Raw genomic sequence first — 55,634 nt, forward strand, 5'->3', positions numbered from 1 at the left:
ACGGAAACCTGCCTCCGCGTCGGCGGCCGCGTCCGCGCCGAGATGCTGTATCTCGAGCCGCAGTCGCGTCTCGACGACTCGATTGGCTTCCGCGCTCGTGGCCGCATCCAGCTCGACGCTCGTACCGCCACGGCTTACGGCCTGCTGCGCACGTTCGTCCGCTTTGAGATGACCCGCGACACCGGTTCGTACGGCTTCTCGTCGACCTCGGCCAACGTCGATCAGGCCTTCGTGCAGTTCGGTGGTCTGACCGCCGGTCGCTCGATCTCGTTCTTCGATAACGGCGACCTCCCCACCGAGCACTTCGGCACGCTCCGCTTCTCGGACGCCCCGAACGTGAACCTGTTCGGCTACACCTTCTCGTTCGGCAACGGCTTCACGGCCTCGATCGCCGCCGAAGAAGGCCGCTATGCTGGTAATGAGTTCGGCGACTTCGTTGCCTTCACGGAAGCCGGTCAGCGCATGCCCGACGTGGTTGCCAACGTGCAATACACCGGTACTTGGGGCTCCGCCCTTCTTGCTGGCGCCGTGCACCAGCTGCGTAGCGCCGCTCTCGTCGGCGTCACCCCCGGCATCGACGCCATCCCGGACACCGATTACGGCTTCGCTCTGACTGGCCAGGTTGGCGTCAACCTGCCGATGCTCGCCCCCGGCGATGCTCTCTGGATCGCCGCGACCTACGCTGACGGTGCCATGGGCTACCTCGGCTTCGACGCCACCAATACGGTTGGCCGCACAACGACCGACATCGTCGATGCCTTTATTGGCGCTGACGGGGACATCAAGACCGGCCGCGGCTGGTCGGTGGCCGGTGGTCTGCGTCACTACTGGACCCCTGAAGTTCGTCAGAGCGTCTTCGGTTCGTATGCTCGCGTCGATTACGGTGCAGACGTTCCGGTCGACTTCGACTTCAACGAGTGGCGCGTCGGCACGAACGTGATCTGGCAGCCGGTGTCCGGCCTCGACCTCGGCGTCGAAGTCCTGTATGCCAACCAGGATCCGCGCGGTGCTCTGACCCGTGGCGACGACTCCTGGGAAGGCCGCATCCGCGTTCAGCGCGACTTCTAATCGGCTCTCACCGATCTGAAAGGGAAACCCCGGTGGCAACACCGGGGTTTTCTTTTTGCGCGATGGCGCCGTGTTTCCGGAAAATCGGCTGAGCAAAGCTTCATCTTTTCGCTTCGCCCGCAATCGGCCCTAAATCCTGCGCTTAGGTTGAGGCAATTCTTGCACGCGCATATCTGGAGAAGCGAATGCATAGCCGCAATGGAATGATCACCGGAGGAATCTTGGCGATCCTGGCTGCAGGGTTGGGCGCCTGCTCGGCATCCGCCAACTTGTCCTATAGCGAATACCGTACAGGCCCCGGTTATCAGAGCGAGCGCACCTATGGCAGCCGCGTCTATAGCGATACAAGGCAGGGAATCGGGGCTGAGAATTGTAAGGCGGTCCGGCGAACGCAGCTCGACGCTTTCGGTCAGCCCACATCTTGGGAAGAAACCGTTTGCGGGCAGCCCTGAGATATCAGGGACGGTGAGGGGGCGTTGAGACGAAGGACATCGTTAGACCAGGGAACGAACGCCGACCTTGGCGGTTTCCATAGCGTCAATTCTTTCGTCAGGAGAACACCCTCATGAACAACATCATTTGGCTTATTGGAGCAATCGTGGTCGTGCTCGCAATCCTGTCCTTCCTGGGACTGCGCTAAGAACTTCCATGTGCGTGCAGGGCAGTGCTCGTAGAGCCCAACTGCCCTGCAGCATTTTCTCTCGAATGCCGAAGCCCATCGGACGTCTTTCAGTCCATAAGGGCAAATACGACCGAGGTAACGTTCAGCAGCGCTACGGCGCAGAGCAGTGCCGGAATGAAGGGTATGCGAGAGCGCTGTGCTCTCTTCCGGTCACTGGTTTCATCCTGTCGCATGTAATGTGAGAGACGGATTGCCATTGCTCCACTCCACAGCGAATTCTGCATTCCCCTACCATGGCTCAAATACGTTCTTTCGGAGGTGTGCGGGCGCACATGGAGTAATCCCGGGAATTCACCGCGTCGCGAGAGGCCCGCTGCTTCAGTGACGGGTCGCCGCTTTCTGGAACTGGAGAAGTTGCCCCTCGATGGCTCGCATGCGGGTCATCAGGCGATCGAGTTCGTTCAGTAGGAGCTTTTCATCCTCGCGGGCCTGCTCGATCAATTCGGTGGAGGAGCTGTGGCGGATCCTATGGAGCGCATCTGCAAGCCGCGTATCCAGAAGCCGCATATGCTGCTCCAGATCGATGAATTCCTGATGCAGCTGACTCTCCTTGAGCACAATCCGATCTCATCTGGTGCGGCTGTATAGCTTAAAGCTACAGCTTGCGGGCCGGTTCCTCCAGACAAGAAAAATCGACCCGCGCCGTAAAAACTCAATGCTCAAGCTGAAACAGACCCGTCTGCTCACCGTTCTTTGATGAGTTGACTTCGGAACGGATGCTCGACGAGCATTTGTGCCCGAGGCCTTTTTTGCATGATTGCTCGCGGCGGGGATACGTATGCCGGCAGCAGTCGACAAGCCGCAGCAAAGGTCTGAGTTCACGGATCGTCGCCTGCCATGTTGCATGCGAGGTTCCATGATCTCGGCTTATGCGGCGCACTCGATCGGCAGAGCCTGCAAGTGTGGGGTATCGAGCCGGAACATGTCAGGCGGCAAGAGGAGATACCGCATGGGCCAGAAGATCGAACCCAGTCGCATTGCACTGATCGTCGAGGATGATTTCGAGATCAGGGGGCTCGCCGCAGCTTTGCTCGAGGAGACGGGTCTCAAGGTGGTCGAGGCCGCCAGCGCGGAAGAGGCTCTGAATTATATGCGCGATCATGCGGATGACGTTGCTTTTCTCTTCGCGGATGTTCGCCTGCCATGCCTCATGAATGGCGTCGATCTTGCGCGAACCGTGTGCATTAAGTGGCCGTGGGTCCGCACCGTCTTGACCTCGGGTCTCTCGTTGGAAGAGGGGTTCGCCGACGTGCCCCGGGATGTGCGCTTCATGCCGAAACCTTGGCGCGCGCTGGAAGTTCTGATGGAAGCGGAGAGGGCATCGCAATCCGCCAGAAGCCATTGAGAGGCTAGTCTCGCTCAACATCTGTCCGCCCATTGAGATGTGCTTGGGAACCTTGGTGCTCATCAGGAATTGGCCTTAGCAATTCAGGAGGAGCTGTACTGATGCCAAGCACGACTGTCGCCACAGGTACGTTCACATCTCGCAAAGCGGCGGATCAGGCCATTCGACGCCTCGTTTCCAGCGGCTTCGCTCGCAACAGCATCGAGCTGCATCATCATGATGACGATGAAGGTTTCGATGTCGAGATTCATACCCGTCGAGAGAACGTGCGGCGAGCGGAAAAGGTGATGCATGACGCATCGCTCTACAGCGTTGACATGAACGACGCACGCCGTATCGTGTCGGGAGCAGCCCACACCGTCCGGTCTCATCCGGCTTTGCTGCTCGGCGCTGGCATGCTCGCAGGATTCATTCTGTACAATCTGATCCCACGCTCACAGGAGCAACCGTCCCATCAGTCTCGGACTGCCCATAAGGGCGAGGGGCATCGCCGCCGTCGCGCATGACTATGCCTGGGAAGCACGGAAGAGGACGTTTCGGCGCCCTTTCGTGCTTCCCTAAATATCTTCCTCATCAGGATAATCACCACGTTCCTCAAGGCGTTTGAGGAGGTTCTTGATCCGGTCAGGCGCGGGCTCTTTCAGAAGGCCTTGATAGTCTGATTGCAGTTGTCTCCCAAGCTGTCTGAGGATCTCGGTTTGACCGTTTGCAGTCAGGCCATTGGAGCCGATGCTCCAGCCCAGATGCCTATTCATAGGAAAAGGCGGTCCATCTGGATCTTGGAACCGCTTTGGCATGCTTAATCTCCTCGCAGTGCTCTGCTTGAGCCTGTGAACGGAACAAAATGCATTCGGTTGCGGCTAAGTTTCTGGAAAAGATGCGTTTTTTTGCCTCTTAGGGATAGTCTGCAAGACTTTTGGACGGGGCAGGCGCTTGAATAGGCATATCCTCCCCGAAAGATGAGGCGACCGCCGGTCGCATTGGTTTCCCGCGCGCTCTAGTCCAAAGCTCGACATTAATACAATGGCGGGGGCCGGTAATGCGTGAACTGTTGATGCTTTATGTCTGCGGAGTGATCCTGCTCCTGGCAATATCCACAACCATCGGCAGTGAGGAGGATGTCGGCCTGGATCACATCGTCATCGCCGCATTCGGATGGCCGATCTTCACATCGATCCTGGCCGTGAAGGCCCTGAAGAGTCGCTGAAGGTTTGGTGCGGACGGCGGGGGTCGAACCCGCACGGGCATAGCCCGAGGGATTTTAAGTCCCTTGCGTCTACCAGTTTCGCCACGTCCGCGTCAGGCATGAGCGTTATCGGGCTCGCGCCGGAAGCGCAAGTGCGGGCGTGCCCGCGCCTGTTGGGAATCCGTCACTCCGGCAAACGGAAGCCGTAGATCCAGTCGTAGCGCTTGGCCATGTCCTGGGGGCCGAGATGCCGCATGATCCGGTCCCGGCCGAACGAGATCAGGCTGCCTGCATGATAGATGCGCCCATTGCGCCGGGCCTCGGCCTGGATGCGGCGGGCGCGGTCGAGGCGGGCGCTTTCATAAGCGGTGAGGGCGGAAGTCACGTCCGTGACGTCTCTGTCCAAAAGCGTTCCGAGGGTCGCCGCATCCTCGATGGCGAGCGCCGCTCCCTGGGCGAGAAAAGGCAGGACCGGATGGGCGGCGTCGCCCATCAGTGCCACGCGTCCCTGTGCCATCTTTCGGATCGGATGATAGAACAGGGACCATTGCAGCCATCCTTCAGGCTTGCTCAGGAGATCGCGTAAGGTTGGGGCTGCGGAACGGTAATGGGCCAGCAGGTCCTCGGAGCGTCCGGGAGCGGCCCATCCCTCGACCGGCTGCCTGGCGCGCTGGATGGCGACCACATTGACGAGCTGACCGCTGAAGATCGGATAATGCACCACGTGGCCCTGCGGCCCGAGCCAGAGGCCGGTCTCGTTCCCGGCCGACTCCTTGGGTGCGTCGCGGCGGTCGAAGGTGGCCCGCCATGCGATATAGCCGTGGAATTCCGGGAGGTGCATATCGCCTGCGGCTTTGCGCACCCGGGACCAGATGCCGTCCGCGCCGATAACCAGATCCGCATGAAGCGTCTCGGTCGCCCCACCGGAAGAATACGAGATCAGCTCGACGTGATCCGATTTCGGAACGATGTTCTCGACCTTGCGGCCCATGACGAGGCGGATCGCGGGGTCCGAGCGCACGGCATCCAGCAGAGCCGTCTGGAGATCGGCGCGATGGACCACCCAGTAGGGGGCCTCGTAATGCTGCTGCATATAGGGGCCGAGCGCGATCTGGCCGATCTCCCGGCCCGTGCTGATCTTGCGCACGACCACCCGGTCGGGCGTCGTCGCTACGCGTCTCAGGGCGGGGCCGAGACCGAGCTTGATCAGGAAGCGGCTGGCATTGGGGGAGAGCTGAAGCCCGGCGCCGACTTCGCTGAAGCCGGTGCGCCGTTCCACGAGGGCGATCGTGTGACCCTTGCGGGCCAAGGCCAGGGCAGCCGTCAAGCCGCCGATCCCGGCGCCGACGATGGCGATCGAGAGGCCCGACACCTTACCGTGAAGAAGCGGAGGTCGCGAAGTCCGGCTCCCAGACGCATTCCGCCGGGCGGGCCTCGTCGGCCTTCAGGGAGGGGTCATACTTGAACAGGGTCGAGCAATACGAGCAGACCGTCTCGCTGTCGTAACCCATGTCGATGAAGATGTGCGGGTGGTCGAACGGCGGCGTTGCCCCGATGCACATGAACTCCTTCGAGCCCACATGAATGACGGGAACGCCCGGGTCGTTATGAAAATGGGGTGTGCCTTTGTCAGCCATGGTCGTTGCTCAAAAACCGATGAAATTTGCGCGCACCATAATGACTGAGGCGCCATGCGCCTAGAGCAAAAATTCGGTTGCAGGGCAGGGGGCTTCACCGAGGAGACCGCACCCGTCATGCGCGGACGCGTTCCAGGTATACAGGCCTTCAAGCCGCCCAAAGCGGGGATGATCGGATCAAGTCCGGCCATGCCAGCAAGAGTTCGTGATTATCAAAGAACATGGGGAACGGCCTCGCGGCGTGGTTCGCCCGAGGTTTTCTCAGTCGAGGGAGGGCGCGAGGAGGCGTCCGGCTCGTGTGTGTGTTTGTGTTGAGAACCTGACGGCTCCCCGCGCACGGCTTTTTTAGGCGTACACCGCGTCTTGCAGCGGAGGGCCTCCTGTCAGCGGGCTTGCGACACCCACAGCAGGACCGTGCCCGATCCCACAATCACGACGCCTCGCGAGCGCGCCCCTCGGTGGATCAGGCTGGGGAAGGGTGTAACCAAGGTTAGGAGGATTGTCAAGAACAAAGAGTGAACATAACGGTGCGCGTGTGTTCCCTCCCCTTGCGGGGAGGGCCAGGGTGGGGGTGGTCTGGCTGGGCGAGAGATCGAACCAGATTACCCTCACGTCATCACCGGCCTTGTGCCGTTGATCCCGATCATGGTGAGCGCTGCGCTCGTCGCATCGGGATGGCCGGCACAAGGCCGGCCATGACATCGTCGGGCTGTTGTGGTGTCTGGAGGGCACGAAGTGCTCTGACTTTGCGACCCCCACCCTGGCCCTCCTCGCAAGGGGGAGGGGAATATGCGCCCGCCTCCGGGTCCGAAACTGAGATGATTGCATAAGGGAGAGCAGACCCTTAGGTTGCGGCGCATCCCGCAACCTCCCTTTGGTCCCATGCGCTATTTCAATTCCAGCGGCGTCAGCATCGCCTATATCGACGTTCCGGCCCATGAGGGCGAGGGCGAGCCGATCCTGCTCATTCATGGCTTCGCATCGAGCCATGCGGTGAACTGGGTGAACACGCTGTGGGTGAAGACGCTGACGCGCGAAGGATATCGCGTGATCGCGTTCGACAATCGCGGGCACGGGCAGAGCGAGAAGCTTTATGATCCGGAGGCCTATCATTCCTACCGCATGGCGGAGGATGGCACGCGGCTGCTTGACCATCTCGGGATCGAGCGCGCGGATATCATGGGTTACTCCATGGGTGCGCGTATCACGGCGCATATGGCGCTCGCCGCGCCTGAACGCATGCGCTCGGTGATCTTGGGCGGCCTCGGCATCCATCTCATCAATGGCGTCGGCCTGCCGCTCGGCATCGCGGACGCCATGGAGGTGCCCTCGCTTTCCGATCTCACCGATCCGATGCAGCGCATGTTCCGCGCCTTCGCAGATCAGAACGCCAGCGACCTGAAGGCGCTCGCCGCCTGCATTCGCGGTTCGCGCCAGGCGCTGACGCGGGAGGAGGTGGCCTCGATCACGCTGCCGACCCTGGTGGCTGTCGGCACCAAGGACGATGTTTCCGGCTCGGGTCCCGAACTCGTGAAACTGTTCCCGAATGCCACCGGCCTCGACATCCCCGGCCGCGATCACAACCTCGCCGTGGGGGACAAGGTCCACAAGCAGGGTGTGCTGGAGTTCCTAAAGAGCCGACCGTGAGCCGTTGAATTGATGCGCCAGCCTCCCAAGGTCTAAATGGGACAGGAGCGGCGCATGACACGCCTCGACAGTGCGATCCGGCGTTTGACGGCTCAGCGCGACGTGCTGGATTGGGCCGCGCGGGTCATCGCGCCGAGTGGCCTTGTGCTCGAAATCGGGCTCGGTAACGGGCGCACCTACGATCATATGCGCGCACGTTTGCCGGGTCGCGAGATCTATGTGTTCGAGCGAAAAGTCGCGGCGCATCCCGCTTGCATCCCACCTGAAAAATATCTCTTCATCGGCGATGTCTTCGAAACCCTGCCGGCTTTCCTCGAGCGGTTCGGGGAAGGCTCCGCGGCACTGGTGCATATCGATATCGGCACCGGCAATGAGGATGCCAACCGGGAGCTCGCCCTGCATCTCTCGCCATTGCTGGCAAAGCTTCTGATGCCGGGCGGGTTCACGCTGGGCGACAGGGCTTTCGCGTTGCCCGACTGCACGGATATCTCGTCCACGACCGGCGTACGGAAGGGGCGCTACTTCGTCTACAAGCGCTGATCCTACCGCCCGGCAAAGACCGGCCTGCGCTTTTCCAGAAATGCCTTTCGCCCCTCGACTGCATCCGCGCTGTCGAAGCACAGATCCGCGAGCGCAGCCGGGTCGACATCGGGATGAGCGATGCCCATCGATGCGTCGATGGCGGCTTTGGCGGCACGGATCGTCAGCGGCGCGTTCGCCGCGATATCCTGGGCGAGTGCAAAAGCGATGTCTTCCAGCTGACTGTCCGGCACGACGCGCTGCAGGACGCCGAGGCGCAGCGCTTCGTCCGCTCCGATGCGGCGGGCGGTATAGAACAGGTCCTTGGCCGCGGGCGCACCCACCGCCGCTGTCACCAGTTTCATGGCTCCCGCCGGATAGCCGACGCCGAGGCGCGCGGCCGGAATGCCGAAGATGGCGTTGTCTGATGCGATGCGCAGGTCGCAGGAGAGGGCGAGCCCGAACCCGCCGCCGAGGCAGAAGCCCCGGATCATGGCGATGACCGGTTTCGAGCAATGGGCCAGCGCCCAGAAGGCGGCCTCGTTGATCGCCTCGTAGCGCCGCCCGCCCTCGGCATCGGCGCGAACGGTCGCGAACTCGCTGATATCGGCCCCCGACGCAAAGGAATCGGCGCCCGCTCCCCGCAGGACGATGACATGGATGGCGGGGTCGCGATCAAGCTCCGCGACGATGTCCGGCAGGGCCTGCCACATGCTCAAATCGAGGGCGTTGTGCTTGGCCGGATTATCGATGGCAAGCGTCGCGACTGCGCCGTCAATCGAGACGGAAAGCTTGGAATGTCGAGCTGAAAAAGATGCGGGCATGGGGTTGATTGGATCTGTGGGAAGGAGCAAGGGCTTATTATGTATGGGTAAACTAAAGCTGTGCCGGCAGGGAGATTATCATGACACAAAGCCGTTTGAAGTCCGGATCGCCGGATTTCCTGGCCGGTAAGGTCGATCCCATCTGGGATCGCCTGCGGAGCGAGGCCGAGGCCATCGTCAAGAGCGAGCCCGCGCTCGGCGGCTTCGTGCTGACCGCCATCCTGAACCAGCCGAGCCTGGAGGCTGCGGTCATTCACCGGGTGACGTCCCGCCTCAACCACAGGGCCATGCCCGCCGACATCATCGAGCAGGCCTTTCACGAAGCTGTCCGGCAGGACAGGACCATCGGCGAGGCGTTCCGGGCGGATATCAACGCGGTGCTCGACCGTGACCCCGCCGTATCGCGCGCCGTCGAACCGCTTTTGTATTTCAAGGGCTTCCACGCCATCCAGACCCACCGTCTGGCCCATTGGCTATGGAACCAGGGGCGGCAGGATTTCGCCCTCTACCTTCAGAGCCGCTCCTCCGACACGTTCCAGACCGACATTCATCCGGCGGCCCAGATCGGGCGCGGCATCTTCCTCGATCACGCAACGGGCCTCGTGGTGGGCGCGACCGCGGTCGTCGAGGACGACGTTTCCATTCTTCAGGGCGTCACCCTGGGCGGCACCGGCAAGGAGCGCGGCGACCGGCATCCCAAGATCCGGCACGGCGTGCTGATCGGGGCAGGGGCCAAGATCCTCGGCAATATCGAGATCGGCCATTGCGCGAGAATCGCGGCAGGGTCGGTCGTGCTCAAGCCCGTTCCCCACAATGCCACGGTGGCCGGCGTTCCGGCCAAGGTCATCGGCACGGCAGGCTGCGCGGAGCCCGCCCGTTCCATGGACCACCGTCTCTCCGAGATGGAAGGGATCTGACGGGGAGAACGGCCGAGCTTTGGACCTAACCCCGCTTGCCCGCGTTTGCCGGGCGTGGCAAGTGCTGCATCCGTGTACTCAAGAAAGGACCTGTAGTGGAAAAATCGGAGATGGCGAAAGTCGAGCGTTACCTGCGCCAGACCTTTGCGAACCACTCGATCCGCGTGGTCGGTCGTCCCAAGAAGACCGACTCGGCGGAAGTGTATGTTGGTGAGGAATTCCTGGGCGTGCTCTTCGTTGACGACGAGGACGGCGACCGTTCCTTCAACTTCACCATGGCTATCCTCGACACCGATCTCGAAGATTAAGCGGCACTTTGAGCGGCGGGGCCCGACGAGGGCTCTGCTGCCTCCTGACTGGGAAAGCCGATGCCGATCTACAGCCTCGACGATGTCTCGCCGATCCTTCCCGAGGAGGGGCGGTACTGGATCGCTCCCGACGCCCACGTAATCGGGAAGGTGCGCCTTGGAGCCGATGTGGGTATCTGGTTCGGGGCGGTGCTGCGCGGCGACAACGAGCTGATCGATATCGGCGCTTCCAGCAATATTCAGGAAGCCTCCGTGCTCCATACGGATATGGGGGCGCCGCTGACCATCGGCGAGGGCTGCACCATCGGCCACAAGGCGATCCTGCATGGCTGTACCATCGGCGACAACTCGCTGATCGGCATGGGCGCCACCGTGCTCAACCATGTGCGGATCGGCAGGAACTGCCTCGTCGGGGCCAATGCCCTCGTCACGGAAGGCAAGGAATTCCCGGACAATTCCCTGATCGTCGGCGCACCGGCCAGGGCGATCCGGGTGCTCGACGAGGCCGCCATCGAGCGGCTTCGGCTGTCGGCTCAAGGGTATGTAGCGAACTGGAAGCGGTTCGCAAAAGGAATGAAGCGGATCGACTGACCCGCCTCATGATCTGGAATTCCGAAGATTTAAACCGGTGCTAGACGCCGGTTTTGTTTTTAGCGGTTAGCGGTCGTGGTCGGCGAGGTGGTGATGCCGCCCAGCGATACCCAGCCCACCACATCCTGGCTCTCGCGCTTGATGTAGACGTAGCCGGTGCGGCTCCAGGGCAGGACCGACGAGGTCTTGTTGTCCAGGATGTAATCGCCACGATTCGTGCGGACCACGAGAACCGCATGGCCTTCGCCGAGCTCGTCGATCACGACGGTCATGCGCATGGCGCGGCGGGGAAGGCCTTTCTCGGCGAGGATGCGGCGCTTGAGAAGCTGGAAGTCCTCGCAATCGCCACGACCGTCATCCGGGAAACCCCACACATCGACGACGCCGAAATGATCCTGGTCCGTCACAGCCTGGATCGTGGTATTCACATTCTGGTTCACGGAGACGATGGTCTTCCAGATCTGGGGCGTCAGCTCGATGACTTCAGCTTCGGACACATCGACGGCGCATTCGGCAGGGTGAGTTTCACAGAACTTCGTCCAGCCCTGGAGCGGCTTGGCGGTGCCCATGCTTGCGATCGGGTTGCTGGAAGACGGGAGCGAAGCCAGGGTCTGCGCCTGAACGGCGGAGGCTGTGAAGACCATCAGAAGGGTCGCAAAAGCTGCCGTAATGAAATTGCGCGAACTTGAAAACTTCTCATTCTTTCCGAAAGAAGCGCCGCTCTTGAAATAAATGTGCCGCATGCCCCACCAGCCGGTTTAACGTTCTTTTAACCAAACTGACATGGTTACATTTACGGCTCAAGCGGAAAGTAAAAGGTGAGTTAACGCGTCGCGCCCACCATCGGTTCCTTCATGGTTAACAAAAATTTTATAAAGCTAAGCTTAGGAAGGAATGCCTTCCTCTAGGGGAGGCTTTCGTGGCGCTAACCATCTGGTTTTGCTTGAAATGCGGGCCACATCATGAGCTAGGCTTTGATTTGTTTTGCACGCTGCCAGCCCACTCGTCCCTATGCTGACAGCCAAAGAAAAAGTTGTCCATGCCATCTTCGCAACCCCGCCTGCGCGAGCCGGTCTTCAACCTGCCGCCCGTCGTCACCCTCAGCATCCTCGTCCTCGTGGCAATTCACCTGCTTCGCATGCTGCTCTCCCAGGAGACGGATCTCGAGACGGTCTTCGAGTGGGCGGTGATTCCGGCCCGCTGGGCGGTCGCTTACGGAGGGGTCGAGATCCAGGAGGTGGTGCGTCACCTGCAGGAGAGCGCGCCGGGGGAATCAAGCGAATCATTGGAGGCTCTGGCCCAGTTCGTTCTAGCGGATGGGGCGGGGCACCCCCTGACGGTCATCACCTATGCCTTTCTCCACGGCTCCTGGCTCCACCTGTTCCTGAATAGCATCTGGCTCGCGGCCTTCGGCACCCCCATCGCTCGGCGGGTCGGGGTGGCGCGGTTCCTGATCTTGGCCACCGTGGCGGCGGTGGCGGGCGCCCTGTTCTATGCCTTCGTGAACCCTGTGCAGATCTTTCCGATGATCGGTGCCTCGGGCGCCGTCTCCGGCCTCATGGGGGCGGCTTCCTGGTTCGTCTTCGCCCCGGCGGCATGGCATTGGGAGGGGCGGCTCGCCCAACCCCATGAGCGGCCACGCCAGCCGCTGGCCGAGATTCTCACCAACAAATCCTTCCTGGTCTTCGTCGCGGTATGGTTCGCAACGAATTACCTGTTCGCCGTTGCCGGGCCGGTGGGGCCCACCGAGGGCAACATCGCCTGGGAGGCGCATGTGGGCGGCTTTCTTGCCGGGCTCATCCTTTTTCCGTGGCTCGATCCGATCCCTGCGCGTTCTCGCCGCATCTCGGCTTGAAAGCGCCATGGTTTGCCGGGATCATTGTCCCAACTGACGAGAAAGCGCACTGCCACGCGGCGGAGCCTTGACGTCACTTGCGGGTGCGGAGGCTGACGGTTCTTCGCCTCCACGCCATTGGAGGGACAGTATGATCGTCAATCGAATCCTTTCTCTGAAAGGACGCAACATCGTCTCGATTGAACCGAGCCGTACCTTGGGCGAAGCGGCAAAGCTTCTGTCGGAGCGCAGGATCGGCGCATTGCTGGTCGTTGATGGAAGCAAACCCGTTTCCGGCATCGTGTCCGAGCGCGACATCGTGCGGGCCATCGCGTCTCAAGGCGCGGGCGCACTGGAGCAGCCGATCTCCGGGTTCATGACGCAGCAGGTCTTCACCTGCACGGGCGAAACCGCCATCAACCAGGTGATGGAGCTGATGACGCAGCATAAATTCCGGCACATCCCTGTGGTGGAGGGCGGAAGCCTCGTGGGCATCATCTCCATCGGCGACGTGGTGAAACTGCGCCTCGAAGAGATCGAGGCGGAAACGCAGGCCATCAAGGAATATATCGCGACGGCTTGATGGGCTAACCCTCAAGTCGCCTGAGCTTCCTGCAACAACTCCCGAATATCCGGCAGGGCGCGTTCCGTGGCCTGCCGTCCGAGCGCGATGCATTCCTGCGCGCGGTGGAATTCGAACAGGCCCATCTTCGCGAGCTTCGGCGCGACCATGATGTCGGGCGGATCGCCCGCGAGGCGCGAGCGCGCGATGCGGTCCTGCGTGATGTTGAAGGCATCCACCATCACGGTCGCCAGGCCGGGCGCGTTGGGACGGCGCGGCTTGTCGGCGCGGGCGGCGGGGAAGATGCCCCACCGGCGCGGCGAACCTTCCATCGCTTCCTCGATCTCCTGCTCGTCGCTCGTCTCGGTATCATAGGATTGGATCACCGTGCCGCGCACGCGCACCTCGCCGTTGAGGTTGACGCAGATGACGAGATCCGCGCCGAGCGCGCGGGCGGCGGTGATCGGGATCGGGTTCACGAGAGCGCCGTCCATGAGCCAGCGCCCACCGATCATGACCGGATCGAACACGCCGGGCAGCGCATAGGACGCGCGCATGGCTTGCACGAGCGGGCCGCGCGTCAGCCAGATTTCGTGGCCGCTCATGAGCTCGGTGGCGATGGTGCAGAACTTGACGGGCAGCGTTTCCACGCGCCGGTCCGTGAGATCCTGGTCGAGAAGACGTTGCAGCCGTCCGCCCGCGATCAGGCCCGCGCCGCTGAAATGGAAATCGAGAAAGCCCATCACACGGCGCTTGGTGAGCGAGAGGGCGAAGGCTTCAAGTTCGTCGAGCTTGCCGGCGGCGTAGCATCCACCCACAACGGCGCCGATGGAACAGCCGGCGATCACATCGGGCGCGATGCCCGCCTCCGCCAGAACACGCAGCACACCGATATGGGACCAGCCTCTTGCGGCGCCTCCGCCGAGGGCCAGGCCGATCTTGATCTTGGCGCGGGGATCACGCTCCTGCGGCTGCTTGATCTCCACCACGCCTCCGCCGCCGCCCCCAGCCCCGGCGCTTCGCCGGGCAATGCCATCCCACAACATCGCGTCACTCCAAGCCGTTCACCTCGATCCTGGACACACGACATGAAGATCGGATGAAACGTGTCTTACAGTTTCATTTAGGTCACGTTGACGAAAACTGAACAGTAGGTGCGCGCAGGGCCCGCTGCGACAAAATGATGATGACGAAGGAAAGCCCGATCAGCACGGCGAACATGGCGCGAAGCCCGAAGAGATCACCGCCGAAGCCGATGAGCGGCGGGCCGCCGAGATAGCCGCCGTAACCGAGTGTCGCCACCATTGCGACGCCGACGCTCGGCGCTATGCCCTTCATCTGCGCCGCCGCGCTGAAGAGGACCGGCACGACATTGGCGAGGCCGAGGCCGACCAGGAAGAAGCCGACGGTCGCTGGAAGAGGATTCGGTAGGACGATGACCAGAAGGAGGCCGAGGGCGGCCAGCGCGCCGCCCAGCTGCACGATGCGGCCGCGTCCGATCCGGTTCACGATGGCATCGCCCAGGAAGCGGCAGATGGTCATGGCGACGGAGAAGGCGGCAAAACCCAGGACGGCCCGCTCCTCGGTCGCGCCGCCGACCGTCTGGAGGTAGATCGCCGTCCAATCCACCATGGCGCCTTCCACGATGAAGCAGAACATGGCGAGCACGGCGACGATGACCACGGGGCCGCGCGGAAGAGCGAAGCCGTGGCTCTCGGAGGCGCGTACCTTCTCCCCGATCATGCCGAAGGCGGCCGCCAGGGTGACCAACGCCATGCCGAGGCAGGAGACGGAGAGGGTCGCTGCGATCCCGAAATCGAGCCAGATCAGCAGCCCCGACATGGCTGCGCCCGCGAAGCCGCCGAGGCTGAAGAAGGCATGGAACGACGACATGATCGCCGAATCCCAGGTTTTCTCGACCACGGTGGCGTTGGTGTTCATGGCGATGTCCATGGTGCCGTTGCACGCGCCCGCCAGAAGCGCTGCCGCGACGAAGAAGCTGAGCGTGGGTGAGAGGCCGATCAGGAACAGCGAGGCGGTGAAGGCGAAGGCTGCGGCAAGCGTCGTCGCCTTGCTGCCGATATGGGTGATGGCCCAGCCCATCACCGGCATCAGCGCCACTGCGCCCAGCGCGAAAGCAAGCAGGCCGAGGCTGAGTTGCCCGTCACTGAGGCCCAACTCGGCCTTGAAGCGAGGAAGCTGCGCCGCCCAGGTGCCGATGCCAAAGCCATTGACGAAGAAGAGGGCGCTGGTGGCGGCCCGTGCCGGGAAAAGATCGCGTCGTGTCATTGGAGGGCTTTATAGGGCCTTCCGATGAATTTCACCTATTCGTCGATGGATGAGAGCCATTCAGCCCTGAACGAGTGTGGCTTTTCCGTCCGCCGTTTCGACCTTGCGGTAGAAGCAGGAGCGGCGGCCGGTGTGGCAGCAGCCGCCATCGCCGGCGACCTTCACCTTGAGCCACAAGGCATCCTGGTCGCAATCCACCCGCATCTCCAGCACCGTCTGGATCTGGCCGCTCGTGGCGCCCTTGTGCCAGAGCTCCCCGCGTGAGCGGGACCAGTACCAGGCTTCGCCGGTCTCGATGGTCATGGCTAGCGCCTCGGCATTCATGTGGGCCACCATCAGCAATTCGCCGGTCTCAGAATCGGTTGTCACGCAGGTCACGAGCCCGTCGGCCCCGAAACGCGGGCTGAGGACGGTGCCTTCCTCAAGCTCGGCCTTGGAGCCGGGGGCAGGAAAGGGGCTGGGGCAGGACGCGCACATGGGATGTCTCTGGACGATAGAGCTAAATTTCTACAGCACCTTATCCTGAGACGCTGGCCGAGAAAGCACAACCAACTCCCCCGTCATCACCGGCCTTGTGCTGGTGATCCCGATCACGTTGAGCGCCGCACTCTTCCAATCGGGATGGCCGGGACAAGCCCGGCCATGACGGAGATGAGAGAGTTTCATCGGCCAGACCCCATGAAGAGGGTCTGGAGGGTCGGCCCCCTCAATAAGCTAAAGCCGTGGCCAGCCTCAAGCCTTACCGTGCCGCACCAATGTCAGGAAACGCACCTGCTCGGTCGGGGCGTCCTTGAAGACACCGGTGAACTGGGTGGTCAGCGTCATGGCCCCGGCCTTCTGCACGCCGCGCATGGACATGCACATATGCTCGGCCTCGATCATCACGGCCACGCCGCGCGGCTCGAGCGCCTCGACCATCGCCTGGGCGATCTGGGCCGTCATGGTCTCCTGGGTCTGGAGACGGCGGGCATAGACCTCGACGAGGCGTGCGAGCTTGGACAGCCCCACGACGCCCTTGGTCGGGTAATAGGCGATGTGCGCCATGCCATAGAAGGGCACCATGTGGTGCTCGCAATGGGAATAGAAGGGGATGTCGCGCACGAGCACGATGTCGTCGTAGCCTTCGACCTCGGCGAAAACCTTGTTCAGCACGTCCTTCGGGTCGTCCTGATAGCCCGAATAGAACTCCTTGAACGCCTTGACGACGCGCTTGGGGGTGTCCAGCAGGCCTTCGCGCTGCGGATCATCGCCAGCCCAGCGGAGCAGGGTGCGAACGGCTGCTTCTGCCTCCTCCCGGGTCGGGCGGTCGGCAGACTTGTCGGCGACTGATACCAGGCGCGGGGACAAGGACTTAACCACATCTTCCATGTGGAGCCTCTCTTTTGTACTGCAACTCTAAGGGAAGCAGGGCGCTTCCGGTGTTGTCACTCCCGCCTTCCGTATAAGCCAACACACAGCCCCATCGCGAAGTTCGGTTATGATATTTATATAATGAGAAAGTTTGGTTCCTTCCCATGGGTAAAGTCATAACCTGAAATGCTGAATGATATCTATAGCCGTCGTGTCCTGGAGCTTGCGGCGAATATTCCCTGCTTAGGACGATTGGAAGCGCCTGACGCCTCTGCAACGGCCCATTCCAAGCTCTGTGGCTCAACGGTCACGGTTGACCTCAGAGTGGATGGAAACATCGTAATAGATTTCGCGCACGATGTGAAAGCATGCGCGCTCGGCCAAGCGACTTCGGCCATCATGGGCCAGCATGTTATCGGCTCCAGCGCCGAAGAACTGCGGCAGATTCGGGATCTGGCAATTCGTGTTCTCAAGCAGAACGGTGAGCCGCCCACCGGCAAATGGGAGGAACTTGGCATCCTTGAGCCCCTGCGCGAGTACAAGGCCCGGCATGCTTCGATCCTGCTCACCTTCGACGCGGTGGTCGATGCCCTCGATCAGATCGCGGCCCGGCGGGGGAGCGAGGCCTGATGCCGAGTCCCGTCCAGCAGGCGGCGCATTGGGCGATCCGGGGCTACCAGCTCAGCTTGTCAGGACTGGTCGGCCGCCAGTGTAGACACCTGCCGTCCTGTTCCGAATATACCGACGAGGCGATCCAGAAATACGGCTTCTGGCCGGGCGGCTGGATGGGTTTTGCCCGCATCTGCCGCTGCGGACCCTTCGGCACCTCCGGCATCGACAATGTTCCTGAAACATTGCCCGAAGGCTCGGCCTGGTATAAGCCGTGGGCCTACGGTCGCTGGCGGGGCGTGAACGCGCCGAAAAATCCCCCTGCGATCACTTGCGAGTCTGTCGAACCTGACGGCGGCTGATTTCGCCTTTTCCAACAAACCGTCGGCCCCCGCTTACCTGCTCCGTTGGCAGGAGTGAGCCAGGAGATATTTTGACGATGATCACCCTGACATTTCCCGATGGCGCTCAGCGCCAGTTTGAGCCCGGCATCTCCGGTCGCGAGATCGTGGAAGGCATTGCCAAGTCGCTTGCCAAGCGCACGGTCGCCATGGCGCTCGACGGCACCGTGACGGATCTTGCCGATCCGATCACGACGGATGCCAAGATCGAATTCTTGAACCGCGAAGACCCGCGCGCGCTGGAGCTGATCCGGCACGATGCCGCGCACGTGCTGGCCGAGGCGGTGCAGGAGCTTTTCCCGGGAACGCAGGTGACCATCGGTCCCGTGATCGAGAACGGCTTCTATTACGACTTCGCGCGCAACGAGCCCTTCACCCCTGAAGACTTTCCCGCCATCGAGGCGAAGATGCGCGAGATCATCGCGCGCGATAAGCCTTTCACAAAGGAAGTCTGGAGCCGCGACAAGGCCAAGCAGGTCTTCAAGGACAAGGGCGAGACCTACAAGATCGAGCTCATCGATGCGATCCCGGCGGGCCAGGATCTCAAGATCTACTTCCAAGGCGACTGGTTCGATCTCTGCCGCGGTCCGCACATGTCCTCGACGGGCAAGATCGGCAACGCCTTCAAGCTCATGAAGGTGGCGGGCGCCTATTGGCGCGGTGACTCGAACAACGCGATGCTCACCCGCATCTACGCGACCGCTTGGGCGTCTCAGGAAGACCTCGACAACTACATCCGCCAGCTCGAAGAAGCCGAGAAGCGCGATCACCGCCGCCTGGGCCGCGAGATGGACCTGTTCCACTTCCAGGAGGAGGGGCCGGGCGTCGTATTCTGGCACCCGAAGGGCTGGACGGTGTTCCAGGAGCTGATCTCCTATATGCGCCGCCGCCTGAAGGGCACCTATCAGGAGGTGAACGCGCCGCAGATTCTCGACAAGGCCCTGTGGGAGACCTCCGGTCACTGGGGCTGGTATCGCGAGAACATGTTCGCGACGCAGACCGAGGACGAGCGCGTCTTTGCCATCAAGCCGATGAACTGCCCGGGCCACGTGCAGATCTTCAAGCACGGCTTGAAATCTTACCGCGACCTGCCGCTGCGCCTTGCCGAATTCGGCAATGTGCACCGCTACGAGCCCTCGGGCGCGCTGCACGGATTGATGCGCGTGCGCGGCTTCACGCAGGATGACGCGCATATCTTCTGCACGGAAGATCAGCTCGCGGAAGAGTGCCTGAAGATCAACGATCTGATCCTCTCGACCTATGCCGATTTCGGCTTCGGCGACATCGTCGTGAAGCTCTCGACGAGGCCTGAGAAGCGCGTCGGCACCGACGAGATGTGGGATCATGCGGAAGACGTGATGACCCGCGTTCTGAAGCAAATCGAGGACCAGTCCGGCGGACGCATCAAGACCTCGATCAATCCGGGCGAGGGTGCGTTCTACGGGCCGAAGTTCGAATACGTGCTGCGCGATGCCATCGGCCGCGACTGGCAATGCGGCACCACGCAGGTGGACTTCAATCTGCCGGAGCGCTTCGGCGCGTTCTATGTCGATGCGGACGGCCAGAAGAAGACGCCCGTCATGGTGCACCGCGCGATCTGCGGCTCCATGGAGCGCTTTACCGGCATCCTGATCGAGCATTTCGCCGGTCACTTCCCGCTCTGGCTCGCGCCGACGCAGGTCGTGGTTGCCACCATCACCTCCGAGGGCGATGACTACGCCATGGAAGTGGTGAAGGCAGCGGAAGCAGCCGGTCTTCGCGTGGAAGCCGATCTTCGCAACGAGAAGATCAATTACAAGGTCCGCGAACATTCGCTGGTGAAGGTGCCGGTGCTTCTCGTGGTTGGCCGCAAGGAAGCTGCGGAGCGCACCGTCTCCATCCGCCGCCTCGGCAGCCCGGACCAGAAGTCCATGTCGCTCGATGAGGCTTTGAAAGCGCTTGCGGCGGAAGCCATCACGCCGGACCGTCGGAGTGTCGCGAAGGCTGTGTCGGAGCCGGAAGGTCACGCTACGCTCGATGGTCACCACGTGGTGGCTGGTACGGTGGCGTAGGGCTTCCGATCTGCGAATGAATGAAGGCGGCGCCTCTGAGAGGGAGCGCCGCCTTTTTCGTTGGAAAGTTCAATGGCCTGAGCCGGTCTCGCTCGAACATCTCCACGTCATGGCCGGGCTTGTCCCGGCCATCCCGATGCGAAGAGCGGAGCGCTCACCATGATCGGGATCACCGGCACAAGGCCGGTGATGACGGGCGGAGGGCTATGGGACAGGTAAAGTTCCTGCGCTCAACTCTTCTGCTGCTGACTTCCGCTCTTGCGTCCTCCGGATGCGCTGCCCGCTGCCGTTCCAGCCGTGCCGCTACCCGGATTGCCGCTCGCCGCAACCGCATCACCCGCTCCCGTGCCGGTCATGCGCTCACCTTGGCGTTGGCCAACACGCAGATTGTTCTGCACATGGCTCACGCCCGTCACGGCCTCCACGATATCCTCTGCCCAGCGCTTCTCGTTGCGGTCGCGCACGGTGCCGGTGAGCGTGACTTCGCGGTTTTGCACGCTCACCTCGATCTCCGATGCATCCACCCGCACATTGTCGCTGAGGCGTTCGTTCACATCCTCACGGATGCGATCATCCGAGCGTTGGTAGTTGCGCGGTCCTCGTCCGCGATGATCGTCCCGGCGAACCTCACCGCGGCTGGCGGTGGCGTCGTTACTGAGGCGGGTATTCCCAGGGCCGACACCGTAATTACTGTGGTCACGGCGTTCATTCACGAGGCTCCAGGTGCGCTCGCGATCCTGCATGAGGCGGTCGCTCTCGCTGCTGTCGTCGCCGGGACGAGCGCGCTCGCCGGTGATGGTGGAGGCGCCGAAGCGTGGCGGCTGGTAGCCGCGACCGGCGGAGCCGCGGCCTGCATATTCATCGCCCGAGTTCTGATAACCGTCGCCGCCGAAGCCACCGCGCATGCGGGCATTGCGCATGTTCTCCTCGCCGGGATAGCCGAAGCTGCCGAAGGCGGCGCGCACATCGTCCTCGTCGTGGAAGCGGAATTCGGTACCGCCGCGCCGCTCATCCCGCAGCGAGCCGCCCCGGCTGCGCTGTTCATGATAATCGTGCGGACGGTGCCGGAAGTCATTGTCGCGCTGCATGCGCCGGTCGAGTTCGCGCCGCTCGTCGTCTGTGAGGCGGGAGCCGCCACGGCGTGTCTGGTCGGCCCGCATGCTCGACGGCGTACCCGTGCGGTCGGGTTCGGACGGAGAAGAAATCCTATTCAGAGCACGCGAGGCATCGCCCTCGCTGTCGGTGGCGAGATCACCGAGCGCGACGATGCCAACGAGATGCTTGTCATGATCGATGACCGGCAGACGTCTGATCTGGTGATCGCTCATCAGCTGAACGATGTGGCCCACATCGTCGTTGTCGAAGCACCACCACACATTGTCCGACATGATATCGCGAACGCGGGTCGTATCGGGCGGCAGGCCCGCAGCGGTGGCGCGCACGGTGATGTCGCGATCCGTCACCATGCCACGCAGGCGGCGACCGTCGCAGACGGGCAGGACGCCCACATTCATCTCGTCCATGAGCCGCGCGGCTTCCTGGATCGTCCGTTCGGGAGCGACCACGCGCACATTGCGGGTCATGATGTCTGAAATCTTCATGAGCTTCATCCCTCGCAAGGTCACGCCTTGAAGGTTCGAAGCATGCTTGGCGCGACCGAATTGGTGATCGGTCAACACAAGGAAGCGGGAAAGGTTCAGGGATTGGAGCTGACGAGCACTTCGATGTCCCGGTCGAGACCGCTCTCGACCTTGAAGTCTTTCGTATAGACCTTGCCCTCGTGGCGGGCGATCAGCACGTAATCGCCCTCGGCCAGCGTCACCGACGGAAAGGCGCCGATGGCTTCGCGGATCACGTCGCCGCCGGGGGTGAGAACGCTGAAGGTTGTGCCAGCGAAAGCCTCGCCGCCCTCCGCTGCGACGAGCTTGAGCGTGACGGTGGCTGCGCGATGGTTCAGTGTCGCTTCGGTCACGCGGCCGGATTCGACCTTCAGGTCGCTTCGCATGATCGCGTTGGCATCGCCGAAGGTGGAGACCACGTGATAGGTGCCCTCTGGCAGGCGGATTATGTCGTTCGGCTTGGCATTGGCGATGACGAGCCGCCCTTCGGAATTCTGCGCTTCCGGCACATAGACGGAGAAGGTCAGGCGGTTCGCCGCAATCGGGCTTTCGCCGACAGCGCCCTTCAGCCTCAGCGCGCCCGCGCTCACCACGAGGCGCTCGTTGAGGCTGCCGCTCTGCACGGTGATGCGCTTCGAAGCGCTGGCGAAGCCGTAGGAGACATGCACGATGTAGTTGCCGGGAGCCAGCGTGAAGCTAGGGCTGGGGCTGTTGGAACGCGTGATGATGACAGGCTGCGTCGTATCGCCCTTGTCCTCGAATACGCGCCAGATGAGGCCGGAACGGATCGGCTCGTTGTTTCCGGCAAAGACGGCGCCCGCATTCACCATCACCTGCCTCGAGGTGGTCGTGGGCGGCGGCGTCTGCGACAGGGAGGGCATGCCCGGCGCCGTGGGGCCAAGCGGGACAGGACCAAGCGGGGCAGGACCAAGGGGAGCAGGACCAAGCGTCTGCGGAGGGCCGAGCGGCTGGCCGAGCGCAGGGTTCAGGCTCTGCGCGGACACGGCGGGGGCCGCCAGCGTTGCTGCCAGGATCACGAGGGAAGGAACAGGTTTTACAAACGGCATCATCAAAGGATCAATAACTTACCTGACCGGCGTGGCAATCGCGGTCTGAATCGGGGCGGTGTCCGGCTCCACGAGGTCGCTCGCCGCCGCGACAAGGTTCTCCATGGACATGGGGCGGAAGGCGAATTCGACACGGTGCTTGCCGGCCGGGACCTCGACGCCGCGGAACAGCAGGTTGGCGCGCAGCATGGGCCGGCGCTCGCCGTCCACGCTCACTTCCCAGCCTGGGTAATAGATATCGTGCAGCACGAGAACGCCATGCGCATCGCTCTCCACATCGAGCGTGACGGAGTTGCGCTTGTAACTCACGATCCGCACCTTGCCGGCGGCTGCATCCGCGACCGGGCGGACGGGAGCGTAATGGGCCTTCAGGAGCGGCATGCTCTCGATATCGATCAAGGCTTCCGTATCGCGCTTGAACTCGGGCAGCTCCTCCATGCCGAGCACGGATTCGGAATCCACAGGCTGGACGTGATGCGCGAGATAAGCGCGAGGGCTCGACGTGTTGAGGCGGTAGATCCACATGCGGCCCGTGCCGTAGACGATCTCCGCATCGGTCAGACGCGGGAAGTGGCGCGGCAGCTTTTCGACCGGTCGGTCCAGGACGAGATAATCGAGGCCGAGCAGGCTCGCGAGCTCGCATTCATAACCCCGGAACGAGGTGGGGAAACTGCGCAGGTTCGGATCCTCGGCGTTCTCGCCGGGTCCGATAGCGCGCTCGTAATCGGCAAGCCGGAGCGGGTTGTAGCCGATGATGTCCTCGATCTCGAGCACCATGGAGGCGTTCTGCCAGGAACCGCGAAGTCCCAGGATCTCGACGCGCGGGTATTCGCCATGAGCCTGCCTGTCGGCGAGCTCGCGCTTGAGGATCTGGAGGCCCTGCAGCTGCTCGGGCGGGAGCTTGGTGAACACTGTGTAGCGTTCGGCGGGCTCTGCGTTCAGGGCTGAAGCGGCGTGGCGGGAGATAAGTTCACCGCCGGTCAGAACGACGAGCGCGAGCACGACAGCTTCGCGGCGGCGGGATGGGCCGCCGAATTTCGCCACCAGAACCATAACGAGGAGCGCCGCGGTCAATCCGGCGGAGGTTTCGAGCAGGGCAGGCGTCACGAAGCCGCCTTTGAACGCGAAGGCGAACGCGCTGGCAATGGCTGCCGCCACGAGCCCGCCCGCCAGGATCGGCAGAGCGACCCAGAAATGGCCGAGCGTATTCCTGTTCCAGCGCGGTATGCCTTCGACCGCGTAGCGATGAACGAGATAGCCGGCGGAAAAGGCCAGGATGATGTTGACGAGGAAGGTGGCATCCGCCGGGCGACGGTAGAGGTTCACGCCGGGAATGGCATCGAAGATCACCTCGAAGCCGGGTGTGTAGCGGCCGAGCGCGTAGAAGATCGCAAGCAGGCCGATCACCAGGAAGAACCGGAACTCCCGCGCGAAGAGCCGACCTCCTGCAATGCCGTGCCAGATGATGAACAGAGCCGGGATCGTGCCGATGAACAGGTAGTTCGTGGCCCGGTCAGTCCAGGTGCCCTCGGAGAGGCTATGCCAATCCGGTCCCCAGTAATCGTAGGTCCAGCGGAGCGAGCCGAAGATATTGCCGAAGAGGATCGTGGCGAGACTCTGCGGCGGCAGAGAGCCCATGGCTGCAACGCCGAAGCCGAAGGAGGGACGGGTCGAAGTCGCGAGGAATTGCAGGGTCAGGACGACCGGCACCGCCAGAAGCGCAGCGCCGACCAGGGCCATGGACACCAGAAGGCCCAGGCGCGACCGCAGGAAGCTCCAGGGGCGCTCGTCGCGGCAGATGCGGTAGCCTGCAAAGCCGATGAGCGTGAGCGCGCACAGGAAGGCCACCTGATCGCGTCCCACTACCATCATGGCGGCACTGACAGCAAAAAGGATGGCGTAGAGGTAGGAGCGGCGGTCGAGGGCTTCTTCGAGCAGCCAGAAGGCGAGGGGGAAGAAGCCGTAGCTGAAGATCATGCCCGTGTGCTGCAGGCGGGCCGTGGCCGAGCCGCCGAGCATGAAGACGATTGCCGCGACCACCGCACCTGTCGAATGCCAGCCGCGACGGCGGAAGATCGGCACGAAGGCCAGCGCGCCGGGGAGCAGATGCGCGAAGACTGCCAAGTCGAAGGCCTGCATGGAGGCTTCGGGGTTCAGCCAGCCGAAGAAAAGCATGGTCGGGGTGAACAGCAGGGATTGCGGATCGGCCGCCGAGGGGTGCCCACCGAAATGGTAGGGGTTCCAGAGCGGTAGCTCGCCATGTGCGAGAGCTGCGCCGAGATATCGCAGGGTGGGATAGAACTGGTTCTTGGAATCCCAGGGCACGACGGAGCCCGTCAGGGGCCAGATCGTAGCGGCGAGCGCCCATGCAGCAAGGATCAGGGCAAGAGCCAGGAGCGTCTGGCGCCTCGACCACTGGGATGAGGAAGGAGGGCCTGGAAGCCCGATCATGGATGTCTGCATGTCCCCTTAGGCGACCCTACGCCAATCCTTGCCCAGTCTTGATCAGGCAAGCCGCAAGGCGTGCCCCAGGCCGGAAACCTGCTTGGCGTGTGACCGCGCTCCCCCTATACATCCGTTGCTGCTTTTTTCGTTGCAACGGCCTTCATCTGCGAGAACCCGCGCTTGTGAACAGCAGCAAGACGGCAACACCATGGCAGGAACCATGCCTGCTGCCTTCCGCCCTTGCGGGGGTATCCGCCTTCATTGTTTCACACTATTCAACCCGAATGAAGATCCTATGAATGAAAGCCTTTCCCGCCTCTTGAGCCGCCGTTCCGTTCCGTCCCGCTGGCTCGGCACACCCGGCCCCTCGGCGGAGGAGATCGAGACCCTGCTCAAGGTGGCTTCCCGGGTGCCGGACCATGGCAAACTGGTGCCCTGGCGCTTCATTCTCATCGAGGGGGAGGCCCGGCAGCGGATGGGTGAGGTCCTCGTCTCAGCTTTCAAGACCGACAATCCCGACGCCGACGAGGCTAAGCTGGCCACGGAGCGCAACCGCTTCGCCCTGGCGCCTCTGGTGGTGGCGGTGGTGTCCCGCGCAGGCCCGCATGCGAAGATCCCGGAATGGGAACAGGAACTCTCGGCGGGCGCCGTCTGCATGAATCTTCTGACGGCTGCGACCTTCATGGGCTTCGGCGCCTCCTGGCTCACAGGCTGGTCCGCCTTCGACCGCCGTGTCCTCGACGCGCTGGGTCTTGCACCCGGTGAGCGAATCGCGGGCTATATCCATATCGGCACGGCCACGGAAACACCGGCGGATCGCGACCGTCCCAACCTTGCCGATATCATCACCCGGTTCTGAGACGTCGAAAGCCCATGTTCTACGAGACCGCCTCGAATGCCCACGGCCTGCCGCACGATCCCTTCAAGGCTATCGTCACGCCCCGGCCCATCGGCTGGATCACGGCCATGAGTGCGAAAGGCGAGATCAACCTCTCGCCCTATTCGTTCTTCAATGCGATCTCGGAGCGCCCGCCCATGGTGGCCTTCTCCTCGGCGGGAAAGAAGGACGCGCTCACGTTCATCGAAGAGACGAAGGAATTCGTCTGCAATCTCGCGACCTACGACCTGCGCGACAAGATGAACGCCACCTCGGCGGCGCTGCCGCGCGGCGTGAACGAGATGGACCATGCGGGATTGGCAGCTGCTCCCTCGAAGATGGTCAAGCCCCCACGCGTGGCGGATTCACCCGCCGCGCTCGAATGCAAATGGCTTCAGACCGTGCCGCTGACGCCACTCGATGGCGGCGAACCGTCGTATTATCTCGTGATCGGGCAGGTGGTCGGCATCCATATCGACGACCGCTACATCGTGAACGGCCTCCTCGACACTGCCGCCATGCGCCCCATCGCACGGGCAGGCTACCGCGATTACTTCGTCTCCACGCCGGACACGAAGTTCTCGATCACACGACCCGGCGGCTAGGTGCAAAACAGCTGCTAGCGGTGTGCGTCGTAGAAGGACACCATGTCCTTCGGGTGAAGTGATCTGTTGGATTTCGTGCCGAGAAAGAACACGCCGCTCGCAGCATCCGCGTTCTCGCCGGCTTTGGCGAAGCGCTCCACGAACCGGAGCAGACTGAATGGCATGGACAATGCCTGGGAAATCCTGTCGCCTGCGCCCATGGCACGCGCGAAGTAACGGACCGACCACCTGAGTGCGACGGCTGCTCCTCCGACCGTGCCGGATTCGATCTCGTCGAAGCGACGGAAAAGCCACCGATGTCCGCCTAAAGTGAACCGCGTAAAATCATAAGCGTTCTCGTGTACCTGCTGCATGAAGGGCGTATCGGCGTAGACGACGCCGCCTTCTCGAAGAACGCGGTGAATTTCTTCCACGACTTTCTGCGGCTCCAGAACATGCTCCAACACCGCTTGTATCCACACACCGTCAAAGACTTCATCCTTGAACGGTAATTGGTGGCCATCCGCGAGCAGGACAGTGAGCGGCGAAGCATAGACATCGGTGCCGACAACCTTCAGGTCCAAATCGGTGTAAAGCTCCTTCGCTCCGGAGCCCATGGTACCTCCGCCGATCACAAGAACCCGTGGGCGAGGCGAGAGTTCTTTCGCCCGATCAATGAAATGACTCGCCTTCTTTTCTGCGATCCTGTTCGTACCATGGATGACATTGCGTAAACGGGACTTCGGGCTGGACCTCATGAAGTCCCTTCGTAAAACCGAGCCGCTGCCATCGTTGTAACGGGAGCGGTCAAAGATGCTGTTCTCGAAGTCGATCAATACAGGCTGTTCACCGACGAAGGGAAAGCCATCGCTCGCATAGGGACATTCGGAATTCGAACAGAGAACTTGTGTGTCGCCTTCGTATCGGAGCGAGAAATGGCAGGCAGGGCAGCAGGTGATACTCTGTTCGTATGTCTTCACAAGGGAGGCTGGCGAGTGTTCCCTCTCGTCGGCTTTCGACCGTACCTGCGGATGGTTCGCAGCAAGGTCACTCGATAAATGGACCCAACTCGGTGCCGTACTTCTGGATTGAGCCATGAAATGCCCCTCCTGCCAGGTACTGGTCTCGCGGCTCAGCGCATGTCTAGGAAACTATCCATGATCTCGTGTTGGTTCGAACGCGTGCTGCTATAGGAAGGAATGCAATACAGGCAATTTATTGGCGATGACTTGTTCGCCTCATGTCTCGCGCGGTCATCTGCTTTGCAATGGCTCTGAGACGAGCACACTCTGCGCAAACAGCGTAATTGACCTAGCCCGCACGCTTCAGCAGCCGCTCCGCCCGCAGCAGATGCGGGCGGTCCAGCATTTCGCCATTTACGCCGACGACGCCGACACCCGGATTGGCTTTGAAGGCTTCGATCACGGCTTTTGCGCGCTCGATAGCTTCCTGTGAGGGTGTGAAGGCTTCGTTGATGACCGGCACTTGGGCGGGATGGATCGCCATCTTCGCCACGAAACCGTCTCGGCGCGCAGCGCGGCACTCGGTGGCGAGGCCTTCCATGTCGCGGAAATTCGTGAAGACGGAATCGATGGGATCGACACCTGCCGCAGCCGCGCCGAAGAGCGTCAGCGAGCGGGCGAGGCGATAGGGATCGGTGTAAGCGCCGCTCTCGTCGCGATTGGTCTCCGCTCCGATATCGGCGGACAGGTCTTCGCCGCCCCAGGTCAGGCCCATGAGGCGGTGGCTCGATCCGGCGAATGTGCCGAGCGCGAAGACGCCGGCGGCATTCTCCGTCGCGATGGCGAGGATGCGCGTTGCGCCATCGGCAAGGCCGAATTCCGCTTCGCGCACGGCGAGCTTCGCGCCGAGATGCGCCACATCCGTGCCGCCGATGGTCTTCGGCAGCACCACGCCGTCCGGCGCGGACCGCATGACGCCGTCGAGATCGGCATCGATCATGCCCGTGGTGAGGCCGTTCACGCGCACATAGAGGCGGGGACGGTTCGTGCTGCTTCCATGCTCGGACAAAAAGTCGGAAGTGACTTTCCGCGCTTCGTCCTTGGCGCTGAGATCGACGGAATCTTCCAGGTCGATCAGCAGAATATCGGCGCCGGAGGTCAGCGCCTTGTCGAGCTTCTTCCGGCTGTCGCCAGGAACGAAAAGCAGCGAACGCATCAGGCGTTCCTCTTGCGCATGAAGGCCTGGCGGCGGCACTCGGCGACGAGCGTTCCATCCTGCTTATAGGCACGGTGGATAAAGTCGACGATGCCCGCATCGGGGCGCGATTTCGACTCGCGCTTGTCGGCGACTTCCGTCGTCACGTTGATGGTGTCGCCCTCGAATAGGGGTGCGGGGAACTTCACGTCCGTCATGCCGAGATTGGCGATGGTTGTGCCCACGGTCGTATCGTTCACGGAGATGCCGATCATCAGGCCCAGCGTGAACAGGGAGTTCATGAGCGGCTTGCCCCATTCCGTTTCAGTCGCGCAGAAATGCGCGTCGATATGGAGCGGCTGCGGATTGAGCGTCATGTTGGAGAACAGCATGTTGTCCATCTGCGTCACCGTGCGGGTGAGTCGGTGCTTGATGGTCGAGCCGACGGCGAAGTCCTCGAAGTAAAGGCCGCCACGCGGGTGTCTGTTCTCATCGTGCATGGCATATCCTCCTCAACACGGGCATGTTGTTCATGCCTTAAAGATTTCAATAACCGAATTGCTCGCGCAGGATTCGTTCGTCGAGAGAGTGGCCGGGGTCGTGCAGCATCACGAGATCGACGCTTCTGTCCATGGACACATGCACTCGCGCCACGTTGCGGAATTCCGTGTGGTCGGCCACCGCGCTCACAGGGCGGTTCTCGGGTTCCAGCACTTCGATCTCGATCTTTCCATGATCCGGCAGAAGCGCTCCGCGCCAGCGGCGGGGGCGGAAGGCGGAAATCGGTGTAAGTGCGAGAAGCGGCGAGTTCAGCGGCAGGATCGGGCCGCCGACGGAGAGGTTATAGGCCGTCGAGCCCGCAGGAGTCGCGACGAGAATACCGTCGGCGATCAATTCGGGAATGCGCACACGGTTGTCGATGCTCACCCGAAGCTTTCCGGCCTGATAGGTCTGCCGCAACATGGAGACCTCGTTGATGGCGCGGGCGGTATGCGCCATGCCAGTCACGTCCCAGGTGACCATGAGGAGAGGGTGGACGACGCTGCGTTCGGCATTCTCCAAACGCTCGAACAGGTCTTCGCCTCTGAATTCGTTCATCAGGAACCCGACGGTTCCCTTGTTCATGCCGTAGATCGGCTTCGCCGTGCCCATGAAGGCATGCAGGGTCTGCAGCATGAGGCCGTCGCCGCCGAGCGCCACGATGACGTCGGCGTCTTCCGGAGCCACATGGGCATAGCGGCCCTGCAGGTCCTGAAGCGCGCTCTGCGCGTCAGGGGCTTCGCTGGCCACGAATGCAATGCTGTTGAAACGGCGGGCCATGCCCAAATACCCTCGTTACGCCCCAACCGGCTGCGACAATCCTTTGAGAGGCATAGCATGGATCGCCCACTCCTCGTCTATACAACCTTTCCCGATATGGACACGGCTCTTTCCATCGGCGAATCGCTCGTGCGCGATGGTCTGATCGCCTGCATCAATGCGCTGCCTGGGATGCGCTCGGTCTATGCTTGGAAGGGAGAGGTAGAGCGGGGCGAGGAGGTCGTCGGCATTCTCAAGACGCGAAAGAGCCTTCAGGAGCGGGTGCAGCAGGCTCTGAAGGAGCGGCACCCCTACGAGACGCCTGTCATGTTCTTCATCGAGCCCATAGGGGCGGATGTGGCCACCCTGGAATGGATCTTCGGGGAAACGGCGGGCGGCTGAGCCGCCCGCGCTCTTAATTCAGACCGCCGCGCTCCACTGCACCGGTACGAAGCGGAAGCCATTGCCGTCCTTCGCGATATGGCCCGTGGCCGGGAAGGGAGCGTGATAGAAGGCGACCTGGGCGCGCTCGCTGGCGGCCATGTCGAGCATCTTGCGGCGAGTGGCGCGGGCTTGGTCCGCATCCATGTCGAACACCGCCGACCAGTCCGGATTACGGACGAAGAGGGCCGGGTGGTTCGTCACGTCTGACATGATCATCAGCTTAGCCTGCCCGGAGGAGAGCATGTAGGCCGTGTGGCCGGGCGTATGTCCGGGGGCTGCGATGCTGGTGAGGCCGGGCACGACCTCCTTGTCCATCTCATAGCGCTTCACGTTGTTCGCGATGGGGCTGAACACGCGGCGCGCGCCCTGGAAGGCGCCCTTCATGCCCTCGGGCGCCTGGTTCATGCGGGCATCGTCCATCCAGAAAGCCCACTCTGCTTCCGGCACCATCACTTCGGCGTTCGGGAATACCGCCGTGCCGTCCTTCAAGCGCAGGCCGTTGATGTGGTCGCCGTGGAAATGGCTGATGACGACCGTGTGCACTTGGGCCGGGTCGAAGCCTGCTGCGCGGAAATTCGCCATCCAGCGGCCGGAGGTCGGAGCGCCTGAATCGCCGTTGCCGGTATCGATGAGGGTGATCTTGCCGCCCTGGTTCAGCACGAGGGTGTTGAAGGTCAGCGGCAATGAATCCGTCGGCAGGAAAGCGTCCTGCAGTGCGGCCTGCACATCCTTGAGCTCGGCGTTCTTGATGAAGCCCTCGACTGGACGGCGGGCGAAGCCATCATTGATCACCGTCACTTCGATATCGCCGACCTTGTAGCGATAGAAGCCGGGGGCTTGGCGCGCATCGGCGCTGGGTGCTGGGGTGGAACTCGTCTGGGCCAAGGCGGCGGAGCCTCCAATAGGTGCAGCCGCAAGCGCGGTGCCGGCAAGAATCGTACGGCGTGTCATGGTCATGAAGATCGTCCTCCCGGAATCGATGCCTAGAGCCTAGAACGGCCACGCTTCGAAGCAAGGGACGAACATCTTCACAAGTCGGCGATCAGGCGGAGGTTCCCGATGCCAAATGATGCAGGGCGATACCGCTCGTGGTGGCGACATTGAGGGAATCGAAGCCGCCGCTCATGGGGATCGAGACGGTGCGGGCTTGGTTCAGTAGATCGGGCGGAAGGCCCGGACCCTCGGCTCCGAGGAGCAGGGCAGTGCGCCGCGCCGGTTTCACTTGGGACAGGACTTCGCGCCCAGCAGGTGAGAGCGCAATGACCTCGAAGGACGCCGCCTGAAGAGCCTCGACCATCGCGGTGGCGGAAACTGCCCGGGTGAAGGGCACCACGAGCGCCCCGCCCACGGACACGCGGATGGCCTTGCGATAGAGCGGGTCGCAGCTCTCCTGATCAAGCAGCAGGCCTTGGGCGCCGAAGGCGGCGGCGTTGCGGAAGATGCCGCCCACATTGTCATGATTGGCAAGCCCGATCAGGCCCACGACGAGGGCGTCAGTGGGCATGCGGCTCAGGAACTCCTCGACGGGTGGCAGGGCCGGGGGCTTGGCGACGGCCAGAATGCCCCGGTGGATCGGGAAGCCGACGATAGCGTCCATCACCGCACGGTTGGCCGTGTAGACCGGCACGTCCGGCTTCAGGGCAGTCAGCGCATCGGCGAGGCTCTCTAGCCTGTTTTCCGCCAGAAGCAGCGACTCGATTTCGAACCGAGACTGCTTCAGCAACACGCGCAGAACCACCTCTCCCTCGGCGATGAAGCGATGCTGCCGGCCCACGAGATCCCGCTCGCGCACGGCGCGGTAGGGCTCGATCCGGGGATCGTCGGGGTCGAGAATCGGAATCGGCATAGGTGTGACTCAGTTGTGCTCCGATGTCCTGCCTATGGCGATCCGCGAGCGGGAACAACGACTTTATCTCCCGGTTAGCCCCTCAGACTGAGTTAGGGCCGCGCTGCGCGGCTACCTTGGGAGACATTGTATGTTCGATATCGCAGACGGCTGGGTCTGGGCCCTCGTGATCATCGGTGGTCCGCTGCTGATGGGTATTTTTCTTTACATGTACACCGGCCGCCGCAACCAGCTGACGCCGACGGAAAAAAGGATGTCCGACCAGGCGGCTCGCGAGAACTGGGGCAAGGAAGAGATCCGCTAGCACCCTGGCTCCGTCAGGCTGCTTGAGGCGGGTTCTAGCCTCCCGTCACTTCCTTGATCGTAGAGACGATAGCAGGTTCACTAGCGCGCGCTCTGCCCCGGCCTTCCTTCCCTGCAGGTGCCAGATCGTGAAGAGCGATACGCCATAGACAAGAGCACCTAGAAAAATCAGGCCGACGAGTTGCAATGCCAGGGCGATATGGTCCTGACTCGACCCCAAGATTGATTTTGCGAGGCTGACGGCTAGAGCCATGAGAAGGGCGCTCGTTGCGGCGCGCCAGATGCCCGCAAACTGATCCTTCACGGTGACGCCGATCAACTGGCGGGTCACGCCGACGCTGATCGCCGAATGGATAATCCCCGCGCAGACGCGTCCGACCAAAAGGCCCATCAATCCCCCGGCAAACAGCCCTCCGACCGTCAGCGGCATGCGGATCAAAAAGCCCAGGACATCGCGCCAGAAGATCACCCTTGTGCGACCCATTGCGAGCGCCAAAGGCTGGTTGGCGGTTGTGACCGTTTGAATGGCGAACAGCACGGACACGGCCTGCATGATCGGAATGGTCGGCAGCCATTGCTGCCCCAGGATGAGAGGAACGAGCCGGTCCGCGACGAGCGCAAAGCCAAGGCCCATCGGACAGCCGAGCGTGAATGTCAGGGACTGAATCTCGCGATAGGCTCGGGCCAGCTTCGCCGGATTGCCTTGAATGAGAGAAAAGGCAGGCACCAGGGCCTGAAAGAGCGGCACCGTCGTCACCCTTGTCGCGATGGCCGCGACATCCGAACCTACCGTGTAGAACCCGAGCGGCTTGGTGCCGAGATATGCGCCGATGAACAGGCTGTCGGAGCGCCAGTTGAGGGTGTTGATCGCCTCTGAGAGCGTGAGCCATATGGAAAACGAAAGCAGATCACGCGAGCCGGCAAGGGAGAGCTTGGGTCGATAGGGAGCGAAGTAATAGCTCAACACAACGGGGATGATCTGCAAAACCGCTGCGCTTGCAACAATGGCCCAATAGCTTTTCAGCAAGAGCCCGATGATGATGGCCGTTGCAGTGGAGAAGACCTTCGCGCTCACGTTCTGGACGAAGTCGGGCCAGAAGATGAGACGCTTGTTGAGGATCGCCAGTTTAGGGCTGCTCAGGCCGCTGCAGAACACGACTCCGCCAAGAGCTATGAAGATGGGGACCAGCCTGTCGTCGCCATAGAATCTGGCCATGGGAAATGCGCAGACTGCACATAGGATCGCGAGTACGACGGCCCGCATGAGATTCAAGGTCCAGGCCGCGTCGATGTGTTTGGCAGTAATATCGGGAAGACTGATGAGAGCCGTCGAAAGGGAGATGTTCGTGAACGCGGTGATGACAGCCAGGGCGCTTGTGGCAATGGCTACCAATCCGAAATCGGACGGGGTCAGCAATCGTGCCAGGACAACGGTGCTCAGCAGGCCGATCGCATTGACGATCAATCTCGAAGACGCCAGCCAGAAGGCGCCGCGCCCAAGCCGGCCTCTAACAGAGTCTTTTTGATCCAAGGCCGTCGCCTTTCCGGAACAATGAACGCGAGATCATGTGTGATGCATGAGGCTGCCGCCGGCCTCCCGTCATATGCTGCGAGCCTGGATCTGACGCCGGAACATGCGCGCGAAGCCTCTTGGCCAGAAGCCCCAGCTCACCATACGCATCCAATCGGCAAGTCCAGGATAGATACCGTATTTGGGGGAGATCAGTTGCAGGAAGAGTTGCTGTTTCCTTCGTCCGGTGATTTCAGGATGCTTCGTCAGCATCCGCTCAAACGCTTTTCTGACCCGGGTTCCGTCCGCCGAAATGCGGTCGGTGCGCGGAGACAGGTCAATATAATAGCTATGCAGATCGACGAGCCTACCCGATCCGTATCGCTTCAGCATGCGGTAGTAGAGCTCCAGATCCTGCCAGGCGGGCATATCCTCGTCGAACAAGCCGCATTCGATGAAATGCGCTTTCGGCGCAAACACCTGATTGCCGACGACGTTCTGGATCAGGAGATCGTGAGCCTCCGCGAAGCCCGGCTTTTTCCAGGATGTGTCTACGCGATTTGAGCTGGTTGCGACATCCTGCGAATAGAGAAACGCCGGCGTCACACCTGCATCGGCAAACAACTTCCAAGCCGCGACGAAGGTCGCGGTACGATCAGGATGGAAGAAGTCGTCATCGTCCAAGCCTGTGATGAACTGGCCGGTTGCGGCGGAAATGGCTCGATTGCGCGCTTTTGGAGCACCGCCCGGGCTTTCGTTCCGAAATGCCAGGACCCGGTTGTCCGATGCAGAGATTTCCTCGATGAACCTCCATGAATCGTCCGTCGAGGCATCATCCACGATCACGGTTTCAATGTCGGTATAGCTTTGCTCCAAAACCGAGCGGACCGCCTTTTCGAGCGAGCGGCGGCGATTGCGGGTTGGAATGTAGATCGAAACCTTCTCCATTACCTCCGCCCTTCCATTCCCTTGAGAAGTACATGCAACCTTCCGGCTTGCTTGAGGCGCGATGGCAGGTCCGCAGAACATTCGCCAAATATGGCGAGATGATAGGTGCTGGTGCACAACGCTGAATTTTTCACGAAACCGATCTGCTCCAATCTCGCTCGCCAGGACTACCTCCGTGGTGACGTCAGTCGCGATGAAGAAGCGAGATCAATTGATCTCGTATGCCGGTGAGCGAAGTTGCCCTGCCGCGCAAATGTCGCTTTCTCTCGACTACGATAGACCGATCATGAAGGACAGATTGGTCGTCTTCACAACCGATAGGGATTTTGTCGTCCCGACGATTGCGGCGGCGCTCCAGATCGCCAGCCAGGAGCGCGTCTCGGCTGTTGCCGACCTTCTCGTGTACCTGATTGGCGTCACTATTGATGAAAGCAGGGCGCTTCATCGCTGTTTCGGTGAGTACATCACATTCGAGCGCATGGAGGCTGAACACTTCCTGCCGCCGAAGGGCACTGTTTTCAACCAGACGCATGTCTCAGAAGCGACGCTCGCCCGCCTCGTCTTGGGAGATCTGCTGCCCGAGCAATATGAGCACATCATCTATCTCGATGGTGACATTTACATCAATGGCGACATATCTCCATTGATCATGCACACGGTGGAGAAGGGAAGGATCCTCGCCGCATGTGATGGGGTATGGCTTTTGGACGGCGAGTCCAGTCAACGATGGAGAGAGACCAGAACATACCTTGATGATTTGGGAATTGCCGACCCGAGGGACTACTTCAATGCAGGTGTCCTGGCCTTCAGGCGCTCAAGCTGGAAGATGTTTTCCAGCAAGGCTATGCAATACTATCTTGGCCGTTCCGTAAATTGCCGCTTCCACGATCAAAGCGCTCTCAATGCGGTCTGTATCGGCAGCAGGGACATCCTGAGCCCTGCCTATAACTTCACATCGCTTTACGCCAATCTCGATAGGGCCGACGCCTATGACGTCCGCATTATTCACTTTACGGGTGGCATGAAACCCTGGTTCTACGATGGCCCACCCTGGAATGGGCGGTTTTTAAACGTCTATCAGGACGTTTTGGATCGTTATCCAACTCTTCGGGCTTTTCATCGCGAGGCGGGGTCATCTACCAGGAAGGCCATGCAGCGTGCCTATTGGAAGCATGTCCGAAACTCACTTCTGATGCCGTGGCGCATCCCTGTTCAAAGGCGAAAGCTGGAGCGTTACCTCCATGAAACCAGATTTGCATTCTGATCGCAGAGCCTTGCGGCTGAGCTTAAGGACGCGATACGGCACAATAAGGCGTGACTTGACTGGTCATATTTCGCCCTACAATGTTGTGTTGCTCTTACCGGCTTCAGCCTGCGGGCTGTTCTCAGAGCCTTTGCCAAGTTTCTTTGCCAAGTGTCAGTGAGCGTCTCTACCTGCATATTCGACGCAATCGTGAATCTTTAAGAGCCTGAACTTCGATTTGTATCAGCATCAGTTTTGTTTAGCCCCGGCTTCATATCCGGAGCCATTCGTGGGCATGAGTACGAACGACTGTCGGGATTTTTTGAGGATGGTCTTATGTCTAAACAGCGGCGGCCGTCACGATACCGGATTTGCAGCTTTCTGGCTCTCGCGCTTTTTGCATCGCCAACCTTGGCTGCTGAGTACAAGCTGGCGCCGGGCGATGCGGTGGAGTTTGCCATCACCGGGACCACGGAGGAGCGCCAGCCCGTCGCGATCGATGTGGACGGACAGGCCTCGTTTCCCTTGATCGGGCCTATTCCTGCATCGGGTCTCAGTATTGCGGAATTGCGGGAGCATTTGCAGCAACGACTCTCGCAACAGGTTTACCAGACCGCGACAGGGTCCATGAGGGTGATTGAAGCGCGCGATATCAATCTGCGACTTCTGTCCTATCGGCCGATATACGTGACAGGCGATGTCGCGCGCACAGGGGAGGTGCCATTCAAGCCCGGACTTACAGTACGGCAAGCAGTCGTCGTCAGCGGCGGCTATGACCTTCTGCGCACGGAAGAGGACAAGTCGCAGCTTCGGGCCATCGATATCGAAAGCCAACACTCGGCCAGCCTGATCGACTTATCGAAGGAGACGGCCCGCGTTTGGCGCCTCAAGGCAAGTCTCGGCCAGAAGGAGCCGCTGGACCATGCGAGTCTTCCACCGCTTGACTCGAAAATCCTTTCAAACATCACTCGACTGCAGGAGGATATTCTGTCCGTCCAGCAAACCGACTACGAGAACCAGAAGGGCATCCTCGTGGCGGCTATCAAGGCCGCCGAGGTGCGGGTGTCTACTCTTTCGGAGCAGGTCAAGAACGAGAGTGAGGGCGCGAAGCTGGACGAAGAGGAATTGAAGCGTGTGAAGGAGCTTTCCGCCAAAAGCATCGTGCCTGTCACGCGAGTGACTGAAGTTCGCCGAGCAGCGCTTCTCGCATCGAGCCGTGCGCTACAGACAGGTGTCGCCGCCGAATACGCAAAGAAAGAACTGGATGAATTCAAATCACGCCTTCAGCGGCACGAGGACACATATAGGATGGCCAACATCAAGGAATTGGAGGAAGCCAATTCCAGGTTGGAGACGCTTCGGGTGCAGACGGCAAGCTTGCGGGAGCGGGTGCTGCTGACATCCACTGCAAAAACCGATGCGCTGCTCGCCGCAAAGGCGGGGATGATTATCGTGATCTATCGTAAAATGGAAACGGGCGTCGCCCAACTGGACGCAGCCGAGGATACCGAGCTTCAGCCTGGGGATACGGTGGAGGTTCATCTTCGGGTGGGACTCGGAGCCAATGCAGTGAGCCATGCGCCAATAGTACCGGGGGCCGCAATCGCCTCGACAGACCGCTGAATGTAAGGTCCCATTGATGGCGGGGGAGCTCATGAGCCGTCCGGAAACCTCATTGCAGGGGCAAGGTTACGTCTCTCTCGCGGTCATTGCCTTTGAATTTCCGCCTTTTCCAGGCGGCATCTCGACCTATGCCGATAACATTGCGCGGACAATAGCCAGAACACACCCAGTCACCATCATAGCACCCCGATACGATGAGGTGATGCCGGTCGATCACGGTATGTCAGTCTATCGCCCGCTGCGGCATCAGACCTTGAACATCCGGGGCGTATCGAAGGCGCTATGGAAACTCGCACGCATGGAGAAAAGAACGCTTCTGCATTGCGCGGATATTCGCTCCGGCCTAGTCGGGCTGCTTGCAAATGTCAGCTACGGTCGTCCCTATACTGTCATGGTTCACGGGAGCGAAGTGCTGAAAATTTCGCCCAAACGCCCCGATTATCCGCTGCTCAAGTCGATCTACCGGAGAGCCCGGCGCGTCGTTGCAAATTCCGCATCGACGGCCGGTATGCTGAAAGAGCGCATCGATGGGTTGAACGAGTGTGTAGTCGCTCATCTCGGAGTGGATGGAGATTGGTTCGACGAGATCATCGGACCATTCACGTCCCCGCAGCTCTCCAAGCTTCAAGCTGACGACAATGTCTTCTGTACCTTGGGACGCCTCGAGCGCCGCAAGGGCCACCTGACGGCGCTCAAGGCCATTACTGAGTATCAGCGTTTGAGCGAGTACGGGAACATCAAATACGTGATTGCGGGAAAGGTGATCGATCCTGCTTACGAGGCCGAGATCCGCGCTGCGGCCGCCGAACTTCCGTTCGAGGTCATCCTGACTGGCGCGCTCGCAAAGGAAGACATACGGCGCCTGTTTCGCATGGCACGATGTCAGTTGCTGCTCGCCGCTTCAATGGTTGATAAAATCGAAGGCTTCGGCTTGGTCATCCTCGAGGCTGCCGCGCAAGGTTGCCCCACTATTGCAACGCGAGTCGGAGGCATTCCCGAGGTCATCGAAAACGGCATTACGGGCTACGTCACCGACGAGGGAGACGTCCCTGCGGCCGCTCTGGCGATCGAGCGGATCCAGGATCACACCAGCAACGCCGCCATGCGGATTCATTGCCTAACTCACGCGCAAACCTTCACATGGGAGCGATGCGCTCATGCAAGCTTTGACGCGCTCCTTGCATTCGAAGGAGGCGCATCCCGTGATCTTCAAAGCAGTGGCCGTTGAAGAGCACATGGCCGCGCAATTTTCGCCATGATCTGTCGAGTATAGTGAGGTCGGGCCGACGCGCAGGCGACCAGGTACGTCGTGCTTGCTCACAGCTCTTCGTGGCCCTTGCTGGCGAGCTGATCAAAAAATGGGTTGACCGAAGCAGCAAGTCTGAATTACTCGTATTATATAGTAATAAATAGTAAAAAACTCATACTATAAGATCAATTTCACAAAGGGGGCTGCAATTGATTGATTTTATTCGTGTCTAGCGCGCCTTAGGGCCGCTCACCCGCCATTCAAGATTCAAATCCCTTCTGCTGCGTTAGCAGCATAATCTTTCATTGCGCTAATATTCCCAGCGGAGGCATCAACTCGCTTCCTCCGGAAGGGCGCGTTTAATCATAGTGAAAAAATGGCTCTCTCTATCAATACTTGGACTAAGCAATACGCTGGCACGCCTCTCAACCTGAGCGGTTATACCACCACATTCCACGATTCATTCGACACGCTCAGCATTTCTCCGAACAGTACCGGAACGCGCTGGTCGTCGGGCGGCACATATGACTTCGGTTCCGCGACGTTCGAGGATTCGGTCGGAGCGGATGGTCCGTTCAAGGTTGCGAACGGAAATCTGACGATCAAAATGGAGAAGGTGGGCGGCAAGTGGCAGTCCGGCGCCATCCAGTCCGTCAATGGATGGGGCGCGGGCTTCGCTCAGCAGTATGGCTACTTTGAAGTTCGCGCCAAGTTCCCCGAGGGCTACGGCTCATGGCCGGCCTTCTTCCTGAACTCGCAGAACCGGTACGGTAATCCGACGGCGCATCCGAGCACGGTCCGCACCGAGTTCGATATCGTCGAAGCTTACGGCGGCGATCCGGATGGTCACCATACCGTCGCTCACATTAGGCAGGACTCTTCCAAGGCCCACCTGCACCAGTCTCTCTATTCGGACCTGCCGGGGTCGATGTTCGATGGTCAGTTCCACACCTATGGCGGCCTTGTCACGCCGGATTGGATGATCACGTACATGGACGGCAAGGAAATTGCCCGAATGAAGACGGTGGATGCGTTCAAGACGCCGCTCTACATGGTGCTGGATCTCGCCATGCTGCCCGCCGAGGCCTCGAAGGCATCTGGCACCTACGAGATGGTCGTGGATTATGTGAAGGCCTATGCCAGCGGGTCCAGCAGCCCGCCCCCTATGCCGATTCCGAACACCCCGACAGGCCCTGTGACGCTGAACGGCAAATCGTCGAATGACGTTCTGACGGGTACTAAGTTCGCCGACAAGCTTTACGGACACGGCGGTAACGACCAACTCAAGGGCCTTGACGGGAACGACACGTTGGATGGCGGTGCGGGTGCCGACACGATGATCGGCGGCGCCGGCGACGACACATATTATGTCGATAACGTCGGTGACGTGATCATCGAGGAGAGCTGGAGCGGATCTGACACTGTCATGAGCACCATCGATTTCACGCTGTCTACGCATCTCAACAACATCACACTTCTGGGCAGTGCGAACATCAACGGCACCGGCAATTCCAGTGACAATGTCCTGGTCGGAAACTGGGTCAACAACAAGCTCTCAGGGGGAGGCGGCAACGACCGGCTGGATGGCCGCTCCGGCAACGACACGTTGGATGGTGGTGCCGGTAACGATACGCTGACCGGTGGCGCGGGCCACGACGTGTTCGTGTTCAGCACGTCGCGCAACGCCTCCAACAACGTGGATCGGATCACTGACTTCAGCATCGCGGACGACACGATCCACCTGAAAAGCAGCGTATTCCCGAATGCGAGCCTTGGAACTCTGGCAAGCGATGCCTTCGTCACCGGAACCCGCGCGCTCGATTCTGGCGACCGGGTGATCTACGGCCGGGCCCAAGGGAAGATCTATTATGATGCAGATGGCACGGGAAGCGCCGCTGCCGTGCTCTTCGCACAGGTCAACAAAGGTCTGGCGCTCACCCACGCCGACTTCATGATCATCTAAGCAACCGGCATCTATGAATGGAAAAAGGGCGCTCCCTGCGGGCGCCCTTTCTCTTGATCGATACGGCTTGAGGATATCGGTGAGCCGCCTTCGGCTCTACCGTCGATCAGGATCGAACAGGGAGGCCCATTGCTTGTCGGCGCATAAGGGATTGAAACACATCAAACCGGCGCCGGGCGTGAATGTCATCTCGCCAAAGTAGATCTTTCCTCCAAGAGAGTAGAGGTCGACCCGGACATAATTCAAATCACTGGACAGAATTCTCGCCACGTTGAGCATCTCTTCCAGATTCTCAGGAGGCTGTACCTGCGTCGGCGGCAGGGATTTATATCCATGACTGAGGGGGATGGCCTCCCAGTCCGCAGTGAAGAAATTCACCTTGTGATCGCCGAAACGATCGAAATGGACTTGAATGATTTGAGTGAGAGCATCGTTGCGCCGAAAACAATGGATTTTATAATCGTTCGGCTGAACGCCACGATCAATCAGCAGCTCTTCGAACATGATCCGAGGCGGGATTTCCTTATAGTGGCGCTCTCGGCGGACATGATAAAAATTCTGTCCTAGCCAGTGTTGCGCTTTCTTGCGCAGAAATTCGGTATTCCGGCCGTCATTATCCCGCACAAACTCGTTCCATCCGCACCCGTGGCTTGCCTTCATGGCGAAGGATGAGGGCAGTTCTTCGAACTGAATGCTCTCCATGTCCGTGGTGATCTTATAAACCGGAATGAGATACCGCTCTCCTACACGTTCGCGAACATAGTCGCGAACCTTAACCTTGTCGGTCAAAGGAGCGAAATGCGGCTGCGGATATAGTCTTCTGAATGCAATGCGATCGGTAAACCATGGCTGATTTTTAAAATCTGGTATGCGGCTATGTACCCGGTAATGAGTAAGGAATACATTCGCGAGGTCACTCGTATAACCATATACCAAGCGTTTCGCTGATGACCTGAGCATTGCTTTATCACTGAACTCTGTCGAGAGTGGCTCGAAGCGAGTGGGTTTCAGTTATTACACACTAAACGCAGGTGTAGAGCGTCGACAAATATAAATAAGCAATTGCCGGCGAATAACAGGAAGCATGGATTGGCAATTGCCAGACATTTCTGCCATAAGGTAAATTCTTTGACGCGCTCGACGTAATTTTGCTCATACATTATTTAGCGAGTGAAGATTTTGCTGTCCGGCTTAGCTTTCGTATAAGAAGATTATACGTAGATGTACTCTGAAGCGCGAATGGTCACGCTGTCGAGTCAGTATACTCAAAAACTTGAGCGTTGACGAGGTGAATACTTGATCCGGCAAATACCTAGTACGGACTAGCTGATACCTCTTTTTGTGGGTCATATTTTTCTCTGCCGACAAAATCTGAACATTTTTGATGACCAGTCTCTAAAATGTTGAGTCAAAACTCAGTGCATGTAGCAATATTTCGAGTTCTCAAAGCGCTCCTAATTGTAGTCGGATCACCAGTAGTGGCCGCTCTTGCGAAGTAATAAATAGCGTAGCATAAAAATATATCTGGCCACGAGCGTGGTATCCACCAGCCTGCATGCAAGGAAAGTCGTATCATGCGATACTACAATCCCATCAGTGGCCTTGCGTTGTCGGATGCAGATCATCTCGCGAGAAGGCAGGCAGGCAAACACATCATTGATATCGCCATCGCAGCTGTGGGTCTGATGTGCATTATTCCACTATTGCTGCTGATCGCTGCAGCGATAAAGTTTGATAGCGCAGGTCCTGTCTTTTACCGGCAAGTCAGGATCGGGCGGTTTGGCCGGCCGTTCACATGCTTTAAGTTTCGCTCCATGGTGGTCAATGCCGATGTGCTGTTGGGCCAATATCTGCGCGCCAATGAGAGCGCACTTCTTGAGTGGTCCCAAAAACAGAAGCTTGGTTCCGACCCACGGGTGACGCGGGTTGGAGATTTTCTGCGCCGCTCAAGCTTGGATGAGCTGCCGCAACTGATCAATGTGCTTCTCGGCCAGATGAGCCTTGTCGGACCAAGGCCCATTGTCGAGAGTGAAATGACCAAATACGGCGACGCGATAGGCTGCTACTTGTCGGTAAAGCCAGGCATTACCGGCTTGTGGCAGATCAGCGGGCGAAGCGACTGCAGCTATGACGAGAGGGTGGCCTTGGACACCGCATATGTCACGGACTGGAGTCTCTCAAACGACTTCATCATTCTCGTCAAGACTATTCCAGTCGTCCTGCAGCAGCATGGAAGCTGCTGAGTATTGTAACCTCGACCTCAGCCCATATTTCAAGCGTACGTAACTTCCGATGCTAGGCGTGGTCCCAAGTGTGACTGAGCTGAGATGCCAGAGGAAACGAGGCGCCAGAAAATGTATGGATGGATACATCCGAATACGAAAAGTGCTCGCGCTGTGGCATTCGCGGTCTCAATGTTCGTGTGGATGGCATTCCCGCATGCATCGCAGTCGATGCAGGTTTCTGATGATCCATCGAGTCCCGAGGTGCTGGCCGAAATGGCCTGGGACAAGTCCTTCGCCGGGCAGCCGCTCGATCTTAACGGCTTTACCCAGACATTCGCCGATGACTTCGACAAGCTAAGCATCACGACAGATCTCGGGGCCGGGCCATGGTTCGCCCCTGTACACGGCCCGTTCGGAGGCGCCTCTTTCAGGCCGCCAACAGCCATAGGGCCATTTTTTGTCGAGGATGGCCGGCTCACGATCAGGATGGAAAAACGAGATGACAGGTGGCGCTCCGGCTTGATGCAATCCATGAATTCGAGGGGAGAAGGTTTTGCGCAACGCTACGGTTACTTCGAGATGAAGGCGCGCTTCCCTCCCGGTCATGGATCATGGCCCGCTTTCTGGCTCCTCTCCGCTAACCAGTATGCCGATCCTTCCCAAACGCGCGTCGAGATCGACATCGTCGAAGCATATGGAAAGCAGAATTGGAGCCGCCTTCATTCCTCGGTTCACCTTTGGCCAGCAAGAAGACTCCGCGCTGGCGAGATCAGCAAGCATTGGTGGAAATCGACCCAGAACAAAATTAATGGGAATATGTTTGGCGATAATTGGCATACCTATGGCGCGGCCATTACGCCCGAGCATGTCATCATCTACTTCAATAGAGCTGAAGTTGCCCGTTTCCCTATGCTCCGGGAGTTTCATACTCCGCTCTACGTCGTTGTCGACCTTGCTCTCTTCGAGAAAGAAACTCCGAATGCCGTCAGCCCGATGGACATGATCATAGATTATGTCCGCGTCTGGCAAAAGCCCGAATGGGAAACGGCCGATACCCAGTAAACTACGCCTGCATCAGGTTGCTATCGAACTGTAAAACATCAGGCGGAACGAATGCGCATTGTCCATGTGATTACGAGGTTGCTGCACGGCGGAAGCGAGGAGAACACGATAGCGAGTTGCCTCCATCAAACGCGATCAGGGCATCGGGTGATGCTGGTTCACGGCAGCGAGTACGATCCTTCTTACTATGATGAGCTGACCGGTGAGTTGGAACTGTATCGAGTCAAGAATCTGCTTCATCCGATCCACCCATGGCTTGACGTGCTCTCTACGCGGGAGCTCGCACATCTTTTCCGTTCCCTGCGGGCCGATGTCATTCATACTCATCAGAGCAAGGCCGGCATCGTCGGTCGTGCGGCGGCGGCGCTGGCACAGGTCAGATGCATCGTGCACGGCGTGCACATTGTCCCGTTCGATGGCGTTCCTTGGCTGGAGCGCCAGGTTTATATCCAGGCTGAACGGATGGCCGCACGCGTCACTCACGGTTTCATTCATGTCAGTCACGGCACTGCCGCGGCCTATGAAACGGCCCGAATTGGCCAGAATTCAAAACATTTTATCGTGCGCTCAGGCATGGATGTCGACCGTTACATCTGTGCTGAAAGGCCCGATGACTGGCAGGAGATTGTCAAAGCGCCTGTCGATGCTTCACGCCCCGTCGTGATCCTAATGCTCGCGGCATTCGAGCCGCGCAAAAGACATGTTGAATTTCTCAAGGGTTTCGCCTCGGCAATCAATCGGGGAGCGCCAATCACACTGGTTCTGGCGGGTGATGGGCCTTGCCGTCCCGATGTCGAGAGAGAGATTGCCGCGCTTGGTCTTGGCGACCATGTCGTCCTAACCGGTCATCACCCGAACCCGGAGCGCCTGATCGCACTGTCCGACATCTGTGTTCTGGCTTCCTTGCGCGAAGGCTTGCCCCGCGTCGTCGTTCAGTACCTTGCAGGGGGAAAGCCGGTTGTTGTCAGTCCGATCCGAGGCATCGAGGAGATTGTTCAGCCGAACGTGAACGCGGTCGTGGCTGAATCGGAAAGTGCCGAGGCTGTCGCTCAAGCTGCCGTCGCGCTTGCTTTGGATAAGGTCAGATTGAGTGCGCTTACGGAAGGGACCCGCGAAGCGCGCGTCAAGGATTGGTCTTTCGAGTCGATGTTCTCCGGATTGGATAATGCCTATGAGAGTTTGAAATAATCCGCATTTCCTCAACGCTGAGCGGGCCCGCTTTGCCGGGTCGGAAAAGGTCAAGCTGTGACGGCTTGTTGTGTCTCGTTGCGCCTGCCGTTACATTGGTATTCGTATTTAGCAGGTTCGTGCCTGGACAGGTAAAGTCCGGTGATACCCGGTGCCCTTGAAGGCGGCCTAATTTGAAGCACTTCAATATGCTTCGTGTTGAACTGGCGTACTCCGCATCGACGGAGGAAGTTTTCTGACGAGGACATGAGTTCGACTACATCTTGGAGGCGACAGGATGTTGAAGGCCAATGCCGACCTTGTAAGCGTCGATCATATCTCAGGTGTAGTTTCCGGCCCGTCTCTCCCAAGCGTTGTCGCGTTCGTGCGGCGAAACTGGCTGAGGGTTATCCTTTTTGTAGCCGGTACGGTAGCAATCTCGATCGTATACTTGCTCACGGAGCCTCCAACATACACTGCGCAGGGCGTCGTTTCTGCGGAAGTCCGCCGCCCCACGCAATTCGAGTTAACTCCGAGTGGGGATGACGGCGGCTCCGAGCCCATGTATCTCCAAAGCCAGTTGGAAGTGCTCAGGTCCGACAGCGTCCTGCTGGCAGTCGTCAGAAAGTTGGGCCTGGCCGATGATGGAAGCTTCTTCTCACAGCAACGCTCCCTATTCGACTCCATCAAGGGCTTTATCAAAGGCATCCCGGCCATCTTCACCTCGCAGGACGAGATTCCTCCCACAAAGGAGCAGATGGAACTTGGCGCGGTGGCAGTTATGCGGAACGACCTCGTCGTTCAGCGGGTGCCTTTAACCAATGTCCTGACAATCACTTTCTCATCCCGTCGAGCGGATCTGACCTCTGACGTCGTGAATTCCGTCATCGAGGCTTACATCCAGGATCAGATGTCCTTTCGCCTCTCATCCGCAACCCTCGCAAGCAATTGGCTGCAGAGCCGCGTGCATGAACTCCGCGAGCAGGCCAAGAAGGCTGCCCAAGATGTGCAGGCCTATAAGGAAGAGAATGGCATTGTAGATACCGAGCGCGGTCTCGTCTCGAGCCAGCAGGTCGAACAGCTGACCACGCAGGTCGTGTCGGCCATCAGTCAGGCAGCCGAAACGAAAGCCCGCTTCGATGGGGTGCGTGAGATCCTGAAAGATGGCTCCATCAGCACGATGACCGAGAGCGCCTATAATAACGAGGGCATCGCGCGTCTCAGGACGGAATATCTGGAAGCGAAGAAGGTTGAAGCCTCTCTGATCGGGCGCGTCAACAATGATCACCCGACGATGACCGCGCTACGTGAGCGCATGGCGAGCATACAATCCGCCATCAACGACGAGTTCAAGCGCATCGCGGAGTCCCTTGAGAGCGAACATGCGATCGCGGTGCGACGGGAGAGGGAATTGCGCTCTAGCCTGGCATCGGTCGTGCAGGACGCTGCAACCTTGAACAAAGCGATGGTCCCGGCGAGGGAGCTGGAGGCGACGGCCGAAACATACAAGGCCTTGTATGAGGCTTTCCTTCGCCGATCTGCCGAGCTTCTTCAGCAGCAGTCATTTCCAGGCACCCAGGTGAGGATCCTTTCACCCGCGACCATGCCGACGAGCCCGAGCGGCCCTAAGGCGCCGCTCATCATCCTCGGCGCCGTTGCTTTTGGCACCATCCTCGGATTAGGCGCCGGATTTACCCGCGAGAGGATGGCAAACGCACTACGAACGCAGTCCGATGTCAGGGCTTATCTGGGGCTGCAAATTATCGGCATATTGCCTCGCGTCAGGACCTCGCGCATGAAGGAGCAATGGAGCCTGATCAAGAACTCCCCGCGATCGAGGTTCGCGGAGCAGCTCGGCGCGCTTGCCGTTCTGCTGCTCTCGCCTCAAGAGGTCAGCCGCCGAAAGGTCATCGGTGTCACCTCGGCCGTTCCACGTGAGGGCAAGACCACGCTTGCTGCGACCTTGGCCATGTCTCTTTCCCTGGCGGGATATAAGGTTCTGCTCGTCGATGGCGATTTTCGCAGCTCCATTGACGGCCCATTTGGATTGAACAAGGACGCAACGACTCTTGCTGACATCCTGACAACGAGCAATCGGCCGCTCAAGGTCGCGAGCGCTGCTGGCGGTGCATTCGACATCATTCCCGCAGGGTCACCGACGGACCACATCAACTCCTGTGCATTGCTGTCGTCAGAGCAGATGTGCAATCTGATCGACAAGTGCCGTGATGTCTACGATTTCACCATTCTCGATCTGCCTGCCCAACTGCCTGTTGCCGATGCAAGAGCCGTTGCTCATGTCGTCGACGATTACATTCTTGTCGTCGAATGGGACAGGACCAATCGCAATGCGGTCAGGCGGGCTGTAGACCTGCTTCAGGAGGTCGGCGGATCGATCATCGGATGCGTGTTCAACAAGGTCGATGAGCGCGCTTACTATCGGGAGGAGGGCCTTATCGGCAGAGGCGGGTACGATCGAGCCTTCAAGCCACAGGGGATCCGCCTGAAGGGATAGCAGCCATGCCACTTGCAGCATGCCGATAGCCATGAATGTCGCTCCGTCTGCACTACACTTCGGGATTGTCGAGCGGTTTGCAGCTGCCGTCCTGAGTGTCGGCTTTGCGACCTGCTTCACCGGAATCGAATGGAGTATCGGTGGATTGGTTCTCCGACCGTTCGACGTGATCGCAATCATCGTCCTGCCGATTCTGCTCCTCATGCAGCTTTGGAGGAAGCCATTTCCCGACAGCTTCGGGTTCCTGCTGCTTTCGGTATTCCTGGCCTTTCACACCGCTTCCGCATTCACTGTCAGTACGAGTAACGGCATACGTGAAGCCATCCAGACGACCGAGCTCATCCTCTTTGCCTACATACTCACTGTCTATCGTCGCGGAATCGATTGGCGCCGCTGCAGAGCGATAGTCATTGCCGTCATCATACCCACGACAATCTTCGTAATCCTCTGGCACGTGATGAACGGGCACTACGTAGGCTGGAAGTTCCTTGGGAACACCAAGATGATCTTTCTCTTCCTGCCGGCAATCGTCATTCCCATGCTTATTGGACCAGGGCAGCGCAGGATGTCCTTGCAGATTGCCGTGCTGGCCCTGCTGGCCGTACTGGTTGTCGGCTCCGGCGAACGAAAGGCGCTCCTCAGTTTCGCGATAATATGCTCGGCCATGTTTCTGCTGGGATATCTGGACCCGGTGCGCATGACGATTGGCGCTGTCGTGATCGCTCTCATCGTCATTGTCATTGTCAGCTTGAATACGTATGCCGCCAAGCAGATTGATACTTTGGCCAGCCTGATCAGCAGCAGTGAGTTGCCACTTTCCGCCTTGATGGAGGGCGCTACACCGTCCTCGCTGAGCAACGCTCAAAGGATCTTTGCGCTCGAGATCACTCAGCATGTCGTGGCCGAGAAGCCCATGACGGGGCTCGGTACGAATGCCTATTCCATGTACATCCATTCAACCTTTCCAAGCATTCCCGAGTACCTTTTGGTCGGCGTTCATAACGAGTTCCAAAGGGTGTTGGTTGAGAACGGTATTGTCGGGCTAGTGATTTACAGTGCGATATGGGTGCGCTCCGCGTTGTTCATGTTTTCAATGAGCTATAGCCGGGAGAGATATTATCTCATGTGCTATTTCGCGCTTTTCATATCCTTTCTCAGCTATTGTTTTTTTGAGGGCTCCGGGAATGAGTCGTTTCTCGTTCTCATCTTCGTGGCCATGCTGCCGGATTGCTTCGGCGTGGCTCTGCAGGAAGAGCGCTTGCTTGAACAACGCGTTCGTCACTCTCTGAACCTGAGGTCTGGAGATGGTTTGTCCGGCTATCGCAGCAGCCTGTCTTGAGCAGAGATGAGAGGCCGAGCCATGAGCATTTCGGTGGTCATCACCTGCTACAACAATGGCGCCTTCATCTCGGATGCCATAGACAGCGTCTTGCAGCAGACCAAGGCTCATCTGATCGACAAAATTGTCGTCGTTGACGACGGTTCGACTGACGACAGCTGGGATGTGCTGGATTCCTTGCGCCCGCGAGATCATCGTATCGAGTTGCTACGGGAAAATCGTCGCGGTCCGTCCTATTGCCGCAACCGTGGGATTGAGTGCACCGAATCTGAATGGATCGCCATTCTGGATGGTGACGATATCTGGCTTCCGACAAAGATCGAGCAACAATGGAACAAGATCCAGGAGGTTCCGGATCTCGGCCTCATCTATACAGGGTACTCGATTTTCAAGAACCTGGAGCAAGGCGCCACGCGAGCCAAAGTCCGCAATCTTGAACGGTCCTCGGATACGCAGTCGGACTATTTCCGCTACGATGGACCGGTCATTCCCTCAACCGTGATGGTGCGCCGCCGTGAGTTCAATCATGTCGGCGGGTTCGATGCCGATGTTCGCATTTTTGAGGACACGGAGTTCTTCGCCCGAATAGCAGGCGTGGCGAAGTTCGGCTTCATAGCCGAGTCTCTTGTGCTGAAGCGCGTCCATTCCGGCGCGATAACGGCATCATGGGCTAGCCTCATGGCTCACCATGCATATGTCGCTTTTCGGATCTGCGAGCGAAGCCCGAGGCTATTGCCGCTCATTCCACGCCGTCTCGCCGACCGAGCACGAAAACTGGGCAATACGGCCATTTCGGCGAATGATGTGAATGGGGCGAAGGATTTCTATCGTATCGCCTTGTCTCTCTCCCCTCTCGATGTGCCGGCACGTTTGTCCCTGATCGCTCTGCAGACAGGTATTCCGCTGAAGGGCATCCGATCTCTGCTTCTCTCCCGTAGAGCAGACCGATCCAGGGTTTCGGATGTCTAATGCATCGTGCGCAAAAGAGGCCCAGGTTTTGCACGCGAATGGTTCTGTAGCTTACATTCCGCAAAATTCCACGTCAGGCTTAAGATCGGGGATGGATCTAGACCGATGCCTTTGGCTTATCGAGAGGAGCCTCATGGCGCTGCTCCAGCTTTCGTTTCGCACGCGAACTGCGGGAAGCCAAAAACAGTCCCGCAGCAAGGGCGAAGCAGCTTCCACCAATAGACGCGCCGAGGAGTGCAGCAAGCGTGCCATAGGGCGAAAATAATGCATATGTACCTAGGCCGCCAATGAGGGCAGCAACTAATAGGACCGCCATTGGTGCTCCCACTGCTTCCATTTGTATTGTGCTTTTTATTATTTAAAAATTATCTGTTGAGCCTGTCAATTCAATCCATCTTACCGTTAAGGGCTCTGTCGGAGTAACGCGACTGCAACTTCAGTTCATATGCAAGTGATATAAGGGATAAGTCACTCGGTTGGCTCACTAAGCACGAGTGTACGATTTCCGGATCGCTGCTCGCATCTTTACCGGAGGTTGTTCTAACGACCCGGGAATATCAGCACGTGAAAAAAAGCAGACTTGGGCTGTGATCCTCATGGGCGCATGCCTTGGTTTTCAAGGTTTTTGCGATCGCTTTGGCGGTTCAGCCGAGCTTGCGGGCAATGAAAATGGTTTCGCCGCGCACCAGTCCATAACGAGAAACATCCGGCTCAATCGCCACGAACTCTTCCAGCTGAAAGCCGGCGAACCTGATGCGATCCCGGACATCAGCGCCAAAATAGCGCACGTGGTCTTCCTGGCCGAAATGCAGGTACCGGTCGGCTGGCGTCTGGATCTGGGGGTTCTCGTAGGTCTGGGACCAGCTCTCGACGAAGGGGGTTCTGAGAAGCGCAATCCCGTTGGGCCGCAGCACACGCATCAGCTCCTTGAGCGCCTTGCGGTCATCCACATGCTCGAGCACGTCGAAGCAGATGATCACGTCGCAGGATGCATCGGGCAGCGCAATCTGCTCGATATTGAGCATGAGATCGGCCCGCCCAGGTTCGAGATCGGCGGACTTGTAATCGTGGGTTCTGCGGCGGACGAAACGCCCGACGACTTCTTCCGGTGCGAAGTGCAGAACAGTGGTGCCGTTCTTCAAGATGTCGGGATTATTGTTAAGCCATAGCGCCAGGAGGCGATGCCGCTCCAGGCTTTCGCACTGCGGGCAGCAGGCATCATACCGGGGAGGGTGCCCAAAGCCTCGGAAGAAGCCCTTGAAGCCGCATAGACAGCACTCACGAGGATAGAAACCCTCGATACGGGAGAGAAGGGTCTGCTCATAAGGGGTGAGCAGGACCGTCCTCACACGCGTCCGAACGGTCCTCAACCGCCTCCGAACTCCGTAGGGAAGCTTCGCTAGCCCATGAAACATTCGCGCACCTATGAGTTCAGGTCCCTAGGGGCAGTTCCTGCTGCTTTTCCTGGAGGATAGCCCTTCCGACGTGTCAGGGCTATGCGCGAAGTAAGGTTGGACCAGTGCAAGGGTGTCGAGGCTATGGGCGGCCATGACAGGCACGGTCTCCCTCGCAGGGTGGCATGGCGAATCGGTACGGTTCGGAATGCCGCCGCAATCCCTAAGCGCGCCGCCGCAAGCACATGCAGCTACGGCCCAAGACACGGAAGAACGCGGTATGTGTCTGGGAGGGAAAGTGGTGCCGGTGGAGAGGATCGAACTCCCGACCTTCGGTTTACAAAACCGCTGCACTACCGCTGTGCTACACCGGCTGACTTTCGCGTGCTGAGGTAGCAGCACCGGCCCGGGGACGCAAGTTCCATCGGCAGTCAAAAATTAAGTGCTCCAGCGCACCGAAACTATCCTCCGGTTATGGAATTGTTAGGAGGATGTTCGTCAAGGAGACGCTGAGATGACTGCCCCGAGGGCCTCGAATCACAAGAAGAATCATTCCTTTGGTGGCGGAATTCAGCTGCTCGCTTGCTTGGGTCTGGCTGCCGGCATGACGCTTGCGGCTCTTCCCGCCGAAGCCGCTCATAATGTCGGCCGCGATGGGAAAGCCATTAAGGCTGCGACGGAGGCCAGGACTGACGTCGCCGTGAAGGATCCCGAGACCACCGGTTCGGTCGAAACTTCGGACGATGGACTAAGCTGTTCGCAATCGCGCCGGCGTCTGTTCGTCGAAGGCGAGGGCTGGATCGTGCGCAAAGTGACCACCTGCTATTGATCGCCGACCGATGAGACCTGAAGTGAAAAGCCCCGCCGTGAGGCGGGGCTTTCCTTTTGCGGGTTATGTTTCGCCGTTTCAGCGAGCCGGACCCTCGTAGGTCATGATGTCGCGATCCTTGGTCTCCGGCACGAAGAGGAGGCCGACCACGAAGGTCACGAGAGCGATCACGATCGGGTACCACAGGCCGTAGTAGATATCGCCGGTGGCCGCCACCATCGCGAAGGCGGTGGGAGGCAGAAGGCCGCCGAACCAGCCATTGGCGATGTGGTATGGCAGCGACATGGCCGTATAGCGGATGCGGGTCGGGAAGAACTCGACCAGGGCCGCCGCGATCGGGCCGTACACCATCGTGACGTAGATCACGAGGATGGTCAGGATACCGATGGCCTTGAGAGCCTGGGGGTTGCCAAGGGCATCGAAGAAGCCGCCGACCTTCACGATAGTGGGGTCGCCTGCCTTCGGATAACCCGCTTCCGCCGCAGCGTTCGTGAAGGCGGTGATGTTGGCCGGGATGGCTGCGGCGATCGGAACTTCCTTGCCGTTGAATGTTACCTTCGGCTGAGCGGTGCCGGCAGGAGCGGGAACGAGCTCATACTTGACCGCTGAACGGGCGAGCGACACGCGAGCGATATCGCAGGGCGCGGTGAAGGTACGGATGCCGACCGGATCGAACACCGAGCCGCATGTGGCGGGATCCGCCACGACCTGGACCTGCGCCGTTTCGAGCGCCTGATTGAGGCGCGGGCTAGCGACGCTGGTGAGGGCGTGGAAGAGCGGGAAGTAGGTGATCGCCGCGATCAGGCAGCCGCCGAGGATGACCGGCTTGCGGCCGATCTTGTCGGAGAGTGCGCCGAAGAAGACGAAGCCGCCCGTACCGATGATCAGCGACCATGCGATCAGCACGTTCGAGGTGAGCAGATCGACCTTCAGGATGCTCTGGATGAAGAACAGGGCGTAGAACTGGCCCGTGTACCACACCACCGCCTGGCCGATGGCCAGACCGATCAGGGCGATGAGCACCATCTTCATGTTGCTCCACTGGCCGAATGCTTCCTTGAGCGGAGCCTTCGACTGCGTGCCCTCTTCCTTCATCTTCTTGAAGGCCGGGGATTCGTGCATCTGCATGCGGATCCAGACCGAGACGCCGAGCAGGATGACGGAGAGCAGGAACGGAATGCGCCAGCCTGCAATCGGCCAGCCCTCGCCTGTCTGGAAGCCTTGCTCGCCCATCCAGGTGCGGAGCACGAGAATCACGACCAGCGACAGGAGCAGGCCCACGGTCGCGGTGATCTGGATGAAGCTGGTGTAGAAGCCGCGACGGCCCACCGGAGCGTGCTCGGCCACGTAGACCGCAGCACCGCCATACTCGCCGCCGAGCGCGAGGCCCTGGAGCATGCGCAGCGCGATGAGGACCACCGGCGCGACCCAACCGATCTGGTTGTAGCTGGGCAGCAGGCCGACGAAGAACGTCGAGAAGCCCATGATCAGAATGGTCACGAGGAAGGTGTACTTGCGGCCGACGAGGTCGCCGATTCGTCCGAAGAAGATGGCGCCGAAGGGGCGCACCAGGAAGCCTGCCGCGAAAGCGAGCAGTGCGAACACGTTACGGGTGGTGACGTCGAAGGCGGAGAAGAACTGCGCGCCGATGATCGTTGCGAGAGACCCGTAGAGATAGAAATCGTACCATTCGAAGACGGTACCGAGAGAAGAGGCCAGAATGACCTTTCTCTCCTCGCGCGTCATCGGCCTGACTGCCGATGCCGAGCGCGTTGTCGTGGCTGCTGTTGCCATAGCGTTCCCTTCCATTACTGAGCCCGGTCTCCGCCGGGACGGGCCTGAGCCGCTTGAGGGCTCCGGCCGAGGGATCGTGATTGCGAAGTGCGATCAGGAATCCTTGGAAGGTAAGGCTAGCGCCAATACAACGCTTCACAATTCCCAATTCGTATTTGCGACTTCCGTCTAAGCATTGGGGCAGGCGCTAGAAAGTTGGGTCGAGTCAGAGACTTGAGCGTGCCGTATTTTTACTTTGCTGCGCCTGGCATCACGGCCTTTGTCACAGCAAAAAGCGAGATCGCCGCAGCATTGGAGACGTTGAGGCTCTTGATGGCGCCGGGCATGTCGAGCCGGCCGATGGCATCGCAGCAATCGCGGGTTCTTTGACGCAATCCCTTGCCTTCCGAGCCGAGCACGAGAACCAGAGGAAGGCGCAGCGACAGCGCGTCGATATTCTCACCGCCCTCCGAATCAAGGCCGATGCGCTGGAAGCCGCGCTCGCCGAGCGCATTCAGCGTGTCAGCCAGGTTCTTCACGATCATGAAGGGCACATGCTCAAGGCCGCCCGATGCGGACTTCGCTAGAACGCCCGTGGCCGCCGGGCTGTGGCGCGCTGTCGTGATGATCGCTTCGACCCCGAAGGCGGCCGCGGTGCGCACGATGGCGCCCACATTGTGCGGATCGGTGATCTGGTCGAGGGCCAGTACGACTCGCTCGCCGCTCAAGGTTTCGACGGACGGCGAGGGCAGGGGATCGGCTTCGAGATAGAGGCCTTGGTGAACCGCGTCCGGCTCCAGCAGGCGGTTGATCTCGTCAGGGCGCACCAGCTCGGGCTGCACTGACAGCGGGACGCCGAGTTCCTCGTCCAGACGGCGCATGGAATTCTCGGTCGCGAGAAGGCGGCGAATCGTCCGCTTGCCGTTGCGCAGCGCCTCCGCGACCGGATGCCAGCCGTAGAGAATCGTGACATCGATCTCATGGGGCGGGCGCCAGCTCTGCTGATCCCGGCGGCCGCCTTTTCCGTATTGACGCTGGAATTTCGGCTTGCGGGAGGTGTAGGGGCGCTCGCTCATGATGCTCTTGATCTCTTCAGAATGCTTGAGGGCTCGCCCATACCACAGACCCGCGGCTTTCACGAACCCATGGATCATCGATGCCTGCGGATGTCGTAATTACCTCTTCCTGCCTTGCGCTTTGCTGTTGACAGGGGCCGAGAGGGTCACCATAAGGACGCCACCGAGCGGCCAGCGCAGGCTGACGGCTTCGGAAAGACTACCTCGACGCTTTGCGTCAGGGTTGGGCTTAGGGGGAATGTCCCGAGCGGCAAAGGGGGCGGACTGTAAATCCGCTGGCTATGCCTT

General features: G+C 60.0%; 54 protein-coding genes and 3 tRNA genes (1 of these 57 running past the window's edge). 30 read left to right on the plus strand and 27 right to left on the minus strand.

The annotated features are described in order from the left end of the window. Window positions 1-1,068 (plus strand): porin (locus tag AB4Y85_RS16725; protein ID WP_441986053.1); only part of this gene is annotated, 1,068 nt, incomplete at its 5' end. Between the two features lie 1,000 nt (window positions 1,069-2,068). On the opposite strand, the gene AB4Y85_RS16730 is transcribed toward AB4Y85_RS16725, so the two are convergent. Beyond that, window positions 2,069-2,308, minus strand: a complete 240-nt coding sequence (locus tag AB4Y85_RS16730; protein WP_441986054.1) for a hypothetical protein — start codon at window positions 2,306-2,308, stop codon at window positions 2,069-2,071. 391 nt (window positions 2,309-2,699) lie between these two features. Between AB4Y85_RS16730 and AB4Y85_RS16735 the strand changes: the two genes are divergently transcribed. Beyond that, a complete protein-coding gene (locus AB4Y85_RS16735) occupies window positions 2,700-3,095 on the plus strand; it encodes a response regulator (RefSeq protein WP_441986055.1) in 396 nt (131 codons plus the stop codon). A gap of 101 nt (window positions 3,096-3,196) precedes the next feature. Continuing rightward, the gene (locus AB4Y85_RS16740; protein ID WP_441986056.1) at window positions 3,197-3,601 is read left to right on the plus strand and encodes a hypothetical protein; all 405 of its coding nucleotides are present in this window, start codon (window positions 3,197-3,199) and stop codon (window positions 3,599-3,601) included. Window positions 3,602-3,652: 51 nt separating this feature from the next. Here the strand turns inward: AB4Y85_RS16740 and AB4Y85_RS16745 are convergent, their stop codons facing one another. Next, window positions 3,653-3,892, minus strand: coding sequence for a NepR family anti-sigma factor (locus tag AB4Y85_RS16745; RefSeq protein ID WP_441986057.1), 240 nt, complete (start codon window positions 3,890-3,892; stop codon window positions 3,653-3,655). Between the two features lie 242 nt (window positions 3,893-4,134). Between AB4Y85_RS16745 and AB4Y85_RS16750 the strand changes: the two genes are divergently transcribed. Continuing rightward, entirely contained in the window at window positions 4,135-4,302 is a 168-nt protein-coding gene (locus tag AB4Y85_RS16750; protein WP_441986058.1) for a hypothetical protein, read from the plus strand. Window positions 4,303-4,307: 5 nt separating this feature from the next. Here the strand turns inward: AB4Y85_RS16750 and AB4Y85_RS16755 are convergent. From AB4Y85_RS16755 to AB4Y85_RS16765, 3 genes are all read right to left on the minus strand, one after another. Continuing rightward, window positions 4,308-4,393, minus strand: a tRNA-Leu gene (locus AB4Y85_RS16755). Between the two features lie 72 nt (window positions 4,394-4,465). Then, complete coding sequence (locus AB4Y85_RS16760; RefSeq protein WP_441986059.1) at window positions 4,466-5,653, minus strand: FAD-dependent monooxygenase; 1,188 nt, start codon at window positions 5,651-5,653, stop codon at window positions 4,466-4,468. A gap of 1 nt (window position 5,654) precedes the next feature. Further along, a complete protein-coding gene (locus AB4Y85_RS16765) occupies window positions 5,655-5,918 on the minus strand; it encodes a zinc-finger domain-containing protein (protein WP_441986060.1) in 264 nt (87 codons plus the stop codon). Window positions 5,919-6,800: 882 nt separating this feature from the next. On the opposite strand from AB4Y85_RS16765, the gene AB4Y85_RS16770 reads away from it, so the two are divergent. Beyond that, window positions 6,801-7,565 carry an alpha/beta fold hydrolase gene (locus tag AB4Y85_RS16770; RefSeq protein ID WP_441986061.1) on the plus strand — a complete coding sequence of 255 codons (765 nt, stop codon included), beginning with the start codon at window positions 6,801-6,803 and terminating at the stop codon, window positions 7,563-7,565. Window positions 7,566-7,619: 54 nt separating this feature from the next. Then, window positions 7,620-8,105: a class I SAM-dependent methyltransferase gene (locus AB4Y85_RS16775; RefSeq protein ID WP_441986062.1), complete on the plus strand. Its 486-nt coding sequence runs from the start codon at window positions 7,620-7,622 to the stop codon at window positions 8,103-8,105. A 2-nt stretch (window positions 8,106-8,107) separates the two neighbouring features. Here the strand turns inward: AB4Y85_RS16775 and AB4Y85_RS16780 are convergent, their stop codons facing one another. Continuing rightward, window positions 8,108-8,908: an enoyl-CoA hydratase gene (locus AB4Y85_RS16780; RefSeq protein ID WP_441986063.1), complete on the minus strand. Its 801-nt coding sequence runs from the start codon at window positions 8,906-8,908 to the stop codon at window positions 8,108-8,110. 80 nt (window positions 8,909-8,988) lie between these two features. Between AB4Y85_RS16780 and cysE the strand changes: the two genes are divergently transcribed. The 3 genes from cysE to AB4Y85_RS16795 all read left to right on the plus strand — a co-directional run bounded on the left by cysE (window position 8,989) and on the right by AB4Y85_RS16795 (window position 10,724). After that, entirely contained in the window at window positions 8,989-9,825 is an 837-nt protein-coding gene (cysE, locus tag AB4Y85_RS16785; RefSeq protein ID WP_441986064.1) for a serine O-acetyltransferase, read from the plus strand. A 110-nt stretch (window positions 9,826-9,935) separates the two neighbouring features. Further along, window positions 9,936-10,133, plus strand: coding sequence for a DUF3126 family protein (locus AB4Y85_RS16790; RefSeq protein ID WP_441986065.1), 198 nt, complete (start codon window positions 9,936-9,938; stop codon window positions 10,131-10,133). Between the two features lie 60 nt (window positions 10,134-10,193). Next, window positions 10,194-10,724: a gamma carbonic anhydrase family protein gene (locus tag AB4Y85_RS16795; protein WP_441986066.1), complete on the plus strand. Its 531-nt coding sequence runs from the start codon at window positions 10,194-10,196 to the stop codon at window positions 10,722-10,724. A 59-nt stretch (window positions 10,725-10,783) separates the two neighbouring features. Here AB4Y85_RS16795 and AB4Y85_RS16800 read toward each other — a convergent pair whose 3' ends face one another. Beyond that, complete coding sequence (locus tag AB4Y85_RS16800) at window positions 10,784-11,368, minus strand: transglutaminase-like cysteine peptidase (RefSeq protein ID WP_441986067.1); 585 nt, start codon at window positions 11,366-11,368, stop codon at window positions 10,784-10,786. 395 nt (window positions 11,369-11,763) lie between these two features. Here AB4Y85_RS16800 and AB4Y85_RS16805 point away from each other — a divergent pair, with 395 nt between their 5' ends. Both AB4Y85_RS16805 and AB4Y85_RS16810 read left to right on the plus strand, forming a co-directional pair. After that, a complete protein-coding gene (locus AB4Y85_RS16805; RefSeq protein ID WP_441986068.1) occupies window positions 11,764-12,579 on the plus strand; it encodes a rhomboid family intramembrane serine protease in 816 nt (271 codons plus the stop codon). 130 nt (window positions 12,580-12,709) lie between these two features. After that, window positions 12,710-13,141, plus strand: coding sequence for a CBS domain-containing protein (locus tag AB4Y85_RS16810; protein WP_441986069.1), 432 nt, complete (start codon window positions 12,710-12,712; stop codon window positions 13,139-13,141). 11 nt (window positions 13,142-13,152) lie between these two features. Here AB4Y85_RS16810 and AB4Y85_RS16815 read toward each other — a convergent pair whose 3' ends face one another. The 4 genes from AB4Y85_RS16815 to folE form a co-directional block, all read right to left on the minus strand. Continuing rightward, entirely contained in the window at window positions 13,153-14,166 is a 1,014-nt protein-coding gene (locus AB4Y85_RS16815) for a patatin-like phospholipase family protein (protein ID WP_441986070.1), read from the minus strand. Between the two features lie 82 nt (window positions 14,167-14,248). Continuing rightward, window positions 14,249-15,409 carry an MFS transporter gene (locus AB4Y85_RS16820; protein WP_441986071.1) on the minus strand — a complete coding sequence of 387 codons (1,161 nt, stop codon included), beginning with the start codon at window positions 15,407-15,409 and terminating at the stop codon, window positions 14,249-14,251. Window positions 15,410-15,469: 60 nt separating this feature from the next. Further along, window positions 15,470-15,886 carry a phosphoribosyl-AMP cyclohydrolase gene (gene hisI / locus AB4Y85_RS16825; RefSeq protein ID WP_441986072.1) on the minus strand — a complete coding sequence of 139 codons (417 nt, stop codon included), beginning with the start codon at window positions 15,884-15,886 and terminating at the stop codon, window positions 15,470-15,472. 255 nt (window positions 15,887-16,141) lie between these two features. After that, window positions 16,142-16,777 carry a GTP cyclohydrolase I FolE gene (folE, locus tag AB4Y85_RS16830; protein ID WP_441986073.1) on the minus strand — a complete coding sequence of 212 codons (636 nt, stop codon included), beginning with the start codon at window positions 16,775-16,777 and terminating at the stop codon, window positions 16,142-16,144. Between the two features lie 168 nt (window positions 16,778-16,945). Here folE and AB4Y85_RS16835 point away from each other — a divergent pair, with 168 nt between their 5' ends. From AB4Y85_RS16835 to thrS, 3 genes are all read left to right on the plus strand, one after another. After that, window positions 16,946-17,389: an iron-sulfur cluster assembly scaffold protein gene (locus tag AB4Y85_RS16835; RefSeq protein ID WP_441986074.1), complete on the plus strand. Its 444-nt coding sequence runs from the start codon at window positions 16,946-16,948 to the stop codon at window positions 17,387-17,389. Then, the gene (yidD, locus tag AB4Y85_RS16840) at window positions 17,389-17,730 is read left to right on the plus strand and encodes a membrane protein insertion efficiency factor YidD (protein WP_441986075.1); all 342 of its coding nucleotides are present in this window, start codon (window positions 17,389-17,391) and stop codon (window positions 17,728-17,730) included. Before AB4Y85_RS16835 ends, yidD begins: the two co-directional genes overlap by 1 nt. Window positions 17,731-17,807: 77 nt before the next feature. After that, window positions 17,808-19,820: a threonine--tRNA ligase gene (gene thrS, locus AB4Y85_RS16845; protein WP_441986076.1), complete on the plus strand. Its 2,013-nt coding sequence runs from the start codon at window positions 17,808-17,810 to the stop codon at window positions 19,818-19,820. 230 nt (window positions 19,821-20,050) lie between these two features. On the opposite strand, the gene AB4Y85_RS16850 is transcribed toward thrS, so the two are convergent. The 3 genes from AB4Y85_RS16850 to AB4Y85_RS16860 form a co-directional block, all read right to left on the minus strand. Beyond that, complete coding sequence (locus AB4Y85_RS16850; RefSeq protein ID WP_441986077.1) at window positions 20,051-21,421, minus strand: CBS domain-containing protein; 1,371 nt, start codon at window positions 21,419-21,421, stop codon at window positions 20,051-20,053. A 95-nt stretch (window positions 21,422-21,516) separates the two neighbouring features. Further along, the gene (locus tag AB4Y85_RS16855; protein ID WP_441986078.1) at window positions 21,517-22,509 is read right to left on the minus strand and encodes a hypothetical protein; all 993 of its coding nucleotides are present in this window, start codon (window positions 22,507-22,509) and stop codon (window positions 21,517-21,519) included. Window positions 22,510-22,524: 15 nt separating this feature from the next. Continuing rightward, window positions 22,525-24,957: a YfhO family protein gene (locus tag AB4Y85_RS16860; protein WP_441986079.1), complete on the minus strand. Its 2,433-nt coding sequence runs from the start codon at window positions 24,955-24,957 to the stop codon at window positions 22,525-22,527. A 289-nt stretch (window positions 24,958-25,246) separates the two neighbouring features. Here AB4Y85_RS16860 and AB4Y85_RS16865 point away from each other — a divergent pair, with 289 nt between their 5' ends. Then, window positions 25,247-25,810, plus strand: a complete 564-nt coding sequence (locus AB4Y85_RS16865; RefSeq protein WP_441986080.1) for a nitroreductase family protein — start codon at window positions 25,247-25,249, stop codon at window positions 25,808-25,810. Between the two features lie 14 nt (window positions 25,811-25,824). Next, window positions 25,825-26,433, plus strand: coding sequence for a flavin reductase family protein (locus tag AB4Y85_RS16870; protein ID WP_441986081.1), 609 nt, complete (start codon window positions 25,825-25,827; stop codon window positions 26,431-26,433). Between the two features lie 14 nt (window positions 26,434-26,447). Here AB4Y85_RS16870 and AB4Y85_RS16875 read toward each other — a convergent pair whose 3' ends face one another. The 4 genes from AB4Y85_RS16875 to AB4Y85_RS16890 all read right to left on the minus strand — a co-directional run bounded on the left by AB4Y85_RS16875 (window position 26,448) and on the right by AB4Y85_RS16890 (window position 29,889). After that, window positions 26,448-27,029 carry a class I SAM-dependent methyltransferase gene (locus AB4Y85_RS16875; protein WP_441986082.1) on the minus strand — a complete coding sequence of 194 codons (582 nt, stop codon included), beginning with the start codon at window positions 27,027-27,029 and terminating at the stop codon, window positions 26,448-26,450. Window positions 27,030-27,723: 694 nt separating this feature from the next. Beyond that, a complete protein-coding gene (locus AB4Y85_RS16880) occupies window positions 27,724-28,590 on the minus strand; it encodes an HpcH/HpaI aldolase/citrate lyase family protein (RefSeq protein ID WP_441986083.1) in 867 nt (288 codons plus the stop codon). Further along, the gene (locus tag AB4Y85_RS16885; protein ID WP_441986084.1) at window positions 28,590-29,069 is read right to left on the minus strand and encodes a MaoC family dehydratase; all 480 of its coding nucleotides are present in this window, start codon (window positions 29,067-29,069) and stop codon (window positions 28,590-28,592) included. Before AB4Y85_RS16885 ends, AB4Y85_RS16880 begins: the two co-directional genes overlap by 1 nt. Window positions 29,070-29,115: 46 nt before the next feature. Next, window positions 29,116-29,889, minus strand: a complete 774-nt coding sequence (locus AB4Y85_RS16890) for an NAD kinase (RefSeq protein WP_441986085.1) — start codon at window positions 29,887-29,889, stop codon at window positions 29,116-29,118. A gap of 57 nt (window positions 29,890-29,946) precedes the next feature. On the opposite strand from AB4Y85_RS16890, the gene cutA reads away from it, so the two are divergent. Beyond that, the gene (cutA, locus tag AB4Y85_RS16895; protein WP_441986086.1) at window positions 29,947-30,270 is read left to right on the plus strand and encodes a divalent-cation tolerance protein CutA; all 324 of its coding nucleotides are present in this window, start codon (window positions 29,947-29,949) and stop codon (window positions 30,268-30,270) included. 18 nt (window positions 30,271-30,288) lie between these two features. Here cutA and AB4Y85_RS16900 read toward each other — a convergent pair whose 3' ends face one another. Both AB4Y85_RS16900 and AB4Y85_RS16905 read right to left on the minus strand, forming a co-directional pair. Continuing rightward, entirely contained in the window at window positions 30,289-31,269 is a 981-nt protein-coding gene (locus AB4Y85_RS16900; protein WP_441986087.1) for an MBL fold metallo-hydrolase, read from the minus strand. An 85-nt stretch (window positions 31,270-31,354) separates the two neighbouring features. Next, window positions 31,355-32,158 (minus strand): TrmH family RNA methyltransferase, encoded by an 804-nt coding sequence (locus AB4Y85_RS16905; RefSeq protein WP_441986088.1) that lies wholly within the window; start codon window positions 32,156-32,158, stop codon window positions 31,355-31,357. Between the two features lie 130 nt (window positions 32,159-32,288). Here AB4Y85_RS16905 and AB4Y85_RS16910 point away from each other — a divergent pair, with 130 nt between their 5' ends. Further along, complete coding sequence (locus AB4Y85_RS16910; protein WP_441986089.1) at window positions 32,289-32,462, plus strand: hypothetical protein; 174 nt, start codon at window positions 32,289-32,291, stop codon at window positions 32,460-32,462. Window positions 32,463-32,507: 45 nt separating this feature from the next. Here AB4Y85_RS16910 and AB4Y85_RS16915 read toward each other — a convergent pair whose 3' ends face one another. Together AB4Y85_RS16915 and AB4Y85_RS16920 are read right to left on the minus strand one after the other, a co-directional pair. Then, complete coding sequence (locus AB4Y85_RS16915) at window positions 32,508-33,992, minus strand: lipopolysaccharide biosynthesis protein (RefSeq protein WP_441986090.1); 1,485 nt, start codon at window positions 33,990-33,992, stop codon at window positions 32,508-32,510. Between the two features lie 69 nt (window positions 33,993-34,061). Next, the gene (locus AB4Y85_RS16920) at window positions 34,062-34,919 is read right to left on the minus strand and encodes a glycosyltransferase (protein ID WP_441986091.1); all 858 of its coding nucleotides are present in this window, start codon (window positions 34,917-34,919) and stop codon (window positions 34,062-34,064) included. Window positions 34,920-35,094: 175 nt separating this feature from the next. Between AB4Y85_RS16920 and AB4Y85_RS16925 the strand changes: the two genes are divergently transcribed. The 4 genes from AB4Y85_RS16925 (at window position 35,095) to AB4Y85_RS16940 (ending at window position 40,997) form a co-directional block, all read left to right on the plus strand. After that, the gene (locus AB4Y85_RS16925) at window positions 35,095-36,183 is read left to right on the plus strand and encodes a glycosyltransferase family 8 protein (RefSeq protein ID WP_441986092.1); all 1,089 of its coding nucleotides are present in this window, start codon (window positions 35,095-35,097) and stop codon (window positions 36,181-36,183) included. 315 nt (window positions 36,184-36,498) lie between these two features. After that, complete coding sequence (locus tag AB4Y85_RS16930) at window positions 36,499-37,785, plus strand: polysaccharide biosynthesis/export family protein (RefSeq protein WP_441986093.1); 1,287 nt, start codon at window positions 36,499-36,501, stop codon at window positions 37,783-37,785. 31 nt (window positions 37,786-37,816) lie between these two features. Further along, entirely contained in the window at window positions 37,817-39,013 is a 1,197-nt protein-coding gene (locus AB4Y85_RS16935) for a glycosyltransferase family 4 protein (RefSeq protein WP_441986094.1), read from the plus strand. A 397-nt stretch (window positions 39,014-39,410) separates the two neighbouring features. After that, a complete protein-coding gene (locus AB4Y85_RS16940; protein ID WP_441986095.1) occupies window positions 39,411-40,997 on the plus strand; it encodes a family 16 glycosylhydrolase in 1,587 nt (528 codons plus the stop codon). Window positions 40,998-41,093: 96 nt separating this feature from the next. On the opposite strand, the gene AB4Y85_RS16945 is transcribed toward AB4Y85_RS16940, so the two are convergent. Further along, window positions 41,094-41,786: an ATP-grasp fold amidoligase family protein gene (locus tag AB4Y85_RS16945; RefSeq protein ID WP_441986096.1), complete on the minus strand. Its 693-nt coding sequence runs from the start codon at window positions 41,784-41,786 to the stop codon at window positions 41,094-41,096. Window positions 41,787-42,571: 785 nt separating this feature from the next. Between AB4Y85_RS16945 and AB4Y85_RS16950 the strand changes: the two genes are divergently transcribed. The 6 genes from AB4Y85_RS16950 (at window position 42,572) to AB4Y85_RS16975 (ending at window position 50,274) form a co-directional block, all read left to right on the plus strand. Further along, complete coding sequence (locus AB4Y85_RS16950) at window positions 42,572-43,240, plus strand: sugar transferase (RefSeq protein WP_441986097.1); 669 nt, start codon at window positions 42,572-42,574, stop codon at window positions 43,238-43,240. A gap of 153 nt (window positions 43,241-43,393) precedes the next feature. Further along, entirely contained in the window at window positions 43,394-44,284 is an 891-nt protein-coding gene (locus tag AB4Y85_RS16955; RefSeq protein ID WP_441986098.1) for a glycoside hydrolase family 16 protein, read from the plus strand. 51 nt (window positions 44,285-44,335) lie between these two features. Continuing rightward, on the plus strand, window positions 44,336-45,472 hold the full coding sequence (locus AB4Y85_RS16960) for a glycosyltransferase (RefSeq protein WP_441986099.1): 1,137 nt from the start codon (window positions 44,336-44,338) through the stop codon (window positions 45,470-45,472). A gap of 277 nt (window positions 45,473-45,749) precedes the next feature. Beyond that, entirely contained in the window at window positions 45,750-47,966 is a 2,217-nt protein-coding gene (locus AB4Y85_RS16965) for a GumC family protein (protein WP_441986100.1), read from the plus strand. 31 nt (window positions 47,967-47,997) lie between these two features. Continuing rightward, entirely contained in the window at window positions 47,998-49,305 is a 1,308-nt protein-coding gene (locus AB4Y85_RS16970; RefSeq protein WP_441986101.1) for an O-antigen ligase family protein, read from the plus strand. 21 nt (window positions 49,306-49,326) lie between these two features. Continuing rightward, entirely contained in the window at window positions 49,327-50,274 is a 948-nt protein-coding gene (locus AB4Y85_RS16975) for a glycosyltransferase family 2 protein (protein WP_441986102.1), read from the plus strand. Window positions 50,275-50,918: 644 nt separating this feature from the next. On the opposite strand, the gene AB4Y85_RS16980 is transcribed toward AB4Y85_RS16975, so the two are convergent. Continuing rightward, window positions 50,919-51,623 carry a methyltransferase domain-containing protein gene (locus AB4Y85_RS16980; protein ID WP_441986103.1) on the minus strand — a complete coding sequence of 235 codons (705 nt, stop codon included), beginning with the start codon at window positions 51,621-51,623 and terminating at the stop codon, window positions 50,919-50,921. A gap of 344 nt (window positions 51,624-51,967) precedes the next feature. Then, window positions 51,968-52,042, minus strand: a tRNA-Thr gene (locus AB4Y85_RS16985). A 140-nt stretch (window positions 52,043-52,182) separates the two neighbouring features. Here AB4Y85_RS16985 and AB4Y85_RS16990 point away from each other — a divergent pair. Further along, a complete protein-coding gene (locus AB4Y85_RS16990; protein ID WP_441986104.1) occupies window positions 52,183-52,497 on the plus strand; it encodes a hypothetical protein in 315 nt (104 codons plus the stop codon). Between the two features lie 78 nt (window positions 52,498-52,575). Here the strand turns inward: AB4Y85_RS16990 and AB4Y85_RS16995 are convergent, their stop codons facing one another. Both AB4Y85_RS16995 and AB4Y85_RS17000 read right to left on the minus strand, forming a co-directional pair. Continuing rightward, entirely contained in the window at window positions 52,576-54,291 is a 1,716-nt protein-coding gene (locus AB4Y85_RS16995; RefSeq protein ID WP_441986105.1) for an MFS transporter, read from the minus strand. Window positions 54,292-54,521: 230 nt separating this feature from the next. Beyond that, the gene (locus tag AB4Y85_RS17000; protein ID WP_441986106.1) at window positions 54,522-55,346 is read right to left on the minus strand and encodes a TrmH family RNA methyltransferase; all 825 of its coding nucleotides are present in this window, start codon (window positions 55,344-55,346) and stop codon (window positions 54,522-54,524) included. A gap of 232 nt (window positions 55,347-55,578) precedes the next feature. Here AB4Y85_RS17000 and AB4Y85_RS17005 point away from each other — a divergent pair. Next, window positions 55,579-55,634: transfer RNA gene (locus AB4Y85_RS17005), tRNA-Tyr, on the plus strand; it runs 29 nt beyond the window's last position.

It is taken from the genome of Microvirga sp. 2YAF29 (assembly GCF_052114605.1).
Classification (GTDB): Bacteria; Pseudomonadota; Alphaproteobacteria; order Rhizobiales; family Beijerinckiaceae; genus Microvirga.

Excerpts from the sequence above, each read along its gene's own strand:
- AB4Y85_RS16735 (WP_441986055.1), top strand. The coding sequence starts at position 2,700 with ATGGGCCAGAAGATCGAACCCAGTCGCATTGCACTGATCGTCGAGGAT.
- AB4Y85_RS16740 (WP_441986056.1), top strand. The coding sequence starts at position 3,197 with ATGCCAAGCACGACTGTCGCCACAGGTACGTTCACATCTCGCAAAGCG.
- AB4Y85_RS16745 (WP_441986057.1), bottom strand. The coding sequence starts at position 3,892 with ATGCCAAAGCGGTTCCAAGATCCAGATGGACCGCCTTTTCCTATGAAT.
- AB4Y85_RS16750 (WP_441986058.1), top strand. The coding sequence starts at position 4,135 with ATGCGTGAACTGTTGATGCTTTATGTCTGCGGAGTGATCCTGCTCCTG.
- AB4Y85_RS16765 (WP_441986060.1), bottom strand. The coding sequence starts at position 5,918 with ATGGCTGACAAAGGCACACCCCATTTTCATAACGACCCGGGCGTTCCC.
- AB4Y85_RS16770 (WP_441986061.1), top strand. The coding sequence starts at position 6,801 with ATGCGCTATTTCAATTCCAGCGGCGTCAGCATCGCCTATATCGACGTT.
- AB4Y85_RS16775 (WP_441986062.1), top strand. The coding sequence starts at position 7,620 with ATGACACGCCTCGACAGTGCGATCCGGCGTTTGACGGCTCAGCGCGAC.
- AB4Y85_RS16780 (WP_441986063.1), bottom strand. The coding sequence starts at position 8,908 with ATGCCCGCATCTTTTTCAGCTCGACATTCCAAGCTTTCCGTCTCGATT.
- cysE (WP_441986064.1), top strand. The coding sequence starts at position 8,989 with ATGACACAAAGCCGTTTGAAGTCCGGATCGCCGGATTTCCTGGCCGGT.
- AB4Y85_RS16790 (WP_441986065.1), top strand. The coding sequence starts at position 9,936 with ATGGCGAAAGTCGAGCGTTACCTGCGCCAGACCTTTGCGAACCACTCG.
- AB4Y85_RS16795 (WP_441986066.1), top strand. The coding sequence starts at position 10,194 with ATGCCGATCTACAGCCTCGACGATGTCTCGCCGATCCTTCCCGAGGAG.
- AB4Y85_RS16800 (WP_441986067.1), bottom strand. The coding sequence starts at position 11,368 with ATGGTCTTCACAGCCTCCGCCGTTCAGGCGCAGACCCTGGCTTCGCTC.
- AB4Y85_RS16805 (WP_441986068.1), top strand. The coding sequence starts at position 11,764 with ATGCCATCTTCGCAACCCCGCCTGCGCGAGCCGGTCTTCAACCTGCCG.
- AB4Y85_RS16810 (WP_441986069.1), top strand. The coding sequence starts at position 12,710 with ATGATCGTCAATCGAATCCTTTCTCTGAAAGGACGCAACATCGTCTCG.
- AB4Y85_RS16815 (WP_441986070.1), bottom strand. The coding sequence starts at position 14,166 with ATGTTGTGGGATGGCATTGCCCGGCGAAGCGCCGGGGCTGGGGGCGGC.
- AB4Y85_RS16820 (WP_441986071.1), bottom strand. The coding sequence starts at position 15,409 with ATGACACGACGCGATCTTTTCCCGGCACGGGCCGCCACCAGCGCCCTC.
- hisI (WP_441986072.1), bottom strand. The coding sequence starts at position 15,886 with ATGTGCGCGTCCTGCCCCAGCCCCTTTCCTGCCCCCGGCTCCAAGGCC.
- folE (WP_441986073.1), bottom strand. The coding sequence starts at position 16,777 with ATGGAAGATGTGGTTAAGTCCTTGTCCCCGCGCCTGGTATCAGTCGCC.
- AB4Y85_RS16835 (WP_441986074.1), top strand. The coding sequence starts at position 16,946 with ATGCTGAATGATATCTATAGCCGTCGTGTCCTGGAGCTTGCGGCGAAT.
- yidD (WP_441986075.1), top strand. The coding sequence starts at position 17,389 with ATGCCGAGTCCCGTCCAGCAGGCGGCGCATTGGGCGATCCGGGGCTAC.
- thrS (WP_441986076.1), top strand. The coding sequence starts at position 17,808 with ATGATCACCCTGACATTTCCCGATGGCGCTCAGCGCCAGTTTGAGCCC.
- AB4Y85_RS16850 (WP_441986077.1), bottom strand. The coding sequence starts at position 21,421 with ATGAAGATTTCAGACATCATGACCCGCAATGTGCGCGTGGTCGCTCCC.
- AB4Y85_RS16855 (WP_441986078.1), bottom strand. The coding sequence starts at position 22,509 with ATGATGCCGTTTGTAAAACCTGTTCCTTCCCTCGTGATCCTGGCAGCA.
- AB4Y85_RS16860 (WP_441986079.1), bottom strand. The coding sequence starts at position 24,957 with ATGATCGGGCTTCCAGGCCCTCCTTCCTCATCCCAGTGGTCGAGGCGC.
- AB4Y85_RS16865 (WP_441986080.1), top strand. The coding sequence starts at position 25,247 with ATGAATGAAAGCCTTTCCCGCCTCTTGAGCCGCCGTTCCGTTCCGTCC.
- AB4Y85_RS16870 (WP_441986081.1), top strand. The coding sequence starts at position 25,825 with ATGTTCTACGAGACCGCCTCGAATGCCCACGGCCTGCCGCACGATCCC.
- AB4Y85_RS16875 (WP_441986082.1), bottom strand. The coding sequence starts at position 27,029 with ATGGGCTCCGGAGCGAAGGAGCTTTACACCGATTTGGACCTGAAGGTT.
- AB4Y85_RS16880 (WP_441986083.1), bottom strand. The coding sequence starts at position 28,590 with ATGCGTTCGCTGCTTTTCGTTCCTGGCGACAGCCGGAAGAAGCTCGAC.
- AB4Y85_RS16885 (WP_441986084.1), bottom strand. The coding sequence starts at position 29,069 with ATGCACGATGAGAACAGACACCCGCGTGGCGGCCTTTACTTCGAGGAC.
- AB4Y85_RS16890 (WP_441986085.1), bottom strand. The coding sequence starts at position 29,889 with ATGGCCCGCCGTTTCAACAGCATTGCATTCGTGGCCAGCGAAGCCCCT.
- cutA (WP_441986086.1), top strand. The coding sequence starts at position 29,947 with ATGGATCGCCCACTCCTCGTCTATACAACCTTTCCCGATATGGACACG.
- AB4Y85_RS16900 (WP_441986087.1), bottom strand. The coding sequence starts at position 31,269 with ATGACCATGACACGCCGTACGATTCTTGCCGGCACCGCGCTTGCGGCT.
- AB4Y85_RS16905 (WP_441986088.1), bottom strand. The coding sequence starts at position 32,158 with ATGCCGATTCCGATTCTCGACCCCGACGATCCCCGGATCGAGCCCTAC.
- AB4Y85_RS16910 (WP_441986089.1), top strand. The coding sequence starts at position 32,289 with ATGTTCGATATCGCAGACGGCTGGGTCTGGGCCCTCGTGATCATCGGT.
- AB4Y85_RS16920 (WP_441986091.1), bottom strand. The coding sequence starts at position 34,919 with ATGGAGAAGGTTTCGATCTACATTCCAACCCGCAATCGCCGCCGCTCG.
- AB4Y85_RS16930 (WP_441986093.1), top strand. The coding sequence starts at position 36,499 with ATGTCTAAACAGCGGCGGCCGTCACGATACCGGATTTGCAGCTTTCTG.
- AB4Y85_RS16935 (WP_441986094.1), top strand. The coding sequence starts at position 37,817 with ATGAGCCGTCCGGAAACCTCATTGCAGGGGCAAGGTTACGTCTCTCTC.
- AB4Y85_RS16940 (WP_441986095.1), top strand. The coding sequence starts at position 39,411 with ATGGCTCTCTCTATCAATACTTGGACTAAGCAATACGCTGGCACGCCT.
- AB4Y85_RS16950 (WP_441986097.1), top strand. The coding sequence starts at position 42,572 with ATGCGATACTACAATCCCATCAGTGGCCTTGCGTTGTCGGATGCAGAT.
- AB4Y85_RS16960 (WP_441986099.1), top strand. The coding sequence starts at position 44,336 with ATGCGCATTGTCCATGTGATTACGAGGTTGCTGCACGGCGGAAGCGAG.
- AB4Y85_RS16965 (WP_441986100.1), top strand. The coding sequence starts at position 45,750 with ATGTTGAAGGCCAATGCCGACCTTGTAAGCGTCGATCATATCTCAGGT.
- AB4Y85_RS16970 (WP_441986101.1), top strand. The coding sequence starts at position 47,998 with ATGAATGTCGCTCCGTCTGCACTACACTTCGGGATTGTCGAGCGGTTT.
- AB4Y85_RS16975 (WP_441986102.1), top strand. The coding sequence starts at position 49,327 with ATGAGCATTTCGGTGGTCATCACCTGCTACAACAATGGCGCCTTCATC.
- AB4Y85_RS16990 (WP_441986104.1), top strand. The coding sequence starts at position 52,183 with ATGACTGCCCCGAGGGCCTCGAATCACAAGAAGAATCATTCCTTTGGT.
- AB4Y85_RS16995 (WP_441986105.1), bottom strand. The coding sequence starts at position 54,291 with ATGGCAACAGCAGCCACGACAACGCGCTCGGCATCGGCAGTCAGGCCG.
- AB4Y85_RS17000 (WP_441986106.1), bottom strand. The coding sequence starts at position 55,346 with ATGAGCGAGCGCCCCTACACCTCCCGCAAGCCGAAATTCCAGCGTCAA.